The sequence below is a fragment of the Acinetobacter terrae genome (assembly GCF_002135195.1).
In the GTDB taxonomy this organism is placed as follows: Bacteria; Pseudomonadota; Gammaproteobacteria; order Pseudomonadales; family Moraxellaceae; genus Acinetobacter; species Acinetobacter terrae.
On the sequence record NZ_NEGF01000013.1, the window covers coordinates 57,672 to 112,654 of the forward strand.

Sequence of the window (54,983 nt, forward strand, 5' to 3'; positions counted from 1 at the left end):
CTTCTACAGATTTACTGATTCGATTTCTGCATATCGTCATCATCTTGAGCTTTAGTGGGGCTTATCTCACGGGGGATGCAGAAAAATGGCATCAAGTGCATATGGCATTTGGCTATACACTTGGTATTAGCCTGATTTTAAGAGTTTTATGGCAATTTTTTGCTCCTCGACTTGCCCATACTCAGCCTTCGGGAGTGAACCGTCGATTTCATGTGATCAAGCCATTTGTACAGCGCTATTGGGTGCAACCCCAGCAATGGCTTTCCCCAACATTTTTAAAAGCAGCCAGTTCCAGCTTGTTTCAGCTAAGCATACTGGGTATTTTTTGCTTGGTGCCTTTAACTGTGCTGGCAGGATTTTTAACAGACTATACGCATAGCCACAGTTTAAAAGAAGTGCATGAGTTATTTGCCAATCTGTTTTTAGCGAGTGTATTGCTACACTTGGCAGCACTGACACTGAATAGTGTTCTGCTTGAAAAATGGCTGGCAAAGCGTATGTTTTGGGGGGCAGAATCGCATTCATGGTTCACCCTGTTTACTTTAGTTCTGTCACTGAGCGTGTTGGTCGCTTTCTGGTTGTGGTACTTTAGCTAGGCTTTTATACTGACACCAGCACAGATGAAGCAGACCGTAGCTTGCAGCCCCGAGTGTTGCAAGCAGCATATCCATATGTGCATCCCAGACATCGCCTTGCTGGCCGTTGTAGTTTTCAGCATCTTCAGGTGATAAACCAATTGCAATCAGCCATTCAAGCCATTCATAAATTAAACTGGTGGCCATGATAAACTGGACCACCAATAAAAACAGCGTGAAGGGTTTAGCTTCAGGCAGCCATACATGAAACAGTCGCAGTAGCACGGGGTAGAGCAGTACACCACAGGCAAGATGCACTAAACGGTCATACATATTGCGTGACCAGCCCATCGATTGATTGAGGTCAAAACTGAACAGCTGAATTAGCCATTCGTTATAGGGCACATAGGAATACAGATAATGTGCTCCCACAATATGAATCAGTAAAAAAATAAGATAGAGCGAAAAACTGTAAAAACTTAAGCCGATTTTCTTTTGGGTAAACAACAAGGCAGCGAGCATAAATATTGTGCCGAGCTGATGCAGTATATATGCTTCAAATTCTAAAGGACGAATACTTGCGATCACTATGGCAATGGTTATAAAACCTAAACCAAGCCAGTGTTTTAAGGTGAATTCGTATTCAATCATCTTATTGTTTTCGACTATAAAGTAGTGGAATTATAATAAAAAAGCGAAGCCGAAGCTTCGCTTTTTCTGACTAAAATTTAATTAGATTTTAGCAATTAACTCTTTAATTTGTTTTGCTTGCTCAGCTGCATTACCTGTATACGTTGCAGGTGTCATCTCAGCCAAACGTGCACGATCCGCAGCAGGAACAGCTTCAAGTTCATTACCATTTACGAAATCTACCATCATTTCGCGAGTCATTGCTTGACCACGAGTCAGGGCTTTTAATTTTTCGTATGGTTTTTCTACGTTGTAACGACGCATAACTGTTTGAATTGGTTCAGCCAGTACTTCTTGAGCATGGTCTAAGTCTTCCGCAATACGCGCAGCGTTAAGCTCTAATTTGCCAATACCTTTTAAGCAAGCTTCAAAAGCAATCAAGCTTTGTGCAAAACCAACACCCATGTTACGAAGAACAGTAGAGTCAGTTAAGTCACGCTGCCAGCGAGAAATCGGAAGTTTTTCACCCAAGTGAGCCAATACTGCATTGGCCAAGCCCAAGTTACCTTCAGAGTTTTCGAAGTCAATCGGGTTTACTTTATGCGGCATAGTTGAAGAACCAACTTCACCTTCTTTCAAACGTTGTTTGAAGAAACCTAAAGAGATATAACCCCAAACGTCACGGTTAAAGTCGATCAAGATAGTGTTGAAACGACGAAGCGCATCAAAAAGTTCCGCCATGTAATCATGTGGTTCAATTTGAGTGGTGTACGGGTTGAAAGCTAAACCTAAAGATTCAACAAAAGCTTGCGAATGAGCAGGCCAGTTAATTTCTGGATACGCTGAATAATGTGCATTGTAGTTACCTACAGCGCCATTGATTTTACCCAGTAATTCAACATGGTTAAATTGTTTGATTTGGCGTGCAAGGCGGTAAGCCACGTTTGCCATTTCTTTACCCAAAGTGGTTGGGCTAGCAGTTTGACCATGCGTACGAGACAGCATTGGTTGTTCAGCGTGAGTTTCAGCCAAAGTCGCAATTGAGTCGATGATGCTTTGCATAGAAGCAACCAGAACATCACGACCATTTTTAAGCATTAAAGCGTGAGACAAGTTGTTGATGTCTTCAGAAGTACATGCAAAGTGAATGAATTCACCAGCATCTTTCAATTCATCAATGTGTGCAATTTTTTCTTTAAGAAAGTATTCAACCGCTTTCACATCGTGGTTAGTAGTACGTTCAATATCTTTAATGCGGTTTGCATCATCTTCAGAGAAATCAGCCACAATAGCATCTAAAGCAGCGTTGGTTGCTGCTGAAAAAGCCGGAACTTCAGTGATTTCAGGACGGTTTGCAAGCGCTTGTAACCAGCGCACTTCAACAGTCACACGAGCATGGATTAAACCAAACTCAGAGAGGAAAGGACGTAGAGCATCACATTTGCTCGCGTAGCGTCCATCTAATGGAGAAAGTGCGGTTAAAGCGTTCATAGCGATTCCTTAAACATTGGAATTAAACGTAAAACAAAGCCCGCACAGCATCAGTTAAACTACCTGATACTGTAAACGGGCAAGATCTTGAATATCTTGGAGCAGCTTGCGCTTACTGAAAATCATACCCCATGAACTGCCGCCCATCTGACGCCATAAGTGCGCCAGTTGCAGGCCAGTAAACAGGGAAGCGCGAATACGATTGGTATGAGAAGTATCTTTAAACGCTTGGGCATTACCTTTGACCATAATGCGCGGATTAATTTGTCCCGCGGTTTCAATATAGGCTTGGGCAAGGTTGGCAATAATGCTGGGATGTAGATAATTATTATCGAAGAACGACAGTTGTTTCAGAATTTTCTGCTGAGACTGTTGAATAATTTCAACGAATTTTGGATTGCTATAAACTTTTTTCTCTAACTGTAACAAGGCCATGGCATAGCTCATCGGCAACTTGGCGCTAGAGAGTTTGGGTAAACGAGATTTGGGCGAGGTGTTAAACGGTTGGTTAATACTACTTTCTAACGTTTTTAAACCGAGGGAAATGTCAGCAAGTTGATTAAAAAAATCTAAGGTTTGGCAGGATTCATTGGCGGTTGGACGGATATTCAGGCTGGCTTTGATGAGTTGTTCTAAATAGAAACTACCACTTTCACCAATACTCTGCTGTCCCGACATGGCGGTCATATGGGTCAGCTGTGTCGATTGAAACACAGCTGCCAACGCCAAAGCACGGTTTTGGCGTATATTCAAAGTTTGAGGCTGTTGAAAGGGTAACTCAGCCATGCCTATCGCTTCCTTTTAAATAAAATCAGGTTTTGGTGCATTGGTATGATGAATCACACCGCCACCTAAACAAACTTCATCTGCGTAGAACACTACACTTTGTCCTGGAGTCACCGCACGTTGCGGTTCGTCAAATTCAACACGTACGCCATTTGGCATATCGGTATCTTTATAAATCACACAGCCTTGATCGGGTTGGCGATAACGCGTTTTCGCAGTGCAACGGAAACCCGTCTCTGGAATCTCTTGTTCACCCGCTACCCAGTCAATCGCTTCACTCCAAAGTATAGTACTTTGCATCAGTGGATGTTCATGACCCTGACCAATGACGAGGCGGTTGTTTTCAATATCTTTATAAAGAACAAACCATGCACCTTCAGATTCGCCTTTAAGACCACCCAAGCCGATGCCGCCACGTTGACCGAGCGTATAGTACATTAAGCCGTGATGTTCACCAACCTCTTTACCTGTATCTAGATAAATTTTTCCAGCTTGGGCAGGCAAATACTGTTTTAAGAAGTCATTAAAACGACGTTCGCCAATAAAGCAAATGCCGGTTGAATCTTTTTTCTTGGCTGTGGCTAAACCTAGCTCTTCTGCAATTCTACGAACTTCAGGTTTTTCAATTTCACCCACAGGGAACAAAGTCTTGTTAATTTCACGACCATGTACAGCATGTAAGAAATAAGTTTGATCTTTATTTTGGTCAAAGCCGCGTAATAAAGGTGCGTATTCTTCACCACGCGAGTTGGTCATGGTTTCACCGCGACGGCAGTAATGACCTGTTGCAATAAAATTTGCACCCAGGTTAATCGCATGATCCAGAAAGGCACGGAATTTGATTTCTTTATTACATAAGATATCTGGATTTGGTGTGCGACTGGCAGCGTATTCCGCTAAAAAATGCTCGAATACACGATCCCAATATTCCATGGCAAAGTTGGCTGTATGCAGTTTGATGCCAATTTTGTCGCAGACGGCTTGCGCATCGGCAAGGTCTTCCATCGCCGTGCAATATTCCGTGCCGTCATCTTCTTCCCAGTTTTTCATGAAAAGTCCTTCAACTTGATATCCTTGTTGAAGAAGAAGTGCAGCAGAAACAGAAGAATCTACACCACCAGACATACCGACGATGACACGTTGTTGCATAGGATTAAGCATCCAAAGTTGAAATTAAGGGAGAATTTTTGTGCTCATAAACGAGCGATAAAGGATATTTTTGACCAGATAATGCATCTTCCACGGCTTTAATCACTAAGGGACTACGTGCTCGTGCAGATTCTTTTAACTCATCCAAGGTCATCCAGACTGTGCCCACTATATCTGTATCGAGCTTGGCATCTGGATGATATTGAACATCACGTGTCAAGAAGCAAAAACGATAGTAAGTACGGTCGGGAAACATTGGAGGAGTATAGGTATATATGCCAAGCAATGATTCGATTTCGACATCATGCCCAGTTTCTTCCATGGTTTCACGAACAGCCGCTTGAATGAGGGTTTCACCACATTCGACATGACCTGCAGGCTGGTTGAATACGGTGTGTGTGACACCTTCTGTATGTTCTTCAACAAACAGAAATTTTCCGTCTTTTTCAACAACAGTTGCAACAGTAACGTGAGCAGTCCAAGCGGTCATTGAAAAGCACCAAGGAATAAAAGGGCTATTCTACAAAATTTAGAGCGTGGTGGCTATGTTGAATTTGGAGGATATAACTTATAGTTTTAAACTATCTTTTAGAATTTCAATTTGTTCTTTGATTTCTTTAGTGAGATCATTTGATACGCTATGAAAATTTTGGAAGAAATGGAGGAAATTTTGAACATTATTCTTTTCGAAATAGTCACACATATTGTCTAGTAAGCGAATATAACTATTATTAAGGTCATAGATTAAATCAATTTTTTTCTCAGGTAGATTGTGGGAGTACAAATCTATAGACGAATAATATCTTAGAGTGTTGATTGATAACTCTCGTCTTTTTTGGATTAGTTCATTTTTATCTTCTAGATAATGAGGCAAGAGTACTTCAAAGCTATTTATTCTATTTTTACCTATCTCTAGGTAGAGATCATTTAAATGTATATCAAAATATTGAATATTTTCTTTTAATACTATAATCGCCTCTAATACTTTTTTTAAATCATTTTTTTCTAACTGAATATTGTATTGGACCTTCCATGAAACAAATCCAATAATTGCAACAATTGGGGTTAATACATAAGCCGTAGTTGTGATAATTGAGTTAATCCCTTTCATATCAAAAGCACATGCTAAAGACTTTCCTTGGCAAACTGCCATGCAATGGTAATCCTCCCATAAATAACCGAAGTTAAAAGTAGAGGTTAAGCAGCCATTAGAGGTGGCCTTCCTTTGTTTGCTTGGTGTGGTCTTTCATGGTTGTAATGCCACAGCCAGTTTGTTGCATAATCTTGTACTTCATCCAAAGTATCAAATAAATGTTTGCTCAGCCAACTATAACGTATGGTTCGATTATAGCGTTCAATATACGCATTCTGCTGTGGTTTACCTGGTTGAATATATTCAATACGAATACCTTGTTCAGTTGCCCAGCGTACAAATTCGTGACTGATAAATTCCGGGCCATTGTCACACCGAATAACTAACGGTTTTTCTCGCCATTCCAATAACTGATTCAATGTGCGAACAACCCTGATTGTGGGTAATGAGAATCCTGCTTCAATAGCCAAACCTTCTCGACGGTAATCATCAATTACATTCAATAGCCGGTACTTACGACCATCAGAAAGCTGGTCATGCATAAAATCCAGTGACCAGACCTGATTTGCTCGGATCGGCTCTTTCAGTGGTTCTGGTGCATGCCGTTTTAGTCTTCTTCTCGGTTTAATGCGCAGATTCAGTGCTAACTCACAGTAAATGCGATAAACACGCTTATGATTCCAAACATGGTTTTCAACATGACGTAGATAAGAGAAACACAGACCAAAGCCCCAATCTGTATTTTCTTCAGTGAGCTCAATGAGCTGTTCTGCAATTAATGCATTGTCATCGTTTAACTTGGACTGATAACGGTAGCAGGTTTCACTGATACTAAAAGTTCTGCAAGCCAAACGAATGCTAATGGCATAGTGGGTAACTGCCCGTTGTGCCATCTTACGTCGGCAAGATGGCCTCACCACTTTTTTTCCATCGCTTCCTGAATGATCTCTGCCTTTAAGCGTTCCTCAGCATACATCTTTTTAAGTCTGGTATTTTCTGCTTCCAGTTCTTTGAGTCTTGCCATTAATGATGTATCCATACCGCCATATTTAGCACGCCATTTATAGAAGGTCGCATTACTCATACCGTGTTCACGACAAAGGGCAGCTACAGGTGTGCCAGACTCCGCCTGTTTCAAAATGGACATGATCTGACTGTCAGTAAATTTAGATGTTTTCATGCAGAATCTCCTGCCTATACTTTAAGAGAAAATTCTACTTTTAGGTCCTATTATTTTCAGGGGGGATTACCTATTGAAAGAAACCACAGATAGATAAAATGATTACATAAACTAAGAGGTATAGTCCCACGTACTTTTCAATTTCCTTATGCATAAATCCTCATAGGAGTGTATTCTCGTTAAGTTCAAATACTTTTAGAAATCATAAGTAGTTTACGAAATAAGATTATATAAATAATGGAGGAAAGTCATTATTTATAATTTCCTGCCACCTTCACATAATGCCTTGCTGAATAAGGCAAAAATTCTTTTTCTTTATCGGTCAAAGGACGGACTTTTTGTACCGGACTGCCTACATATAAATAACCACTTTCAAGACGTTTACGTGGTGGAACTAAAGAGCCTGCTCCAATCATCACATCATCTTCAATAATCACATCATCTAAAACAATGCTGCTGATGCCAACCAATACACGATTACCAATGGTGCAGCCATGTAGTTTTACGTGATGACCAATGGTGACATCTTCGCCAATAATAAGTGGTGAACCTTCAGGCTTGTCGGCTTTTTTATGACTCACATGCAACATGGCATGATCTTGCACATTACTGTTTTTACCAATATGAATATGATTCACATCACCACGAATGACAGCAAAAGGCCACACAGATACATTTTCAGCCAAAGTCACGTCACCAATCACCACGGACATTTCATCAATGTAGCAAGTAGCATCAATTTTAGGATGGTGATCTAAATAAGGGCGAATATTCTTTTTCATCATGCGTATTCAGTGGCAATGGTATTATGTAGTCATTATAAAATAAAAAAGCACCCATACCGAAGTATGCGTGCTTTATCTTTAGTTTAAGGCTTAATTAAAATTTAAGTTTAATTAGAACAAATTGCTAAAGAATTGTTTGATGTGATCCATCATTTTTGCAAAGAAACCTGCTTCTTCAACATCTTGAAGTGCAACAAGTGGTTTTTCTGAAATGACTTTACCATCAATGCTGGCTACCAATTTACCAATCACTTGACCTTTTTTAAGTGGCGCAGTGAGTTTTGGTTGAACAACCAATTGGGTTTTGATCGCATTTGCCTGACCTTTCTGCATGGTCACATTGAAGTTTTCAGCTAAACCAATTTGTACGTCATTGTCTTTACCGTACCAAACTTTCGCTTTCGCTAAAACTTGATTTGCAGGTTGTACTTTAACGGTTTCAAAGTTTGCATAACCCCAAGCCAAGATTTCACGTGTTTGAGATGCGCGCTCGTTCATGCTTGGCGCACCAAAAATCACTGAAATTAAACGCAGTGGACCGCGTTTAGCAGAAGTGGTTAAACAGTAACCGGCTTCGTCAGTATGACCGGTTTTTAAGCCATCTACACTTGGGTCGGTATAAAGCAATGCGTTACGGTTACCTTGTTTAATGCCGTTAAAAGCAAATTCTTTTTCAGAGTAGATCGGGTAATACTTTGAACTGTCATGAATGATATGTTGCGCAAGCGTCGCCATATCTTTTGCAGTCGAGTAGTGACCTTCAGCTGGCATACCTGTTGAATTGATAAAGCTGGTATTGGTCATGCCGATACGTTTTGCTTCTTCATTCATCATGTGGGCAAAAGTGCCTTCATTCCCGGCAATATGTTCTGCCATGGCTTTAGAAGCATCATTACCTGACTGGATGATAATCCCGCGCAGCATTTCCAATGCTGTTGCAGTACCGTTAAGCGGTACATACATACATGATTCCGTGCTACTGCCACGACACCATGCCGATTCGTTCATACGAACTTTTTCATCTTCCGTGAGATCACCGCTCAACAACTTCTGTTCGATGATGTAACTGGTCATCATCTTGGTCATTGAAGCAGGGGCTAATTTTTCATTTTCATTTTTTGCTGCGAGGATTTGCCCCGTCTCATAGTCCATCAAAACATAAGATTTATTATTGAGTTCTGGTGGTGCAGATAAGACAGTTGCTGCGTATGTGAAACTAGGTAAAAGTAATAAGGCAGCAAGGGCGCTTTTTCTGGTCATTCTAGGTGGTTCCAATACGTGAATAAGGCACAAAGAGCCTAGCATTCTAGGATAAAGCTAGGCCGACTTCTATGGGGAAATCGGCTTATTTCAAAAGTATTGTAACCAATTTGTGTTAATTATTATAAGTCGTCAGTTCTTGGCAAATTTCTTTGTTTTTTGAGTCGCCGGCTTTTTTCGCATCAGTACGCGCTTCGGCTAAAATTGATTTAAATTTTTTCTCTTTGCTGAGCTTGGATAAAGCGGAAACAGCATCTTTTTCCTGGGGTAAATATTCCTGCGCAAGTTTAGAATATCCTCTCGAAAACTGCGCATCATCTTTCACCAGACTTGGGCAGACTTCTGACAGCACATAAATGGCAGCAAGTTCTTGTTGGGTCACTTTTTGAATCGGTGTGACTTCAATATTTTCGTCTTGTTGTTTTGCTGCGTGAGTCACTGAAAGTGACATTACAGCAGTGGTCAATAGACCTAAAGAAAGAGATTTGAACATGGATGATTTCATTTAAGCAGACCTAAATTATTTAAAAATATAACAATATAAATAAGCTTAACGATATTTTTAGTAATTGTAAGTACACAAATGTATTGAAGCTGTTGAAAATTGAAGAATTAATGAATGAAATTTGACTTATATTTATTTTATAAAAAAAAGGGCATGAAGGTGGATAATCTGCATGCCCATTTATAGAATGCTCGATAAGTTGAGTATTCTAGATAGATGATCTGTTGTGAATTATGCGTCGTAATTTACCACGTCATCACAAACTGATTTTTGTTCATCTTTACTGGTTTCTTTTGCAGCTTGGCGCGCTTCATCAAGAACAGACTTATATTCTGTATCTGCTTGAATTTTATCATAACTCATTGATTTATCTGAATAGTCTTGCAGGTAAGACTGAATGAGCTGATGAATATTGTGATCAAATTTTGCATTTTTACCCACAATTGCAGGGCATACTTCAGCCATAACTTGAGTCGAAGCAATGTCTTCTTTAATAATGGTATTGGCTTCTGCTTGAGTTAAGCCTTCATCGGCTAAAACAGCTTGTGATAAGAATGCTGCAAAACCTAAACCCAATAAGCTACGAAATGAGATCGTTGTAATCATTTTTTAGTCACACATTTTGAATGGATGTCGAGGGTTAAATATATATAATTCTTTATCTTATTCAATCAAATGTTCTGACCAGTCATTTTCCAAACCGTTACGAGATTTTTAAGTGAATATATTAATTGCCAATGATGATGGTGTTTTTGCTCCCGGTATCCAAGCGCTTGCGCATGCTTTAGCTCCTTTAGGACGTGTTGTTATTGTTGCACCTGAAAGTGAGCGCAGTGGTTATTCCAGTGCCTTAACTCTAGATCGACCTTTACGTCCCATTCAAATTTCTCCCGATGTTTGGGCAGTCAATGGCACACCGGCAGATTGCGTGTATCTGTCTATGAATGGTTTATTTGATTTTGAATTTGATCTGGTGGTCAGTGGTATTAATAGTGGCGCCAATTTAGGCGATGATGTTCTTTATTCTGGAACCGTTGGTGCAGCTTTTGAAGGTCGTCTAATGAAACAGCCTGCAATTGCGGTCTCTATGGCAGGGCAAAATGTTCGTTCATATGAGCACCCGAAAGATTATGCGGTTGCTGCACAATGGGTGCATGATTTTATTGCGTCGGGTTTGCCCGTTTTACCTCCACGTCACATCTTTAATGTCAATATTCCTGATGTACCCGAATTACAAGGTTCAAAAATTACCTATCAGGGTAGACGCAGTCAATCCAAACCGATCACCAGTCATGTAGACCCACGGGGTCGTCAAGTTTATTGGATTGGTCTGTCAGGTGAGGCAGTTGCGGAGCCTAAAAAAGGCCTGACTGAAATAGAGTCGGATTTTTTTGCCGTGGCAAATGGCTATGTCAGCATCACGCCGATTCAAATGGATGCTACAAATTATGACATTTTGAGCACATTACATGCACAGTTTTCCAAATAGTTGCAAGTAGTGTTATAACTTTGTGAAAATGTAGAATTGAAATAATTTTTTTTATATTTTTTTGCTAATCTTGGCGCAAATCAATAAATACATTTGTATGTAGAGAGGAAGATTAATGCACGTGGTGTCACAATATCGCTTATTTGCTGTGCCTTCAGCCTTGCTGAAAACCATTGTGTTGTCTACAGCTGTTATTTCCACTGTCATTTTGAGTGGCTGTGCTTCAAAACCACAAATTCATAATGCAACCCGTTATGCAGCTGCACCAGACTACTATACCGTTCGATCTGGAGATACTTTAAGTGGGATTGCCGCACGTTATGGCTTAGCTTATACCAGCGTTGCTGATATGAATGACATAACACCGCCGTATCGCATTTATGTTGGACAGTCTTTACGTTTAAAAGATTCTGGTTCACGTCGTACCACCACGACGCAAGCTGTGACACAAGCTGCACCGATTCAACGTCAAACCGTTCAACTTCCAACTACTCCAGCGAAAACCACTGCACCAGTTGTAGCCAATGTTCCAACTGCACCTGTGGCATCTTCTAAAGCATCTGCGTTACGTTGGGTCAAACCAAGCAATGGGTCTGTGCTGCAAAACTTTAATTTAGCCAATAATATTAAAGGGATTCGCTATACAGGCAATGTGGGTGACGCCATTTATGCAGCAGCAGATGGACAAGTGGTTTATGCAGCAGACGGCTTAAAAGAATATGGTAATTTGATTCTGATTAAGCATATTAATGGTTACATTTCAGCCTATGCACATAACAGTAAAATGAACGTGAAAAGTGGAGAAAATGTGACGGCAGGGCAAAAGATTGCAGAAATGGGTTCATCAGGTACAACCCGTACTATGCTTGAATTCCAGGTTCGTCTGGACGGCAAGCCTATTGATCCGACTAAGGTATTACCGATTAATTAAATAAATTAATGCATTACTTAAATTTCACCGTATAATACAATGAGTTGCTTTTATCGAAAGATAAAGCATCTCATAAGTTCAGAGGGAAATTTATGTTAGATCAACTTCGGGCAATGGGTGTTTTTGCTTGCGTTGTCGAAAAAAACTCGTTCAGTGGTGCAGCCCGCAATTTAGGTATCACCACCAGTGCTGTAAGTCAGCAAATTCGTTCTTTAGAACATGAGATGGAAGTTACACTTTTACATCGTTCTACCAGAAAGTTGAGTTTAACTGAAGCGGGACAAGCTTTTTTCCACAGCTGTCAAGAGATGCTCGCTGCTGCAGAGCGCGGAAAAATACGAATTAATGAGCTGCGTGATGATCTTGTTGGCGATTTACGTATTGCAACTACGCCAGAATTAGCTGCAAATCATGTCATTCCAGCATTGTCACATTGGATGTCTGCTCATCGAGGTTTGGCAGTTCATGTAGAAGCTGACAATCAATATATTGACCTGATTGAAGGTCGTATTGATATTGCGCTACGCATAAGTTCAAAAATTGAAGATAGTAATTTGCATGTGGTGCCGCTTGCTCGAGTTGAGCAGGTTCTAGTGGCTTCACCGAGTTATTTGAATCAGTCGACACCTATTTCACGTCCTGAGGATTTAAAGCATCATGATTTAATTCCAATGAATGTGATCAAAAATTATCAATATTTGTCATTCCAGCATGGTGTGACAAATGAAGACATTAGTTTGGAGATGCGTTCGAGATTGACCTCAAATAATGTCTTGGTTGCCAAAGCATTATGTCAGCAGGGACATGGGATCGCTCGAATTTTATATTTAGATGCACAAAAAGATTTAGTAAATGGCGCTTTGGTTGAAGTTTTACCGGAGTGGAAGTTACCAAGTTTTACCTTGTATGCGATTATTTCAAAACATGAACAACAGCCGATGAAAATTCATCGTTGTTTAGAGGCATTAAAACAATATTTCTGCCAATTACCCGGTGGTAGAATTTATCAAGAAGCTTCATAAAAGCCGATGAGTATGAAAAAAAGCCGCTATAAGCGGCTTTTCGTTTTTGAACGATTAAAGAATTAAGCTAAAAAGGCTTTAATCATTTTTACAAGACGAGAAATCAATTGATCGGCTTGTTCTTGAGTAATGTTTAAAGTAGGAAGTAGGCGAACAACAGAACCCGCTGTAACATTAATAATTAAATGATATTCATCACGGGCAATATTCACCAGTTCACCACATTCTTTCGGTAATTCAATACCAATCATTAGACCGAATCCACGGACTGTCACGTTTTGCTCGCTCAGCTGTTGAGCCAGTTGATCAACGATATAGCTTCCCATTTTTGCAGCATTTTCAACCAGATTTTCTTTTTGAATAAGATCAATCACGGTATAAACAACACGTGAACCTAATGCTGTACCACTATAGGTTGAACCATGGCTGCCAGCAGTCAATACACCTACACCACGACCCTGAGTCATCACGGCACCAATCGGGAAGCCGTTACCCAAACCTTTTGCAGTGGTTAAAACATCTGGAACAATGTTGGTATGCTGGTAAGCAAAGTATTTACCGGTACGGCCATTACCTGTTTGAACTTCATCAAGCATCATCAACCAGTTATGTTGGTTACAGATTTGACGAATTTCTTCGAGGTAGCTAAAACCTTGAGGTGCGGTATTTACACCGCCTTCACCTTGAATCGGTTCAACAAAAATCGCCACGATGTCCGGGTGATTAATTGCTGCTTCTTCAATGGCTTCAATATCACCAAACGGTACGCGAATAAAACCTTCAACCAGTGGTCCAAAACCTTCTTGAACTTTTTTATTTCCGGTTGCAGCAAGGGTCGCCATGGTGCGACCATGGAAAGAACGATCAGCAACAATGATTTTTGGACTGGCAATACCTTGCATTGATCCAAATTTACGGGCAATTTTAATTGCACCTTCATTGGACTCTGCACCACTGTTCGAGAAGAAAATTTCTTCCATGCCTGAAACTTCAGCAAGTTTTTGTGCTGCAGCAGTTTGCCAAGGCACTTCAAACAAGTTGCTGGTGTGAATGAGAGTTGCCGCTTGATCAGCAATGGCTTCAGCAATAACAGGATGAGCATGACCTAGACCACATACAGCAATACCTGTAAGTGCATCAAAATATTCAGTGCCATCTTCTGTATAAAGATAAGAACCTCGACCGCGAACAAAGCTGATCGGCTGACGGCCAAATACTGGCATCAAGTGTGAAGGTTGATCAGATTGCACCGGAGCAAGGGTAATGTTATTCATGACTAACTCTTATCTGTTAGGTGGGAAAATAAAAGTTTATATAAGCAAAAACTGCTACAGAATAAAAGCCCAAATGTAAATAAAAATGGAAATATTGCTTTAGTCATACTGTTTTGTTAAGTTTTGGGTATAATGCGAGGCAGATTAGTTGAGGATTTATCAATGACTGAACAAGCACGCGACACTGAAGCGTTAATTCGTGACCAAATTGCTAAACATGCAGTACTTCTTTATATGAAAGGTACGCCGCAATTCCCACAATGTGGTTTCTCTGCACGTGCGGTAGAAGCACTCAGTCAAATTGGTCGTCCATTTGCTTATGTAAACATTTTGGAAAACCAAGACATTCGCGCAACTTTACCGCAAATTGCAAATTGGCCTACATTTCCACAATTGTGGATCAATGGCGAATTAATTGGTGGTAGCGATATCATGCTTGATATGTTCCAAAAAGGTGAATTAAAATCTTTGGTAGAACAGCATAGCCCAGCACCTGAAGCTTAATTCAGTTGCGAAGTGATTAAAAAAGCGCCTTGTGGCGCTTTTTTAATGCTTGTTTTTAATTAAGGATTTTTAAAGAAGCAGATTACTCTACTTCTGCCTTATTCTTGCTGCTGTCTTTAGATTCGACTACATCAGCAGGAAAAGGTTGTTTTTCCGCTTCTTCTTTCAGCTTTTTCTTGGACTTTTTTTTCTTTTTTTTCTTTTTCTTGGTCTCTTCCTCAAAGGCTGCACCATCTTCAATGGCTTGCCAATATTCAAGTTGCTCCATAACCGCAGCATAAATTGAATTTTTGCTATAGCGACCTTTCTTATTTAGAGTGCCGACAGGGCGAGCCATGAGAATTTCTAAAGCCTGGTCGATGGTTTGAATGGCATGAATATGAAATTGACCTTTTTCAACCGCTTCAATGACATCGTGTCGCAACATCAAATGTTGCATGTTTTGGCGTGGAATAATCACACCTTGTTTGCCGGTTAAACCTTGTAATTTACAAGCATCGAAGAAGCCTTCAATTTTTGCATTTACACCGCCAATCGGTTGTACTTGACCGAGCTGATTCATTGAACCCGTAATTGCCCAAGACTGGTCAATTGGCAGTTGGCTAATCGCAGACAATAATGCAGAAAGTTCCGCCACAGTTGCACTGTCACCATCTACCTGACCATAGCTTTGTTCAAAGGCGAGGGCAGCAGAGAAATGTAGAATCTGTTCACGACCAAAATGTGCCTTTAAGAAACTCGACATCAATAACACACCTTTGGCATGTAAGGAGCCACCGAGTTCCACACTGCGCTCAATATCCAGAATATCTCCACCACCTTGATAAACTGAAGCGGTTAAACGTGAAGGCAAACCAAATTCAACATCTGCATACTGAATCACAGAGAGGGCATTGATCTGTCCTAAACGATGACCTTTGGTTTCAATGAGCTGTGTGCCACGAGACAAATCTTCCCAATACAATTCACGTAAATAACCTAGGCGGTACTTACGATGATCGAGCGCGGTATTGATATGCTTGTCGGTAACGATTTTGTCACCTGATTTTTCCGCATGATGATGTGCCTCGCGAATCAAATCACCCAAAGTCAAAGCATGTAATGACAATGAACTTTGGTCTTCAGCTTGACGACTTGAATCGGTCAGTAATGCAGCTAAAGCAGAACGGTCAAAAGGCAATAATTTGTCTGCTTGCACATAATCGGCAATCAGCTGCATATACGCCTGCTCATTACTGTCATTACGTTGTAATGTATCTGTAAAGTCAGCGCGAATTTTAAATACACTACCCAGTTCTGGTTCAACTTCTAGTATTTCATAATAAACTTCAGGTTCTGCAAGTAAAACCACTTTTAAATTCAATGGAATAGCTTGAGGTTCAATCGAAATACTGCCGGTTAAAGTCAGCATGTGTTCCAGTGAAGATAATTTCAGCTGCCCTGATTTTAAGGCGCGTTTTAACCCTTGCCATGCATAAGGCTGTTCGAGCAGTTGCTCAGCTTCGAGCATTAAAAAGCCGCCATTGGCTTTATGTAATGTACCTGGGCGAATCAGGGTGAAGTCAGTGGTAATGGTGCCATTTTGAGTAAGCTGTTCGACATGACCCAATAAATTGTAATGCGTTGGGAAATCTTCAAAAATGACCGGTGCGCCAGAATTTGGCTTGTATGAAACAATGATATTGGCTTGATAACGTGCAGGCACGCGGCTAAATAGACCTGGAGTAAAGTCATCTTCTTCTTGCTCAAGCACGATTTCGACATTGTTAATAATGTCTTCGGCATAATATTTGAGATAGTCTTTTAAGCCTTCGACTTCACCAAATTTATTCAGGATTTGCTCGATACGCGGCATCACCACTTGTTTTGCGATATCACGATTCAAGCTTTGTACTTTGTCGCGTGCATCATCTTCCAAATCGCCTAAATGCAAGCCTAAGCGTTCCAGTTTTTTGTCCATGTAACGCATGTTGGTTGAAATTTCAGCACGTTCTTTGCTGTTTAGCGCATTAATTTCCTCTGAGGTCATTTCTTGAGGGGAATCATCAATGAAATGAACCGGAACAAAACAATGTTCTTCATGACGTGTAATTAATTTCAAATCCAGCGCTTCACCTTCTTTGGTGAGTTCAATCAACGCTTGCTGTTGTTCATCCGCAATTTGCTGGCGAATCAGTTCAATTCGATTGTGATAAATTTCTGCGGTAAAACGACGTTCTAATTGTTTTAAGATAGTTTGCCAAGTCTGATGCAACAACGTTTGAAACTTAGCTGCTTGACCCGATGGAAGCTCTAGCGCAATCGGTTGACGCGGCAGTTTGAAGTTATTGACGTAAACCCAGTCGTTTGGTGTCGGCATTGTTTTGGCGTGTTGTTGCAATAAACGCTTAATCATCGTGCGTTTGCCGAGGCCCGCCGTACCCACAGCAAAAATGTTATAGCCTGAATAAGGTAAAGCAATACCTGCTTCTACAGAGGCACGCGCGCGATCTTGCCCCAGAAAATTATTCAGGGGTTTCAGTCGACGCGTTGACGCAGGAATTTTATCGTAATTAGGAATATGCGTCAGTTGTTCAGATTTCAGTTTGGTTTTTTCTAAAGTGCTTTGTATTTCTGGTTGTTCAAATGCTGAAGTTAAAATGTTTTGGCTCGGTAGTTCAATGTTGCTGATAATATTGGCGGATAAAGAAGAGTTCATTTGCTCGAGTCTTTGGGTCACTGTGAAAATCCAAAACGAAATATTGCGGTAGAGATTTAAAGGTATACAGGTTTGTTTGAAAAATTCAAGCGGACATGATGCTTTAATCGATAAAATAAAATAATCATTTCGTAAATATTGTTGAAACCTATCGCATTACGCGTTTGAATAGCGACATTGAGTTTTTGCAGAACATAATAAATCAATGACAACACAATCTACTGGATGGAAATCGGCCTTTACGGCATTTCTTGATCGCCGTGCCCTTATTATGCTGTTTTTGGGTTTCTCCGCAGGTATTCCAATATTACTGATTTTCTCAAGCCTGTCTTTATGGCTTGGAGAAGCCGGAATTGATAAAAGTGCAGTCACTTTTTTTAGCTGGGCTGCGCTGGGTTATTCCTTCAAGTTTGTTTGGGCGCCGTTAATCGATGAGTTACCGGTTCCGGTATTGACGAAAATACTCGGTCGTCGTCGCGCATGGTTATTGATCGCTCAAGTGCTGATTATCTGTGCCATTTGTATTATGGCATTTTCAAACCCTGCTTTAGGGCAAAGTTATTTGTACCAAATGGCCTTTGGTGCAGTACTGCTGGGCTTTTCTGCGGCTACCCAAGATATTGTGATTGATGCCTATCGTATTGAACTGGCTGAAACTCAAATGCAGACCGTTCTTGCTTCTACTTATAATGCCGGTTATCGCATCGGGATGATTGTGGCGGGTGCAGGGGCATTATTTTTAGCCGCCTCATTGGGTACAGCAAAAGGCAACTATATTTATAGTGCATGGAAAATCACTTATTTAGCCATGGCTGCAGTGATGGTGGTGGGGATTATCACCACATTGATCATTCGTGAACCGCAAGTGAATCGGATCTATAAGGATTACAAACGTACCGATTATTACCGTTTGGTCGCAGTATTTTTTGTGGCAGTGATCAGTTTTGTACTGAGCTATATTTTCTCTGGAAATTTAACTGAAGCTCTTAAATCACAATTTGAAATTTCAGATTCTTTTTTACTTTTTTGCTTTGAGGCTTTACGTTTTATTGGCTCTGCTGCGGTTGCCGTATTGGTCTGTACATTGCTGGTGAAAATGGGAGCCGTAAATAAACAGATGGCCTTTGAAACCTGGGTCAATCCGATTGCCGATTTCTTTAAACGCTATGGCGTGAAACTGGCCTTAGTGTTGTTGCTGTTAATTGGTTTTTACCGTATTTCCGACATTATTGCCGGTGTCATTTCCAATGTGTTCTATCAGGACTTAAACTTCACCAAAGAGCAAATTGCCGAAGCGGTTAAAATTTATGGTGTGATTTTTAGTTTGGTTGGTGGTTTCCTGGGTGGTTTGCTGGCACAGCGTATGAACATTATGAAGTTAATGTTTGTTGGTGCAGTATTGGCCAGTTCAACCAATTTGATATTCATTGGCTTGGTGAAATCAGGACAGCAAATCAATGATGTTAATGTCACAGTTGGGCAGCAGAATTATAAAGTTCAGTCCGATGAAGTGGGATATTGGAAGCTCAAAGTACCGAGTCAGGTGTTGGCACAAGCAGATCAAGTACAGGTCGCTGCACAATATCAGGATGGTTCACAAAATATCGCAGTCACGACATTGCCGTATTTAAAGCAAGGTGAAAAACAGTCCAGCATGCAGATATTGCCTGTGACCAGTGACAATACCATTGCTTTATATGAGAAAAATAACAGTTTGGTGATTCGTGGGCAGTATTTTGGGCAACCTTTATCTGAATCTCAAAAAATTGTCTTAAGTTTAGATGGTCAAACTTTTGATGCAAATCTGGATAAAACAGGCATTTTTAGTGCGGCAATTCCGGCTGAGGTTTTGATCAATTCAGCTTCTAAACAGCTCGTTGCTGAAGTTGTTGAAAATAATCAAGTCTTGTCAACCACCCAGCATCGCTATACGACCAATATGAATTTGAGCACTGCTAAAGATTTAGATGTTGATGTTCAGCCTTTACCAGTCGTAAATGCCCAATCCACTGACGAAGTTGAAATTACAGGCAAGGTGATTAAACCTTATAGTTCTCTTTGGTTATATTTCGCCATTATTGTCGATAACTTGGCATCAGGTTTAGCGGGCGCTGCATTTATTGCATTCTTGTCAAGCTTAACCAGCGTGTCATTTACCGCAGTGCAATACGCTATTTTTAGCTCACTCATGACTTTAACCCCCAAGATTTTAGGCGGTTATTCGGGTACTATAGTGAGCAATATTGGTTATCCGAATTTCTTCCTCATGACCACACTGATTGGTATCCCAATTTTAATTTTAGTGGTGTGGGTGGCGAAGTTATTACGTGAACATCAACATACAAATAGTTAATAAGGATGAATCATATGCGCATGCTGCATACCATGTTACGTGTAGGCAATTTGGAACAATCTTTAAAGTTCTATACTGAAGTACTCGGTATGACTTTGCTTCGTAAACGTGATTATGAAGAAGGTCGTTTCACTTTAGCTTTTGTGGGTTATGGTGATGAAGAAAATCATACAGTGTTAGAACTTACGCATAACTGGGATACTGCAAGTTATGAGTTGGGCAATGCGTATGGTCACATCGCTATTGCTGTAGATGATGCTTATAAAGCGTGTGAAGAAATTAAGGTGCGTGGCGGTAAAGTGGTGCGTGAAGCGGGTCCAATGAAAGGCGGCGTAACAGTCATCGCTTTTGTTGAAGATCCAGACGGTTATAAAATCGAGCTGATTCAGCAAGATAAAGATGCACGCAATAATTAATGAATAATGCGGTATAGATAAACTAAATATTCAACATTGCGTTGAAAAACTGGCTTTATTTAGTCAGCCCAGTAAGATGAAACTTTACCACTAGGTAAATTCACTTATTGGGCTTTTTTATATCTTTCAAATACTACAGGATATAGCAATGTTAAAATTGTTGGCATTGGACCGCTTTACTATTTTGCTGATTGTCATGGTGATCTTGGCAACAATAGTCCCAGTATCAGGTCTTGCTGCGAATATCTTTGGGGTGATTACTTCTGGCGCAATTGCGATTTTATTCTTTTTACATGGCGCAAAACTGTCCAGAGAAGCAGTCGTTCAAGGCATCATGCATTGGAAATTTCATCTGGTGGTGTTTGCTTTTACATTTGCACTCTTTCCGCTTTTAGGATTGATGGCGAAGCCGCTTTTATTGCCTGTTTTGGGGCGGGAGTTGTACTGGGGCTTTCTATTCATGTGCTTCTTGCCATCGACAGTGCAGTCTTCAATTGCTTTTACGTCAGTAGCAAAAGGGAATGTGGCCAGTGCAGTATGTAGTGCTTCATTTTCCAATATTATCGGAATGTTTATTACCCCAATATTGGTCAGTTTTTTTATTTTAGGTCAGTCACAACATGGCTTTGACCCTACATCTTCGATTGTTCAAATTACCTTATTGTTGCTGGTGCCATTTATATTGGGGCAGATATTACGTCCTTATGTTTATCCATACATGTTGAAATTACCGGGTATCGTCAAAGCATTCGATCAGGGCACTATTTTGATGGTGGTCTATGGTGCTTTTAGCGGGGCGGTCGTTGCGGGATTGTGGGAGATGGTGAGTTGGGAAACGCTGTTGGTTTTAACTCTGGCATGTTCAGTGTTTTTAACCCTCATCATGCTGTTTGCTTTATATATTCCAAAATGGATGGGTTTTAATCGGGAAGATCAAATTGCGATGTTTTTTTGCAGTTCTAAAAAAACCTTGGCCAGTGGTGTTCCGATGGCACAAATCTTATTTATCGGACAGCCTTTAGGCATGATTGTTTTACCGATTATGATTTTTCACCAAATTCAGCTGATGGTGTGCGGCGTGATTGCCAATTATTGGTCGAAGCATCCTGTAGATGAATTTAAAGCTGTGGATGAGTTAAAAGAATAATTCGCTATCTGGTATTTTTTGCCGTATAATTACGCCCACTTGTTGTGCTTAGCCCTGGCGGTATCCGTCTCGGTGGGCCAAAAGAATGGTCTGTTATGGTGTTGGTCTCGCTTTTTTTGAAGAAGCTTTTTTCCTCATGAATCATGAGAGTGATCAATTGCGATGACAGCATAAGCCTTTCTTAACTTAGGAGTAATCGACGATGCGCGCCGATATTCACCCAAAATATGAAACATTAGTTGCTACTTGTTCATGTGGTAACGTAATCGAAACTCGTTCAGCGATTGGTAAAGAAACTCTTTACCTTGATGTATGTTCAGCTTGCCACCCATTCTATACTGGTAAACAGAAGAATGTTGACCAAGGTGGTCGTATCGACAAGTTCAAACAACGTTTTGCAGGTATGTCACGTTCTATCAAACGTCCTGACTAATACCGTCAAATGTGAAAAACGGGCAGTATGCCCGTTTTTTTATGCCTGAAATTTATGTATTTCGCAGCAAGAAAATGTGTACAAGACTTATTGGTCTTGTACATCAATCAGGTGATCCAGTTTTTTCTGGAAATAATCACCTTGAATAAAGCGTGCATCCACATTCCATGCGTTGGCGAAGAGCGTCATATCGTTTAATTCACGCAGCATGATTTCAACAGGTTTAATTTCATGGAAAGTTTTGATTTTTTCCTGTAATTCCTCAGTAGATTGTTCTGTATTTAACATTTGAGTCAGTGAGCGATGTAATGTTAAGCAGTTGACATCCAGTTGACGTAAAGCAGATTCACTATAAATGGTATTACCAAAGTCTCTTAAGGAGATTTTAGCGCCAAACTGGTGTAGTTGAGTAATATGCTTTTGTGCATCTGAAATGTTCTGGGTAAGGTCTTCTTCTGAAAATTGTAAAATCAGCGGATGTGTTAATTTACTGCGTACAATCGTGATCAGCTTAGAAATAAATTCAGGGAAGGTACGATCGTGGAATAACACTTCTTTATTCAAATTCACAATCAATTTTGCTTCAGGATATTGCGTAATAAAATTATGTAATTGTTTACATGATTCAACTAATATCCAGCGATCCAGTTTAATTGATAATTCAGGATCTTCTGCCAATTCTCTTAAGCTGGATAAATCTTTCCAGGCATTTTCAAAAATAAAGCCACTGGTGACTTCATAAGTATATAGATTCGTATCTTGCTTATCATAAAGTTGTTGATATTTAAGATGAATATCTCCACGCTCTAAGCTTTTTTCCAAAGCCCTGATTAATGAAGATTCAGGCGAAGAATTTAACGACTTGATTTCTGCAGGGCGAATTTCCATCGTTGGAATATCTAAATGTGTTTCTAACTCAAGCCCTGCAGTCGGCTCATTTTGTGGTAAAGCAGTGTTGTACGCTGAATTAATAAATTGTTCAAAATGGCTTTCGTCACGAATTTCACTATCCAGGATTACATAACCAATTCTTAAATTAAGTGGGTAACTCGATTGATTCACGGTCAATAATTGTGGCTTGGTGAGTGAGCTTAAACCAATAAGCTTGGATTCTAATTTTGCTTTAGATTCTGCCTGGAATAAACCAGCTAAAATACCAGGTGAAACTTTAAATAAGGGAACATGGGTTTGTTCTTTTAAAAATGCTTCTATTTCACTGAAATAGTTTTTTGAAGTGACCCAGTTACCTTCGAAAATAGTTTCAGGACAAGAGGCTAAAGAGAAGAGGACCAGTGCATTAATATCAGCAGGCTGTTTAGTAACAGTACGGTTAATCAACTGATAGGTGTTTGGCTTCTGGGTATTTTTATCAGCTATTCCCGATGCTGCATGACTCGCTTCTGAAGTTTCGATATCGATGGTAATTTGTAATGCATCTTCATCTGTAGCGGGTAAAAATTCGATTTTAAGCGGATTCGGAATAGAAACATGGTCATTTAAGGTAGCGATTTCTAATCGACCTAAATCAAACTGACCTTGAGTAATTTTTTTAAAGCGTAACTTGAAGTCGTTCAAATCTTTCGGTTGTAACAGATCAAGCAAAGGAAGACCTACGATATCGTCTTCATTTTTAATCCCAAACAGTTGTAAATATTCAGGATTAGCCTGAATATGAATGCCTTCTTGAATAAGCGCAACCGCTTTGTTGCTATCATGTACTAAAGATTGTGCATGCGTTTGTGCAGATTCTAACTCATCCATTAAATGTTGTTGAGTAAGCATTAAACGACCGAATGAAAGTGCACGAAGTAGGCCAAGATAAAAACGATCTGGATAATCCAGATTTAAAATGTCGTAAATGCCTTTACGAATATAACCCGCATATTGCTCTGCCTGATAATCCTCTGGTTTTAGAAGGATAATCGGTAAGTTCGGTTGTTTTGATAATTGGATTAAACTTAAGGCCTGTTCGTATTTTAAGTCGTAGGCACGGCCAAAAATGACCAGATCCCAATTTTGATGTAATTGTTTTTCAAAATTTTGTAAATCATCCAGCAATGTTGCCTGTACAACATGCCCACTCGACGTTAAAAGATCACGAATCTGGTTAAAACGTATTTGATTATCATCGATAATGAGTAAACGTGTCTCGGTACGTTTTAACTTTTTAGACAATAATGGATTTCTCACTTCAATGCTTCCCATAAATCGTGATTCTTGATTTCATTCATTTGTTTGTTGATGAAGTTGTTGATCAGGCTTTCTTGCTGATCATTCAGCAACTCAAATTCAAAACGAATAAAACTTTGAGTAATAAGCTGTGCTTTGGTCAGGTAAATTTTGAGTTCTTCTTTTCCTAATCGCAAATGAATGGTTTGTTTTTCTCTAAACATGTGCGAGCCCGATACAATTAAACTGGTCGAAACATGATCGAGTTGAGAGGTTTGAACGATAAGAGCAGGTTGGTAGTTACTGCTGTTGCGCTCAGTTTTTACCATGACTGAGCAGGGGAATAAATCTTGAGCCAATACTTCAAGCCCGAGTTCCAAACTTTTTTCTGTTGACTGTTTAATCCAGCGAACCACACCGCCACGCCAAGGGCTATGGGTATTTTCCTGAATTAAAATAAATTCACCAGTTTTTAAATTTGAAGGTGTAGCGCCGGTCCACTTAATTCTGTAACCATTGACACTGATATCCAGCACATCAGCCGGATAGATTTGTTTTGCTTCGCGATCCAGAACTTTAGCTGTGTTAATTTCAGCAGGAATATTGGAATTCATGGAGTTGATAAAGCTACTTTCATTTTGGAACTGATAATTATTTTCTAAATCCAAAGTTTCGTGAAAGTTTTTACCTTTAGATAAGTAAAAGTGTGCTACAGAAAGGCTAAAACAGATCTGCAATTGTGCTGAATATTCATAGCGCTCATGGCGACGTTCAATATTGGTGGTAAGCAGGTTATGGATATGAAAGTGTAATGCTGGCGTCAGGAATAGCTTTTCATTACGCGACAGATAACCCGCCTTTTTAGTTTGGGTCTCAGACAGATGATCTAATAAATGTTGCGTTGAAATATAAATGGTCGGCTTGTAAAGACTCGCTTGATTGGTGTTAAAAACCGGTGGATGATCTTTATTGGTATCAACAATATAGCGAGAAAGCGTAGTTTCTTTAGGTAAAATGTGAACCAATTTTGCCCAGTCAAAACTACATAAATATAAGCCTTGCATTTCTGATGGGCGAATTTGATGAGTATTGAAAATATCCAATAAAATGAGCTGTGAATAAGCATGAGCAATCGTTTGTAATTGATGCTGCGTATCTAAAATTTGATTAATATTGGTTTGATAAAAATTATTATTAATTGCACATTCAAGCAATTGATGCGCGACCAACCATTGACCAAATAATGGTGTGCTATACAACAAATGTTGTTGGTAAAGTAGTAACGCGAGTTGCTGTAATGCGTAATAAGTCGAAACAATTCTGGCAGTCTGTAAACTTTTCTTTTGATTAAAGGCAAAGATAGAAAACTTTTGCAGACTTAATTGGGTGTTACAGCGTTTTGAAATGTCGATATAAATTTTGGCGAAATGGCTACGTAAAAGCATAGCCAATTCAATGATTTGATCACTACGATCGCTTGTAATAAGACTTTGGTTAAAAAAATGCTTTTCCAGGCTGATCAATACATTATCAATCGTTGGGTGTAAGATTTGAATTAAATCAAAACGCAGCATTTCTGGGCATTTAAGTTCTGATATTTCCAGTAACGCATTGAAAAGTTCTTTTGAAGAATTTCCGAGTTGCAGAATGGATAAATTAGACACCCATTCTTGTAGCCCTTTTGCATTAGATGGACAAAAGCTCAGTTGTTCCAACTTTAATTCTGTTGGTGTCTGGAAGATATCTGAAGTACTCATAAGCATCGTTATTATTTAACTCAAAAAGTTGAAACCCCAAAAAGCGGTGTTTTATTTTTTTCGCCCGCTATTTCCCTAACGAGTTTAGGAACCAAATATCCAGGAAGGTTCTCTAAAACATCTTTATATATAAGATTAATCTGCTCAGGACTCAAGTCAAAATGATGCGCACCTTTTACTTTATCTAATACATGTAAATAGTATGGCATCACGCCTGCATCAAACAAGCGGTAACTTAAATCCACTAAAACCTGCGCAGAATTATTGACCCCATTTAATAAAACTGCCTGATTAAGCACGGTGATTTGTTGTTGAACCAATAGTGAAAGTTTAGCGCAAGTAAAATCATCAAGCTCAGCCGCATGATTTGAGTGTACCACTAGAATAATTCGTAGCCTACTGTTTTTTAATAGAGAAACCAGCTCTTCATCGACACGGTTGGGGATTACGATAGGAACCCGTGAATGAATTCTCAAAAATTTAATTTGTGGTAGCGATTCTAAGCGATCAATCCAGAGCTTTAATTTTCGATTGGATAGTGTAAGTGGATCTCCGCCACTAAAAATGACTTCATTAATATCGGGTTGGCTTTCGATATAGCTTTTAATATTAAGCCAGTCTTCATTTTTTGGCAGGTTTTCTTGATAAGGAAAATGACGACGAAAACAATAACGGCAATGCACCGCACAAGCACCAGTTAAGGTGAGTAAAAAGCGTGATTTGTATTTATGGAGTACACCTGGTTGTTGGTTGGCTTGTTCTTCACCCAAAGGGTCGGTGACATAACCAGGATGATCTTCAAGTTCTAAATGATGCGGTAAGACTTGTAATAGAAGTGGATCCAGAGGATCGCCAACGTTCATTTTTCCGACAAATGCACGTGGAACACGCAATTTAAACTGTTCAGAAGCAAGGATTGCCCCTGATAATAATTGATCAGGCGAGAGCTGAAGGGCTGCAAGTAACTCTAAAGGATCAGTAATCAGGTCACTGAGTTGAGATTGCCAGTTTTGCTCTTGATATAAATAGTTTATCATGCCACATGTAAAAAATAATGCTAGTCTAGCATTAATAGATTTAAGTTAGTAAGTTTGGAGTGAGCCTTTCATGGCCAATTATTCTACAAATGACTTTAAGCAAGGCCTAAAGGTTATGCTTGATGGTAACCCATGTTCAATCATGGAAAATGAATATGTAAAACCTGGTAAAGGTCAAGCATTTAACCGCGTAAAATTGCGTAATCTTAAAACTGGTAAAGTTTTAGAAAAAACATTCAAATCCAATGAAACACTTGAAGGTGCCGACATTGTTGAAGTTGAAATGGATTACCTTTATAACGATGGCGAACTTTGGAACTTCATGGATCCAGTGAGCTTTGAACAAATCACAGCTGACAAAACTGCGATGGGCGATGCTGCCAAATGGTTGAAAGACGATTCAAACGAAAAATGTACAATTATGCTTTTCAATGGTGTTCCATTGTCAGTAAGTGCACCAAACTTCGTGGTATTAAAAATCGTTGAAACTGATCCAGGCGTACGTGGTGATACTTCGGGCGGTGGCGGTAAGCCTGCCAAACTCGAAACGGGTGCTGTAGTACGTGTACCATTATTCGTACAGCAAGAAGAAAGCGTTCGTGTAGATACCCGTACTGGTGACTATTTAGAACGTGCATAATGGTTTTAAAATAGACTATTATCGAAAGGGATGATTCAAATCATCCCTTTTTTTATGCCAAAGTATTAGATGAAAAGTAAGTCATGAGGAGTAGAGTCGCAAAGGAAGAAACAGCTGTATACCGAACAATAAAAATGATCGCTGATTTATGCATTAGATATGAGGGATTTACATGGAAACGATTGAACCGAAGTTAACCATAACTTCAAAAATAGTGTGGCTTCTAGTCGCGATTTTAGGTGCAGTGTCATTCGGGATACTCGCAATTAGCAGAGGTGAGCATGTTAATGCAGTCTGGCTCGTTTTAGCTGCCATCTGTGTATATAGCATCGCTTATCGCTTCTATAGTTTATTTATTGCCAATAAAGTTTTTGAACTCAATGCAAGACGCTTAACACCAGCGCATCGTTTAGCTGATGGTCTGGATTATGTTCCAACCAATAAATATGTTCTGTTTGGTCACCACTTTGCCGCCATTGCAGGTGCAGGGCCATTAGTAGGACCTATTCTTGCGGCACAGATGGGTTATTTACCGGGTACCATTTGGCTATTGGTGGGTGTGGTGCTCGCGGGTGCTGTTCAAGACTTTTTAGTTCTGTTTATTTCTACCCGTCGTGACGGCCGTTCACTCGGTGAAATGGCGAAGCAAGAGCTGGGTTCTTTTGCTGGTGTGATTGTGATGCTGGGTGCATTAGGCGTCATGATCATCATCCTTGCAGTACTTGCATTGGTAGTCGTGAAAGCCTTGACCAACAGTCCATGGGGTGTGTTCAGTATTGCTGCAACCATTCCAATTGCATTGTTCATGGGCGTATATATGCGTTATCTTCGTCCAGGGAAAATTGCCGAGGTTTCAATCATTGGTTTTGTGCTGATGATGCTGGCGATTGTTTATGGTGGAAATGTCGCAGCTGATCCTTATTGGGGACCGATCTTTACACTTTCTGGTACGCAACTGACTTGGTGTTTAATTGTTTACGGTTTTGTTGCTTCAGTCTTGCCGGTTTGGTTGCTGCTTGCGCCACGTGACTACCTTTCTACCTTTTTGAAGATAGGTGTCATTGCCGGTCTTGCAGTCGGAATTATGGTGGCATTACCTGAAATGAAAATGCCTGCGGTAACGCATTTCATTGATGGTACTGGTCCTGTATTTGCAGGCTCAATGTTCCCATTCTTATTCATTACCATTGCCTGTGGTGCAATTTCTGGCTTCCATGCTCTGGTTTCTTCAGGAACGACACCGAAACTCATTGAAAATGAAGTCGATATTCGTGTAATTGGTTACGGTGGTATGTTGATGGAATCTTTCGTTGCTGTCATGGCGATGATTTGTGCCACCATTCTTGAGCCGGGAGTCTATTTCGCAATTAATGCACCCGCTGCCGTATTAGGCACCACGGTTGAAAGTGCTGCTGAAGCGGTGCGTACTTTAGGCTTTGTGGTGACTCCTGAAGCATTGACATTGCTTGCGCAAGAAGTGGGTGAAAGCACGATTCTTTCGCGTACCGGTGGTGCACCAACATTTGCGATTGGTATGGCACACATTATTACGGAAATTTTTAACAACCGTTCTATGATGGCGTTTTGGTATCACTTCGCAATTCTGTTTGAAGCTCTGTTCATCTTGACCGCAGTGGATGCTGGTACTCGTGCTTGCCGTTTCATGGTTCAGGATACCGTGGGTATCGTGATCCCTGCGTTGAAACAATCGCACAATTTCTTTGGTAATCTGTTTGGAACCGCCGTGGCTGTTGCAGGCTGGGGGTTCTTTGTCTATCAAGGTGTGATCGACCCACTTGGCGGTATCAATAGCCTATGGCCTTTATTTGGTATTGGTAACCAAATGCTTGCTGCAATGGCATTGATTTTAGGTACTGTCATCTTGTTCAAAATGAAGAAAGAGAAATATGTTTGGATCACTATTTTTCCAACCATTTTCTTATTTATTACCTGTATGACAGCAGGTTGGCAAAAAATCTTCCATGAAAATCCAAAAATTGGTTTCCTGGCACAAGCCAACCGTTTTTCTGATGCAATTGCGCGTAATGAAATTTTAAAACCAGCCAAAGACGTTGCTGAAATGCAAACGATTGTATTCTCCAATCAAATCAATGCAATACTGTGCGGTTTCTTTATGATTGTGGCGGTTGTGATGTTGTTTGCTGCTATTGGTGTGATTCGTCGTGCATTGGCAGATCCTAATCCAAGTGTGCATGAGTCAGAAGCCATTTATAGTGACGAAGTTCCGGCGGGAGAGGTGAAATGAGTCTAAAAGATCAAATTCGCCAAAAACTGGCTTTGAGTAAAATCATTAAATTTACAGTGCTTGCGCAGCCGAAAAAGTTTTTGATGTTGAATGGTATTAAAACTATTCAGATGATTTGGCAACGTCTACAGCAAAGCTTTCGCTTGATGGTGGGTGTACCTGATTATCAGACTTATCTCGAGCATATGAAAAGGAATCATCCAGACTTGGTCGCAATGGATGCCAAAACATTTTACCGCCACTGCGTGGATGCACGTTATCCAAGCGCAGGGGGGGGGATGAAAAAATGCCCTTGTTAATCTGAGTAGGCATTTGTCAGAAATCTTTTGATTTGTTTGGAAAAATGACAAAACGGTGTATGTTAATCATGCACCGTTTTTTATTGGGAAATAAGTTGTGATTTGGGGTACAAATAAGGTTCAAAAACAGGAACTCACACATGAGCAACAACAACTGAATGATCGAGTTGAATCGTATGCTGCCAAAATTCAGGCATTCTTGAATCAAATCAATAGCATCATTTTAGATAAAGAAAATCAGACCAAACTGGCTTTAAGTAGTTTATTAGCCGGTGGCCATGTGTTGTTTGAAGATTTACCAGGACTAGGTAAAACAACCCTATCCAGTGCCTTGTCCCATATTGCAGGGCTGAAATTTCAGCGCATTCAATTTACCAATGACATGCTTGCCAGTGACGTGATTGGCGTGAATATGTTTAACCAAAAAGAACATCAGTTTGAGTTCAAGCAAGGTCCAATCTTTACCCAAATATTACTGGCAGATGAAATTAACCGTTGTAGCCCAAAAACCCAGAGTGCGTTGCTGGAAGCGATGGAAGAAGGTTTGGTCACGGTAGATGGGGTTCGTTATGAGTTGCCGCAACCTTTTTGGGTGATTGCGACGCAGAACCCACTATTCCAAAGTGGCACTTATAGTTTACCGGAATCACAACTTGACCGATTTTTGATGCGTTTGTCACTTGGCTATCCCTCACGATCAGCAGAAAAACTGTTATTACAACAAAACTCCCGTTATGCCTTAATTGCAACGCTAAAGCACATTTTTAACGAACAAGAAATTTTAGATATGCAACAACTGGTCACGCAAGTTCATATTGCCGATGTCGTGTTGGACTATCTGCTGGATTTGGCTACCGAGACCCGTAAAAGTCGTCATGGTTTATCCACTCGCGGTCTATTGGCTTTGAAAAAAGCAGCCCAAGCACATGCCTTTATCGAGCAGCGCAGCTATGTAACCCCGGATGATGTTCAAGCTGTGTTTGTTGCCGTAGTTTCTCATCGGATAGGATCAAGTGAAGCAGAAACCCTGCAGTTGATGCAGCAAGTGAATATTAGCTAAAGGAAGATCAAATTGAGCAAGCCTTGGCAAAAATGGTTAGCGAAACGCTTTCAATTTGAAAAAATCAAACAGCTCTCGCAAAAAGACATTCTGATTTTTATCTATCAACAGGGCTATCTGTATTTGGTATTGATCTTGATTACGTTTATTGCCGGGATCAATTATGCCAATAACTTGATTTTGGGTTTTTGCTTTCTGATCAGTGCCATTTTATGTATTAGTTTTTATGTGACTTTTAAACAATTACATGAGCTAAGTGTTGAAATATCAGTGAACGAGATCGGGCAAGTGGGGGATCATCTTGATTTGCAATTACATTTTCAGCAGCTACAAACGCAGTTGCGTTATTTATGGATTAAAACCGATCAGCATTTAGAAAAAGTCTCCATCGCTGAACTCAAGCAAAAAATCACCCTATCTTTTTTTACCGATAAACGCGGCAAGTTTCATTATCCAACTGTGCAGATTTATGCTGTGTATCCGTTTGGATTGGTTCGTGCCTGGACCTATTTTTATTTAACGGAATATTCATGGGTTGCACCCAAAGCTGCATTTTATAATGCAGAAAATAAACAGCATCAGCACAGTTTTGAACCTGATATGGATGAGTTTCGTGAACTGCGTAATTTCAAATTGGGGGATAGCTTGCAAGCCGTATCCTGGAAGCAGGCTGCACGCGGGCAAGGTTTATATATCAAAGTCTTTGAGCAGCATAATGATCAACCGAGTGTGGAAATCCATTATGCAAATATGCCAAGTGCCGAGCATGAAGAAAAACTGAGTTTAATGATGGGGCTGATTGAGCAATGTGAGCAACTGCAATGTAGCTATGCTGTAGTTTTACCTCAGGCTGAATTAGCCATAGGCGTTGGTGTAAACCAGTTGCTTCAGGCGAAAAAACTTTTGGCGCAGGCTTAAATTATGATTCATGCTGACATTAGGACATCGATTTTAATCACTTTGCTATTATTACTGATTGCACAAGTATTTTTTAATCCTGTTCTGTTAAGTGCAATTTTTGCCCTGATTCTTCTGTGTTTGTTTTTTAGCTTTAAAGATGAGGCAAAAGCAGTATCCAAAATTTGGACATTTGTCTTGATAATTTTGGCATTGGTGACGATTTATTCTAGATATCAGAGTTTTATTGGGATTGAAGCTGGGGTAGCTGTCTTATCCACTTTTTTATTTGCAAAAGCTCTGGAAACCAAGAATAAACGAGATGTGATTATCTTATTTAATTTTGCATTGTTTGTTGGAGCGAGTTCATTTTTATATAGCCAATCCATCTGGATGGCGATTGTGATTCTGCTGTGCTTATTCAGTTGCCTGATCGGGCTTTATCGTTTACAAACCAGTGAATTTAAACAGGCACAGAATCAATCATCGGCATTAAAAACAGATGCCAAGCATGTGGGTAAATTTCTGGTTTTGGCTTTGCCTTTTTTTATCTTGCTGTTTATCTTTTTTCCACGGTTGCCGCCACTTTGGCATATCCCTATCCCCGTTCAAAAAAGTGTCACGGGGATGAGCGATAGCATGTCACCCGGTGATATTGCAGAACTTTCGCAATCCAGCAGTTTGGCTTTTCGCATTATTGGCAATATGGATAAGCTGCCTTCCCGCAATGAGCTGTATTGGCGAGCAATGGTTCTGGACCAATATGATGGCAGAACATGGACCAGTAGTTTTGTGAATCAACAGCCCGTCTTTAATAATACGATTTCGAGAAAGGCAAAACAGGGTTTTGATTATCAATATTTAGCTGCAGATTCACGCGTCATGTGGATAATGGGACTGGAAAAATCCATTCCAAAAGAACCTCAATACCAATTAAAGCAGGATTGGAGTATTACACCTGTCCGTCAAATTGTGCGGAATCAGCCTATTACTTTGCAATGGTTGGGCGATGCACAGATTCAAGGACAGGGATTATCCACGCCAAATTTACTGGAAAAAATAAATACCCAAATTCCAGAGCAACTCGATGAACAATCACGTCAATTCGCTTTGGAAATATTTCAGCAAAGTGGGCAATTGCCAGATCAATATGTGCATAATATTTTGCAGTGGTATAAGAGGAATAATTTTGTATATACCTTAACGCCGGGTTTATTAGGTGGAAATCGTATTGATGAATTCTTGTTTCAGTCTCGACAGGGTTTTTGTGAGCATTATGCGTCGAGTTTTGCCATGTTGATGCGTTATGTGGGGATTCCTGCACGTATTGTCATCGGTTATCAAGGGGGACAACTTGCACTTGATCGAGCAAGTTGGGAAGTTCGTCAACTTGATGCTCATGCGTGGACAGAAGTTCAATTAAATGGAAGATGGCAACGTATTGATCCAACAGCAATCATTGCTCCCCAACGCATAGATGGAGGAATGCAGAATTATATTGAAAATGATCGAAGTATCTTGGGAAATAAAGAGCAGAAGTGGAAGTATCGTCAATTTTCAATGATGAAAAATATGCGAATCTGGAGTGACTATGCGAGTTATCAGTGGCAAAGCAAAGTCGTGGGATATGATGCAGAAAAGCAGCAAAGCTGGTTGTTGAAATTAGGTCTGAAAACTGCTTACGCCAGTACCATGATATTGCTCTCAAGCATTTTATTGGTAGTAATTCTTTATTTTGCCTGGATTTATTATCGTGATAGACAGTACGGTTCTGCATATGAGCGTATGATTCAACAGTTCTCTAAGCAATTGGATGAGCCATTACGTAAGCAGCCAGCAGAAACTTTTTTTACCTGGATGCATCGTTTAGCCGAAGGGATTGAAGATGAGCACAGGATATTTATCCAAACAGCAGAACATTATCAGCAGCAACGATTTTCTATGGCGCAAAATGATCAAAAAATAAAGCAATTTAAAAGAATGCTTAAAACTTGTGCATATGCTTTAAAAAATAATAGAAAGTCCTTGTCTTAAAAAATAAAAATGAATACTATTCACAGCACTTAGGTGTATAGCTCAGTTGGTTAGAGCGCTACGTTGACATCGTAGAGGTCAGCAGTTCGAGTCTGCTTATACCTACCAAGATTTGTTGAGAGATCAACGCATTAAAGCCCATCTATTAAGATGGGCTTTTTTTTTAGGGGATCATTCGGGGTATTTTCGGGGAATTAAGTCATTCCGCTATGTTGATAACATGGCTATTTAAATTTAAAAACGATTATTACCGGTAGCTAACTTTCTCAGGTTTAGGCGCTTCGTGGCCATCAATATAGTGGTCCGTCATTTTAACAGTAGTGTGACCCGCTAATGCCTGCGCGTATTTTTTACCGTACTTCTGGGTGATGTTGTAAATGCCAAGTGCACGTAAATCATGTAAGGATGGTCGAGCTCTTGGTTCAAGATGATCATACGCACCAGACAAGTCACGGTATTTTTTAAACTGTTTTGTGAGGTGATCTTCGGTCACCGCAAATGGGTGTAATTTCGCATTACGATCTTGCTCGGTAATACGCATAGGGCGAGTACTTACAAGAAATGGGCAGCGAAGTTTCATAGAGTGTTCAACACATTCAAGTACGATTTCTCTTAACTCTGGATGCATATCAACTTCAATAAAAACAGGCTTGTCATAATTTAAAGATTTGTGCTGTAAAACAGTCATCGTATTGTCTTTAATATTAATGCTAGCGCGTTCCAATACAACCAGATCGGCACGCCGTTGAATTGAATGCAGAGCTAAATCTATTGCTAAGCATAACCATGGTGGACACACCGCCTTAATAATATCAATTGACTCATTTGAGTGACGAGTACGAAGTTTTTCAGGGCGTATCGGCTTTAAGGTCTTTTCAGCAATATTCTCAGGTGCCCAGCCGTTAGCAACAAAATACTTCCAGATATCGATTAACTGAGAGCGATGCTTTTCAGCCTGAAAGTCTGTCTGCTGTTTTAGGTAATCAGAGACCATCATTAAATTGATTTCATTGCAATAATGCTGACCCCATAAATCATGGTATTTATTTATATTGGCTAGAACAATTTCCAGTGTATTTTTTGCATACTTTTTCTTTGGAATATGAAATTTTTCGTATTCGTTTAAGCCTTGCGTGAATGTTGGGATTGTCGAAGACGTACGAGCTTTTTCAACAGAGCTTAAAATTTTCGATACAAGATCAGGGTTTCTATCTAAAGCGCTATTTAAAGCTTGAGCAGCTTGTACAGCTTCTGATTTATCTTTACCCAAAGACTTGCGCTGACCATTCGGAAGTACATAACGATAGTATGTAATACCGTTTTCTTTTTTATCAGTTTCAACATGGGGAGGGAGATCGCGATTTCCCACTTTGCGTGCGCGTGGTGACATTTAAATCTCCTTTAAAATTCTATCTGCAATTGCATTGCCGGTTGTTGGTGGGCTACTTAATTGCACTTTAGGCACTTCGGTCGAATAGAATATTGGTGCACCCCAAGTTGTGCATTCAACATACCAATGCGTACCGATTTTTTTACCACTTAACCAGCCGCGTTTAATGTGGCTAATTAGTGTTTCACGACATGGGCGAGATTCATCATCTTTCCAGTATCGTTTAGAAAATACGGAAAGCTTGATACGTTGAATATTGTCTTTCATATCAAGAATCCACCTTTATACATGCTTTAACATCTGCAAACTTCATGAAAGTTATCCAATGCGTATTTGCACGTTTACCACTAATGTGTCCAAACACTGGCTTTTGATCTGTTAGTTTTAAAATTTCTGAAACTTTTATTTGTGTTTCATTCCATTTAAAAATCAAAACACCGCCGTTGGCCAACACACGAAAACATTCTGCAAAACCTTTTCGAATATCTTCCTGCCAGTCTTCATTTAGCTTTCCGTATTTCAATGCAAGCCAACTTTGCTTACCGGCTTTAACTAGGTGGGGTGGATCAAAAACAACTAAATTAAATTGGCCATCCTTAAAAGGCATATTGCGAAAATCCATTTCAATATCTGGTGCTACTTCAAGTGAGCGACCATCACATAAAATGTGGCTTTCAGTTCGAATATCACCAAACACCACATTTTCATTGTGATTATCAAAGTGCATCATGCGAGAGCCACAGCAAGGATCAAGAATTTTAGCGTTCATGAAACCTCTCCCAAACTTTGCAAAACACTAAACGGCAATTTCATATCTACATTTGGCTGTTCATTACGACTCGTGAAACCAACAAGGCTGTGATAGATAACACTGATGCTTTCAGAATTAAGCTCCATCTTTGCACCAGTACTACTAATGACATAAGGTGCTAATGCTTCGGTTAAATCCTTTGCAAGTTCGACCATTTGTTCTGTGTTAGTCATTGGTTGGCTCCAAATCGGGGTATTTGATCAAATCCATCAAGTACGCGTCAGTTTCACAGGTTGGGCAACCATCGTGGATTTCACCTGTATCTTGATCAACAAGGTGTTGCTCAAGATCATAATCACTTTCAAATCCAAGTCCGCAGTTGGTGCAACGAATTGTTACTTCACTCATCCCTTTTGCTCCTGTGCTTCGATTGCTTTTAGAACCCGTTTTTCGGCCACAGTGTAGTGATCAAACCATGTTGATGGCTCACCTGTTCTGTCATACACAGATGATGTTTCTTCATTCATCATTGCATCGCCAGCGTTTGAGATTACGTCTCGCAAGTCTTTTATCTCTACCAAAACAAACCCTTCCGGCACCGCTTGAGCTTTGGCTAACTCATCAAACATGCGCTCAACGATTTCAGTAAATGAACAGCCTTCCATATCATGTTCAGCGCCAAAATTGCAAAGTTTATGAATTGTTTTAAGACCTTCAATTTCGATTTTATTTGGATTTTCCATCACGCCACCTCGCTTTCATATTTATTTCGGGCGAAAATTGCGTATGCGTCATCTTCGCCAAAATTGATATCAATTAAGAAAAAACCATTTGGCGCAATTGGTTCCCATTTTGTGATATCGCAGCCATCCATCATGATTTCCCAATCATCAGAATTAACACTGCTTTCCATCCAAAAAGTGACGGTATCTACATTGAAGTGTTTCTTAAGAGCATCCCACCCGCTACGACTTATATACTCCCTGTCGCCTATAATTTTATCGATACAGGCCATATAAATAGGGTGTGACCAAGTACCCATTTCGCTACGGATCACATCCATAGGTTCTAGTTGTTTTATCTCTATCACGCTGCCACCCTCAATATTTTTGGTGCCTGAGCACGCAAAGACTCAATTAACGATTTACCCACTTTTAAATACTGCTTAAGAAAAATCGCATAGCGTTTCTGTGCTGCAGCATTCATCTTTCCAGTGCCATCAATTTCAAGCGTTTCTTTATTTGCCATGCTGTAACGAACAACTGCTGCATGTTTAATAGGTTTAGCCTGGTAGCCGCCGTTTAAAACCCAAGTTTCAAATGGTCCAGCAAGTTGGAAGTGAATATGCTTGGTGCCTTCCGGTTCAATTTCTAGGTATTTTATTTGCATCACTATTACCAATTACTGGTTTAATTAATTTCGTTGTGAAGATTGTGTTGAATAATCTTTTTACGAAAAGTGCCACGGTTAAGACCTAGAATCTCGGCTGCTTTGGTTTGATTACCATGGCAGCGAATGAGCACTTCTTTAAGCAATGGTTTTTCAAATTGAGCCAAGGCTTTGTGGTACGCCGTACCGTGGTTGATATCGAAAAAATCAGCAGGGAATAGGGTTGTCATTATTGATTTACTCCTTTGTATTCAGCCTGGCGTGCCAAAGACTGTTCATTTTGATATTTCACTTCACGTTCAGAGCTGCGCATATAGATATAAGACAAGGCCAAAACCGTGATTACGATTAAAAGGAATGCACAGATATTTGAAAAAAAGTTCGCAGGCTTGCCGTGCATTTCTTCATACGTTGGTTCGCGGTGAAGGATTGCAGTCGTTTGACTTTTGTTATTGCCAAAACTTGGTGTTTGACTGTGTGAAGGGTTTAGATTCATAATTGCCTCGTAAGCTTGCAAGTGTTTACATGAAGCCCTGATCCCGTCGAAAGCATCAGGGCTTTTTAATGCCTAAAATTAAGCTGCGAATGTTCCGATACGAACTGGATTTTCAGGAAGTAATTCGATTACTTTTTCTTTGAATTCCTGAACAATCTCATTGCAGAGCAATTCTTCTTTGACGATCTGAATTGAGAACACAGGCTTTTCATCATTTGTATTAATGATCAGGCGCAAAACGATAAGGCGTTCATCCAGACCTAAGTAAGCAGAATCATAAATTTTGAAATAAGCAGGGGTGAATTCTTCTTTTGAACGCGCTTCAACTTTATCAAAACGAGAACGGCTTTCTGATAAATTGCCAACTGAGTTGTCGACTGTGACCGAAGAATCGATTTTCATATTACGAATTGCAGCAAGGGCCTGAACAGGATTAATTACTGTACCTTCAGCATCAGTGATTTCTAAAACACTTGTCCAATCTTCAATGAACACAGCAAAATCACGTTGCGACAATTTACGATCTTTAAGAGAGTTTAATTTTGACCAAACGACAGTAGGTTCAAGTTTTAAATTAGCCAGGTGGTCGCAATGGCCTTGAGCATGGAATTCTTCAGAGTAGTTTAATACCGCCGTAGCACTTACATTTTTGTGATCTACAAACACTGGTGCAGTTTCTGATTGAGCATCCAATACATAAGTTTTGAAGTCTTCAAGAGAAGGTGTGTTTAGAACACCACGCGCACGATTACGACCATCTTGGTATTTTTCCAAATCCAAAACTTTATAGTTGTCATTGATGGCAACTAGATCGCCACGACCTAAGTTTTCAACTGGTTTTGCTAGTTCAACGATTGTATTTGCTTCTGTATTTTCCATTTGGAATGTTCCTATTGGTAGTTAAAAATTAAAGGGCTAAAGGGGTGCTTAAGATTTTTCGAATTCTTTAAACAATTGACTGGTGTGATTGGCAAAAATGGTGACGCTACCATCGTTGTTTAAATACATCGGTGTTTCAGATGTAGTGTCTTCTGAGCGCTTACCTTTTGCAGTTGGCTCAACATAAGCAAGGGTGTGTGAAATATTGACCTGGTTCGATTCACCAATACGTGCAATATCGATAGTCACTTTAACTTGGCCTTTTTTGCCGTTAGCCACTACGCCTTGAGCAACTTCTGAAATTGCGATACCAAGTTGTTGTGCAAAATTACCGCCTGATAGGTCGGCGACGAATTGAGGTGCATCGGTTTGTTTTGACATGATCTCTTCCCGTATCTGGTTATGATGTGTACGAGGTAAAGATTACTTTACTTTATTGTTCATGTAAAGAGTTCTTTACTTAAAAATGTAAAGTTTTCTTAATTTTGTGCTTTAATAGACAAAAGAAAACCCATCACAGGGATGGGTTGATTGGAGTTTGTTATGGATGTGCAGTGGCAAAGTTCTAAAAATTATATAAATGGAAAGCTCTTAAATAGTGAAGAGACCACTAAGCTAATAAAATCTGTTGAGCTGAATTACAAGGCTGCATATATCCCATATGATGAAAATGGCGATATTAAAATTCAAGGCTTCTCTTTCTTCTGTGACAACTTTCTAATTTATGCTGAGATGGATCAAGATGAATTCATTTTGGGTCTGAACAACCATACTTACTTAGAGTTTAAGCGTGTGGATGCTCAGAGTGACGAGAAAACTAACCGATTCCAATTGATTGGAGTACGTTCGGTAGACTCTCTAGACCAGCATCAAGTAATTTTGTTGCAAGGTGTGTTAATGAATCCGCAGGTAGATTTTTTATCGCTGAAATAACCGATTGCTTTTGTGTTTCAGGTAAATCCATTTGGCTAATTTTATCAAATAGTAGTGTTCGAAATTGCTCTTCATCAATCTTAATGAAAATAGTGTTGAGCTTCTCATTCACTTCGCGAGTTAAGCCGCCATTAGCTTCCAGAAAGTCGTAGCCCTTGGTTGTTAACTCTGAATAACCGAATTTATGCTCAAGATCGGATAGATCCTTGGTTATCAAACCATGATCAAGAAGATATTTAATATTATATTCAACTTGATTTTCATGAAATCGCGTAATTAGGCCATCTAGATAAAGTGCTTCACCTTTAGATTGACTTTGGGATGTTAGTCTTAGGATTTCCATCCATATATTTTTATCAATCATACTTTCTCCACCCGATCCAAAGGACTGCGTCGGGTTCGTAGTTTAAAAAATCATTGAAACCCATGCTAGGACTACTCCTATAAGAAGTAGCACTAGTTGTATGTAGTCGGATTTATTCATCTTTTTTACTAATTATCTTTTGTCCAAGTTTGCCTTCATCAACCAACTTAATAATTTGTTCATTGCTATAAACGGGAACAAATCGCGTACTACCAATTCCTTTTGCTAATATTTTTACATCTGGTGCAGATAGGGAGATTTCTTCATTATTGGCAGCAGCTTCGATGATTCTTTCAATAATTTGATTGATAGGTAATTTTGAGTTATCCATTTTGTTTCCTTGTCATTATCTAAATTTTTCTATACAGCCCAACAACCTTTCCAACTAGGCGGCAGTCTTCAGTTAGTTGCATTATTTTTTCTTGCCATAGTGGGTTTAATGGCTGTAGGTATTTTTCATCACTTTCGATAATCAATTTTTTGAATGTTGTTTCATTATCACCAGTGCAAGACACAATCACTAGGTCATTAGTTTTTAGGTCAAATGTCTGAATATCTGGGTTCACGTAGATACGATCTTCAGGTTCAAATTTTGGTGACATAGAAAGACCCTTAACTACCAATGCATAACCATTCTTTCCGCAATCTGCATTAGGTGGGAGCCATTCATTAAATTCTGTATCGCGTGGAACACTCTCAACACCAGTCCAACTACCTGCTTGAACCCAAGAGATAACAGGAATAGGGCGACCTTCAATAGCTATTTTCTGAGACAGGTCAACATTATTATCAAATCGATGGTCTCCCAAAACCATTGGGGCTTTTTCGCCAGCCAACCATCTTGAATTTACTTTCAAGTAGGTGGCGGCTTTTAATAGATTTGATCCTTCAAGCTCTTGTGTTGGTCCCTTGAACCACAAACCAACATTTACCTTGCTTACACCCACAAAATCAGCCAATTCAGTATTTTTGAATTTTTTACCAGTAACATTTTCATAGTGTGCTTTTGCTAGGGCCATGCGCTCTTGCAACGTGCTCATTGGGTTGTCCATTTCTATTCCTTTTGTAAAGTTAGCTTAACTTTTTTAAAGTAAAGTTTGCTTGTACCTATAAAGTAAAGTATTCTTCACTTAATAAAGTTGACTTAACGGGGTCGAAAAATGCGAATTGAGATGAAAACAAGTGATGTTTTAGCTCGATTTAATGCGCCAGAGGTAGCTAAAACACTAAAAATCACTCGTCAAGCTGTTTACCAGTGGGGTGAATTAGTTCCTGAAAAATCAGCTTTCAAGCTTTTGGATATCGATCCAAATATCCCACATCAAAAAGTCACATAACTTTTAATTTTTCGCCAACAGGTAACGCTAAAAATGCTCAACAAACTTTTATGGCTTGCATTACGCAAGCTGCCAATTGAAGGGGTAACTATCGCAATGAATGTACGTCGCCAAAAAAAGGAATTTTGCGTTTCTACACACTTAACAGAAACCGAAGCACTGCATGTAGCCGATATGGCTGGGGAACGTGAGTGGTCTAATTCTGCATACATACGCCACCTCATTAAGAAAGATATAGAACGTCACTTAACTGATTCTTATCTTAACGATGAGTGTTCGATTGGTTCTACAAAACATTTCGATTTTTCCGTACGGAATGAACAAGCACAAAAAAGCCCAGTTGCTGTAACAACTGAGCCGAATGTTCGTTAATTTTTGGGATCAAGGAACATGAGTATTTTAACACAATTTACGCAAAATCAAAAAACTATGTCGACTCGAGTAATTTCGGATCTTTGCGAAAAAGAGCACTTCAATGTTAAGCGCGACTGCGAAGTTATGTTTAAGGGACTTAATTTAGATGTACTCAAATTTGAAGGTATCTATTTTGACTCAATGAACCGCCAACAAACCGAATATTTGTTAGATGAAGAATTAACAATGACTTTGGTTACTGGGTACAACATTGTTTTGCGCAATCGAGTTATCAAACGCTGGAAAGAATTAGAAAGCCGCGAATTATCCAAAATGGAAATTCTGCAAATGGCTTTGGAATCCGAACAACAAAAATTAGTTCTTCAAACTCAATTAGAACTACAAGCCCCTAAAGTTCAATATTTTGACAAGGTTGCTGATACCAAAAACCTTTTAAATGCTTCTCAAGTGGGTAAAAAGATTGGTCTTTCAGCTGTAAAGCTTAATCAATACCTTGCTGATCTAGGCGTGTATGACCGCCGTATTGCAGGTCGCACTTTTGCTGACTGGTTTATCAAAAAAGGTTACGGCGAAGTTAAGCAGACAGAACAAGGCTATCCACAATCCAAATTCACCAACAAGGGCGAACAATGGGTTGTTGAAACACTGACAAGTGAAGGGGTGGTGGCATGAGTAGTTTTATCCCCAATAGTTTTCAGGTTCCAAATGCCTTTGTTGATGAAGTCATGTGTCAGATCGGTGACGTTGCTGCAAAGCTATACTTGATTATCTGTCGCAAAACACGTGGTTGGTATAAAGAGGTTGATTCAATTTCTTTGAGCCAATTCCAAAAGATTTCAGGTAAAAGTCGTCCAACTATAACTAAAGCACTTGCTGAATTAATCCAGGTTGGATTGGTCATTGAGTGCGAGTCTACTGTGTACGGAAATTCATTCAAATTGAATGATGATTGTGCGGTTGGATGGATGCTTAAATGCCCTAGTAAAAAATCTTTACTAGTAAAGAAATTTAACTACGCTAGTAAAAAATCTTTACTACCACTAGTAAAAATTCTTTACACACAAAAGACACTATCAAAAGACACTCTACAAACTAAAAAAATAAATAAAAAAAGTAAGGGTGAAACAGCTATTCAGAATAAAGAAATTCTTAATTCTGAAAAATCAAAATCATTTGATGCAAAAGCAATTGAATTACCAGTGAACGTAAATCGTGATTTATGGATTCAATTCGTTGATATGCGTAACAGCATTAAAAAGCCACTTACTGAAAACGCAGTAAAACTTTTGATTAACAAATTGATTGGTTTTGGTGAATCTGCAAATCAATCACTGGAAGCTTCAATCATCGGAAGTTATCAAAGTGTTTTCCAACCTAAACAACAAGCTCCAGTTCAAAACCAACAGCAGCCACAACGCCGTCGTTTTGGCAGCCAACCAACTGAAAACCAAATGCGCACAGTAGGGGATCAAAACTAATGAACGAAATTCAATTATTTGAAAATGCTTTTGCTGTGACTTTCCCGGTTGAAGCAGCGGAAATGGTTTTAAACCGCATTGGTGATGTATACGGCGCTGAATTCAGCAAAAAATATGCAGGTTATTCGGATGAAGAGCTTATTCGTTTGGCATGCACTGTTTTAAGTGGTCTGAATCACGTTGATATCGCTCGTGGCGTACTTCGAATGAATTCTGAGGAGTGGTGCCCAAACCTTCCGAAATTCCGCAGCTGGTGTGAACAGGGTGGCGATTGGTGGACTGCTGATCAGGCTTGGGCAAAAGCAATGCAGTTTGAATCTGATCCATCTTCAAAAATTACAACTTTGGCAAAACGTGCACTGGAAGAAGTTCGTCATATTTTGACAGTTGAAGGGCAAAAGTCTGCTCACTATGCGTTTAGAGATATCTATCAGGATTACTTGCGCCGTGCGAAAGAAGCAGGTCGTGTTCAGGAGATGTGGGTGAAGCCAAAAGCAGCAAAGGCAATTAGTTTCGATGAAGGTAATCGTAAAGGTGTGCTATGCCCACCAGATCTACTTAAAAAATTAAAAGGTGTGAATGCTTTTACTCGTAAAGGTGGTGCAGCATGACCAGACTTGAACATTTAACCCAATTCAGCAATGCGGTGCTCAGTCCTGAATTGAATACGTGTGAATTTCCAATGAAGAAGGGTGGCTCTGGTCATGCTGTGAATTTCCCCAAAAAGGGTGAGTGGAGAGCAGATGAGACAGCATTTTGTAAAGCATGGTGTGAACAGCAAATTGCCTTGATTGGTGAATTTGGCGCGGTGATGGAGGCGGTGGTGTGAATAAAAACAAACAGGTTCGTGCGTGGCTAGAAATGGGTGTTGGTCGCGCCACAGCATTATCGGTGGTTTTGAAATGTTCACGCCAATTCATCAGCAAGGTTTCCACGTTGACTAAGGGTATTTCAGAAAACCAATGGAGCGCGATTAGCTACGGTATTTCAATTATCGAGATGGATGAGAAAAGTAATCAGAAAAAGATAGAGCAAATCATTGTTAAAGCTGCTCACTTAAGCCACAGCAAGGATTGTGAAATTAAGCAGTTTGCTCTGGTTGAGCTTGATAAGTGGATTGAAGCATTGGGGGTGATTGAGCGATGAGTGACATTGTTTATGAATTTTCAGGTTCAAGTAATTGGTTTGTAGTGCATGAGCGCCTATGTGGTTATGCCGTTTTTATGGATAACCAATTTCAAGCCGAATTTCTCAATCAAGAAGATGCAGAAAAATTTATCTCAGATGTAGAGAATTGCCAATGAAAGAACAATTCGAAAAATTCTTTATGAGCCAACCATTTTACCTGCAGTTGAAATATATCCACGGCGACAGGTTATTTGATTTTGATGTGGGGATTGGTTATCGCAATTTAACCGTTCAAGTTGGGTATGTGTGTTGGTGTAAAGAAGATAGGGAGTTTGTACTGTGAGCGAAATTAATCTTGAAGAAAAGTTATGTAAAAACCTAGAGGATAGCTGTATCAAGGCCTATAAAGCAGGGCAACAATCTATGCAGGCCAAGATTGATGAGCTACAAAATCGGGTTGATGAAATTTCTGGTTATGCCACAGAGCTTGCTGAATATGCCTCTTATGCTGAAATAATTGGATCTGTGTCCCATAACAGACATGCGATTCGACAATATTGCGACAAAATATTTGCATATAACAGAGCTATTGATCTTGAGGAAGAAAAAGCCCTGCGAGGTGAGCCATGCCAATAGCTAAAAAATTAAAATACGATTGGACGAGCGTGCCAGCCCATATTAATTGGATTGCTACATATGAATTTGGAGATGTAGCTTGGGGTTATGTAAATAAGCCATGCAGAAAACCAAATTCGGGTATTTGGTATGAATCTGGTGGGGAGTGGCGGCATCGCATCCGGTTAGCTCCATATAAGGGACATTGGACTCAGTCTTTGGAAAAACGACCATTAAGAGGTGCTAATGACTAAAATCCTCATCGGTATCGATACTGGTGTTCATACAGGCTTCGCCGTGGCATTCGACCATGGTGAAGGCGGTGTGCTTCAAAAGGTGGAAAGCCTCAGCATTACTCAAGCCATGCAAAGTGTTCTTGAATTTGAAGATGAGCATGATCTTAAAGACATCATGCTTTATATCGAAGATGCGCGACAACGTAAATGGTTTGGCAACATGGATGAACGTCAAGCAAAAAGTGGCGCTGGAGTACGAGAGGGCATTGGATCGGTTAAACGTGATGCGCAAATTTGGGAAGATTGGTGTATTGAACAAGGTCTTAATTTCAAGATGATTCACCCAGCAGCAAATGCAACAAAAATGAAAGCACCAGAATTTACACGCAAGACTGGTTGGACTGGTCGCACGAATGAGCATGCACGTGATGCAGCTATGTTGGTATTTAAAAGATATTGGAAGGTTTAAGGGGATGGGTATGAATGCAGTAGTAGGATCACGTAAACATTTTTCTGTAGCTATTAATTGGGCTGCTCAGCCTATCGAATGGCATTTAGAACAATATGGATCATGGTTGTTGATGGATGATCATTACACCGGTTGTTTGGGTGCATCAAGCGTGCTGGGTCATTTGATCGACACGGTGAATGGTGTATGTGTTGATAAGCGTGAACGTGTGGCACCACGATGCAAGATCAATGATACACATGCTGATGCTGTAAGTGACATGCTACTCAGCCTAATGACAAATGAGAACTTAAAAGTTCAGAAATGGCTCAAGATTGTGATTATGTTTTATGTTGAATTTAAGTCTGAAGCTACAATTGCCAAGCAGCTCGGAATATCAGAGTTTTCAGTTGCTCGAGACAAAATGTTAGGCATGGTACGACTAGCAACCAAATATCAGTTTAGAAGTCGAATAATTGGGGCTTGAAAGTCAGGGTGTAATGTGGCATATTTCTGTTATAGTGATCGAAGTGTTATGTAAAGCACTAGATTAATTAAGAAGCTCGCCAAATGGTGGGCTTTTTTATTGCTATTTTCTAAAAATAATTTTAATTTAATAACTTACAAATATATGTTTTTAAATTAAAGTGGGATTTATGGGAATTAAGAGTAGTACAGAAATCAATGATTCAACAAACATCTTTAAAGACTTTAAAATTGAGAAATTGACCCCTGAGCAAGAAGAAAAACAACTTAAAGAGATGTTTAATGAGGTAAAAATTAACTCAATTGCATCAGATATAGCTAAGTTTCTTTATTCTGCAAAAGCTAAAATTGATGTTTTAGAATATAAAGTTGGCGAAAAAAATAAGGGCAAAAGCCCTAGGCATGATGATTTAATTTCTTATAGAGATATAGTAAAAAAAGAGATTGAATCTAATTTAAGAGTACAAGAAAATTTTGAATTGGATAATTTTAAAGAAGAATACACCCAGAACTCATACGATAGAGTTAAAGAAAAATTAAAGAATCTCAATAATGCTGAACTGCTTCTTGGGTTTGAGTTTATTTTGGATGAATTGATTCATGAACGTGCTTATAAATATCACATTAAACAGTTTGAAGAGAAAGTAGATTTGGAAGACTTATTTGATGCAGAAGCAATTTCAAATATTGAAAATCATTTAAGCCGTTAGGGATTAGAAGTAATAATTAAAAGCTCGGTCATTTGATCGGGCTTTTTTAATGCCAGGAGAAAAGTCATGCCCAGTTTCAAAAGTTTGCTAATTAGATAAAGACTGTTTAAGCAAACGCGTTTAGATCCCACGAAAGAGGGTACAACCCATGCAGTTCATCAAGCATGAATAGGATATGCAGGAAAGTGATTATCTGATTGGGAGTGATGTCCCGCCTTAAAATGACAACGAAACCGAAAATTGATTAGTACTGTGCCTATTTAGTGGCAATCAAAGTAGGGGGTAGCTATGGACCACAGCATAGAACTTCTGTGGTGATCAATTCAAAATCAGATCAGTTGTGAATTAAACGTGATATTTATCAAAAAATTACGAAATAAACTGTTTGATTGAATAGCAAATATCGAGTAATTTTTCCATTAGGTTAGATGAGGTTATAGATCATCTAACTGAGCGAATCGATTGACACTCGGAAAGACGAGAATTACCACAAATGCTTACAGAAATGTGAGCATTTTTAATGCCCCGAGAAATGTTTTTCGTGTAAGCAATATCGGGGCTCCTATGGCGGCTTTCTTTATTCCTGGTGGTTTGTATTGAATGCCGCCTCCAGATTCTAATTAGGGTTAATTCATGAAATATTGGTTTATTTTTAATTCTTATTAATTTTTTCACAAAAAATTCACGAATAAGTATGCATGATTGCTGCTAGAAACAGCTGTAGTTTCTGAATGACCTTCCAAGGTCCTTAGTTTATAAGCCCACACCCAACTACTACTGGAGTGGGCTTTTTTTTGCATGGAGAAAAGAAATGTTTTATTTTTTGCGTAAATTATTCTGCTTTCATGCTTATGAGTTTGATTACGACCATAAACGCGGATATATACAAGAATGCCGTAAATGCGGTAAAGATGATTAAGTGAATTTTGTCATTACGTAACAGCCGCACCGTATACATACTTATCTAGGTATATTGGGAATCAAAGCTCAATAAGACCCAGAGATATGAAAGAGTGTACAAAAATAGCCGAGCTAATTTATAAAAGAGTTCGGGATAAAAAAAGTTTTGTTTTAGATAAATCAAAAGGTTTAGATTTGCTTTTGGCAGAACTTAAGAAGGTTATTGGAAAAACTAAGCTTAAGCTTAAATATGATTTTAATAATATTAATGATTTGATTGAACAGATAAACCTAAAAGGTGGTAAAGAGTTAGACCTGACTCTTGCTCCAAATAGATATCAAGATAAGGAATTCATACTTTGGTTAGCAGTAATCATTGAAAATATAACCGATGAAATTACTCTTGATCAAAGAAGGGAAAAACCTAATCTACCTATAAAGCCTCAGGTACAAGATAATGGTGAAGCTATCCAAGCTTATTTAAACTCTAAAGAATTCAAGCAACAGTAGACTTTTTAGTTATACCTTTCGCTACATTTCCTTTGTCATTTGCCGGATGTATTACGGCACCTAAAGCCCCGCTCAATATCTATTATTGGCGGGGTTTTTCTTTATAGAATATAAGGGTGTTATTTATTTGAACTTTCCGTCGAGATACTTGCTGATCTTGCGTAGCGCCTTTTCAACAAATTCATCTTCGGTTTCATTTTTCTCAGGAACACCGATCAAAGAGCTAATATTTTTAATCGTTTCTGTTGAAGTAAGTTCGGTAACTAATTCATTTTTAAATTTATCGGCTTTTGAGTTGGATCCTAGAGCGCCAATTAAGTTAATTGAACTTAGAGAATTGCTTAAACCTTGTTTTGCAGAAGTGATGGCTTGTTGATTAACTGGTAGATTGCTTTTTTCGTCATTAATGAAATCTTCAAATGTAAAATCTTTATCACTCATTTTTTTTCTCCTGCGCCACCGTTTGATCGGTCTTGATCTTTTCTGTAATAAGCTCTAATTAAGTCTTCAAGCATTTTGCGGCACTTTTGTTTAATTTTATCTTTATCCTCATCAGATAAATTTCCCCATAATTGATATAACAAAGAAGCAAGGATTTTAACGACACTGAATAACCCCACAATTTTCTCCTTTAAAGTAGGAATGTTTTATTAAAAGACAATCATATATGGTTTTTAAGAATAATTAATTGAAATTAAAGTCATAAATTTAAAAAGTTTTTCTTATTGGTGGTCTTAGGACAGACAAAGTACAAGCGAAATAAGACTTAGAATTTTGCAGTGCTGAGCTGTCTAAGTATCAGAATCTCAGCAGATCAGGTTTAAGACTTAGTGAACTGGTCGCTATGGACATATTATGATTCGCCTAAAAGAGTGTATTGCTAATTTGCGTGCGGTTCTACATGCGTGATGCTAACAATAAGCTTGTTATTAAAATGCAACGGTATGCATGGGAAACTAAGAACCTTTGACTTATAATTAGGTATTAACTTAAGAATTAAGAAAAATGGCTGAAGAGTGGGTAAATTTTTGGGGTGTAATTGCTGCGGCTTTTATAGGAGCACTTGCTTTACTTGCTACCGCTACAATGGTTCAAGGTAATTTTAAGGCAGATAAACTTGCGGAAGCTAAAAGGGATGTCTTTTTAGGTTTGGTTGATCATTGGATGGATTATTTAATGGTGGTAAATACCTTTAGAACTAACCCACAGGAGGAATATAGGGAAGCTATTTTTCACGCAACCAAAAATTTAGTTTCTTCCTTGCATAAGTCTAGTTTTATATCCAAGCCAAAAACTAAAAAAGAAGTGGTGTTATTCACTTTAAATTTTACTAAAAAAAATATTGAACTAAATAGAATCGTAAATGATTGGTATGGTTTAAAAGAACAAGATCAGCGTGATTTGAATTATAAATTATTTCAAATTCTTGATGGTATAGGTTATGAAGCCTTGGATCTACAGAATCTACTAAGAACAGAATTAGGAATTACTAATCACCCGAAGATTGATTCGTTTTTATTAGGTAAACAAAAAGAATTTGCCGCTGAGATAAAGAAAATTTTGCTTGGGGCAGTGTGAAAAGTGCTTAGTTAGTAATCTCAACCTCCTCCGGGAGGTTTTTTAATGGGCAGAATTTATGACATGTGCATCGTGCCAACAACGCCGTGAATGGATGAAGAAACAATATGATAGATCAAAAGAAAGAATGCGGTTGTGTATCGAACGACTTACTAATCCAGTTGATCCAAAGCAACCAGCAGCTATCAAAGACGATGGAAGCACAGAATCATTTAATGGGCCAGATCGTCGAACAGAACAACAGTCTGATGGATCGGCTTGAGACTGAGCTTGATGATGACGGCGAACCTAAGTCAGCTTATTTGGATGGGTAGATATGGCAAAGCTGCAGCGACTTCAACCCAGACTTCAAACGGTTAAAGCTAAGCGCGAAGTGATACAAACAGGGTTTCGTACTGAGTATCAAAAGATGTATGGCCATGATTGGCGCAAAGCCAGAGCCAGATTCTTGCAAAGTAATCCATTGTGTGTTTACTGCCGAGATAGATTCAACAGGGTTACAGCTGCAAGTGTTGTAGACCATATCATTCCACATAAAGGAGATAAGACTTTGTTTTGGGATGAGTTGAATTGGCAGCCATTATGCAAATATTGTCATGATTCTATCAAAGCAAAAGAAGAGATAGAACAAGGGTTTATATAGTTTTATGGCGTGATTGTTAGGCAAAATAAAAGCCTGGAATGCTTCGAACATTACAGGCTTTCTAATCAGATTTATCTATAAGGAGATAAACATGACTGCGGATAATTCTGCACGATTTGATGCATCAAGTAAATCATTTATTAAATGTGTAATTTGCAATAACCCTTTCACACCTAAGAGGCAAACCACTACTTGCTGCTCTACTCCATGCAGAGCCAAACACAAGTACCAGTTAAAAAGGGTTGAGGTGGTCAAACAGTGTATACATTGCAGTAATGACTTCATTAGAAAGCAGGGTCAATCAAAGTTCTGTTCATCATCTTGCAGAAACGCACACATAGCATTACAAGGCAAGAATGCGCGAGAGTTATTCACATCTATAGCAGAGGCACACATTAGGGTTTCCTTTTGTGTGGTATGTAATGCCTTTTGTGAGGCTCCATATCAAGGTCATATTAGGAAACTGTGCTCCAAGAGTTGCGAGAACAAGCTTGAGAGATCTACACCGCGATATAGAGCTAAAAGAGCAAGGCGTGATGCCTTAAAAAGGAATGCTTTATCTGCTGAGTCGGTTGATCCAATATCAATTCTAAGTAGAGATAATTGGCATTGTTACTTATGTGGTATACACACACCGCAAGAGCTGCGTGGAACCTATAAAAGCAACACGCCTGAAGTTGATCATGTTGTGCCCTTAAGCAAGGGTGGTTTGCATGCTAAAACCAATCTTCGTTGTGCATGCAGAAAATGCAATAGATTAAAAAGCGACAAAGTTTAGTGGGTGGAATGGTGAGACAGCGGGGGGGCTTGTTTAGTTCAAAATCCCTCGATATAAATTATCACCTGCCATCTCACTTGTAAAAAAATTTCCCTTTTCAGAAAAAGTTAACTTTTAAAGTTGAGGAATCGCAATGGCTTTAACAGCAAAAAGTAAAGCGTTTGCTCAAGCCGTTGTTGATGGTATGAGCAACAAAGATGCAGCAATATCAGCAGGATACAGTGAAAAAACTGCAATGCAGCAAGGTTCAAAACTTGCAAAACTACCTGAAGTAATCGCCTATATTGCAAAGTTAAAGGCTGACAAAAAGTTAACTTCTACAGATGAAAAGTTAACTTCTTCAAAACCAAAGCAGAGCAGCAATGTTCAAGTCGTAAAAGTTGAAAAAATAGAATCAGGTCCTGAACAGGCGCATGGTCAATTTGTTGGCCGTGATGAAATTCCAATCGGCACGTCTGAAGATCCGCTTGAATATTTAAAATCAGTCTGGATGGATAAGAAAGAAGATCCAAAACTTAGACTCGATGCTGCAAAAGCTGCAATGCCATACATTCATGGCAAGGTTGCAGAGAAAGGCAAAAAAGAAACTAAAGCTGATGAGGCTAAGGCCGCCGCTAAAGGTGGCGGCAAATTTGGAACACTGGGTTCACAGTTGAGGAGTTAAGATGCTATCTGAAGCTATTAAATCAAATGCTCCAGCAGGTGCTGAATTTTATGTGAAGCGTGATGGTTATTACTATAGGTATGACGACTACGAAGAACTTTACTATTGGTGCTCTATTTATAAGAAATGGATAGAGCTCAAGAAATACTTTCCAGAAGAATACGAATTAGAACCAATCAAATAGCCGCCCATTGAGGCGGTTTTTTAATGAGTAAAATTTATGTCAGCAATGCTCCCAGACTGGACAACCGCTTGCCCAGATTGGGAGAAGCGTATTGTTGCAAAAGAATCACTCATGCCATGTAAGCCGTTATTTCCTGAAGTAGCGGATATTGCTTTAAAGATTTTTAATGAATTAATCCTGGTCGATGTGATGGATAGCCCAAAAATGGGTGATGTCACATTGCAATGGGTATTGGATTTCGTTCAGGCAATCTTTGGTGCCTACGATCCAGTAGAAAAGAAGCGTTTAATTCGTGAATTCTTCTTACTGATTTCCAAAAAAAATACAAAGTCTACGATTGCTGCAGGAATCATGATGACTGCTTTGATCTTAAATGATCGAATGTCAGCTGAATTAATCATTCTTGCACCAACAAAAGAAGTTGCAGACAACTCGTTTAATCCGATTCGTGACTTTATTCGAGCGGATCCAGAACTGTCAGAGATGCTTAATATCTCTGAGCACACTAAGACAGTTACTCATTTGGGTACCGGTGCCACATTAAAAGTGATTGCAGCTGAAAGTAATGCTGCAGCCGGTAAAAAAGCCTCAATTATTTTGATTGATGAGATTTGGCTCTTTGGTAAACGTGCCAATGCAGAGTCAATGTTTCGTGAAGCAAAAGGTGGTTTGGCATCACGTCCCGAAGGTTGTGTGATTTATCTGTCTACCATGTCGGATGAAGTGCCATGTGGTGTGTTCAAACAACTTTTAGATTATGCCCGGGATATCCGCGACGGCATCAAAGTTAATAAACAGTTTTTACCGCTGATTTATGAGTTTCCGAAATGGATGCTTGAAGCCGGTGAACACTTAAAGATTGAAAACTTTTACATCACCAATCCAAACCTTGGTGCATCGGTTGACCTGGATTACCTGATCAATGAGTTTGAAAAGGTTAAGGATGCAGGTGAAGAATCATTAAGAGACTTTTTAGCCAAGCATTTAAACGTCGAAATCGGCATGAACCTACGTGCAAACCGTTGGGCAGGTGCTGAATATTGGCTGCAACAGTCCAAGAATTTCACTTTAAGCAAACTGATTGATCAATCAGATGTGATTACTGCCGGTATTGATGGTGGTGGTCTTGATGACTTGCTTGGATTTGCTGTACTTGGGCGACATGCAAAGAGCCGTAAATGGTGGCTTTGGAATCATGCATGGTGCTTGCGAATAGCTTTAGAGCGTCGAAAAGAGAATGCACCTAAATATTTAGACTTTGAAGTTGAGAAAAGTTTAACGATTGTGGATTCAGTAGGTCCTGATATTGATCAGCTTGCCCAATATGCCAAACAAGTTTATGACAGCGGCAAGCTCGATAAGATTGGACTGGATCCTTTGGGTCTTGGTGGTCTTTTAGATGGCTTGCTTGCTGTTGGTATACCACAAGAACAAATGATTGCTGTGGCGCAAGGGTACAAGCTCGCAGGGTACATTCAAACGACTGAACGCAAGTTAGCGGAAGGCAATTTATATCATGCAGGTCAAGACTTAATGACCTGGTGTGCCGGTAATGCTCGAATCGTGATGAAGGGTAACGGCATGATGATTTCTAAACAGGAGTCTGGCACAGCAAAGATTGACCCTTTGATTGCTACTTTTAACGCCGTGGCTTTGATGAGCTTAAATCCAGAGCCGATAAATAAAGATTACGAAATACATTTCATATAACCGCCTTAATTGGCGGTTTTTACATTTTAAGGAGAGCCTCATGTCTGCTCTACATAAAACGTTTGGCTCTGTCGAAATTAAGAGTTTAGATGAGCAAAAGCGAACCTTTAAAGGGGTTGCAAGCACACCCAATCAAGATCGTGCCAAGGATGTGATGGTGCCTAAAGGTGCTTACTTTGATTTACCAATGCCCTTGTTATTTCATCATGACCCTAAGCTTTCGGTTGGACATGTGACAAGTGCAAAAGTCACAGCAAACGGTATTGAGGTTGAGATCCACATTCCTGAAATTGAGGAAGAAGGCGACTTAAAGCGCGAAGTTGATAAGGCTTACCAGTCATTGAAATATAGCCTTGTAAAAGGTCTATCCGTTGGGTTTATCCCGAATTGGGATGAAGCGGAAATGATTAAAGGTGGCGGTGTCCAATTTAACTCATGGGAATGGTACGAGCTTTCATTGGTGACTATCCCTTGTAACCGTGAATCAGAAACAGAATTTTCAAAAGCATTTGAGGCACACAAAGCCGCGTTGGGCGAAAAACCTCGAGACGTTCCAGGTGGCGATTCATCTGAACAAAAACACGTAGTCGTTAAATTAAATTGCCCAACAAAGGGTGGAGTGAAATTATGAAAGAGTATTTAGCGAAGTTGCTTAAAGCATTGGCTGAAAAAAACCAAGCAATGCAAACAGCATTATCTAAATCAGCAGCAGCTGGTAGTACGCCTGACGAAGCTACTGAAACTGAAATTCAAGCAATTGAAAAAGATATTTCAGCGATTGAAGTCAATATTGAACGTACTAAAAAGCAAATTGCTGCGGTAGAAGCAGCGGCAAAAACCGCAACTCCTGCCGCTGGTCAGACTGCTGAAGAAGCTAAAAAATCAGCTGAAGGCAACCCAGATCCTGAAGGTAAAAAGCCGAAAATTGAAATTGTGCCACTCGCTAAAGGTGTCGGCTTTGCACAATATGCACGTGCAAAAATTTGCTCTCAACTGGATGCAAAAGAAAGCCGCTATATTTCCCCACTCGATAAAGCTAAAGAGCTGGGATTTGGTGATGAAGTTCAAGACCTTATTGCAAAAGCAACTTTGGGTACCACAACTGATGGTGGTTTTGCATC

Annotated in this window: 71 protein-coding genes, 1 tRNA gene and 1 pseudogene (2 of these 73 cut by a window edge); 40 read left to right on the forward strand and 33 right to left on the reverse strand. The window is 39.5% G+C overall.

The window, feature by feature from the left end; genetic code table 11:
* Window positions 1-596, forward strand: the 3' portion of a protein-coding gene (locus B9T23_RS13450; RefSeq protein ID WP_086194480.1) for a cytochrome b/b6 domain-containing protein. It extends 22 nt beyond the left edge of the window; 596 of the gene's 618 nt are visible here — the last part of the coding sequence; the start codon falls outside the window, past its left edge; it ends in the stop codon at window positions 594-596.
* Here the strand turns inward: B9T23_RS13450 and B9T23_RS13455 are convergent.
* From B9T23_RS13455 to B9T23_RS13505, 11 genes are all read right to left on the reverse strand, one after another.
* Complete coding sequence (locus B9T23_RS13455; RefSeq protein WP_086194481.1) at window positions 552-1,226, reverse strand: DUF2238 domain-containing protein; 675 nt, start codon at window positions 1,224-1,226, stop codon at window positions 552-554. The genes B9T23_RS13450 and B9T23_RS13455 overlap by 45 nt on opposite strands.
* 81 nt (window positions 1,227-1,307) lie before the next feature.
* A complete protein-coding gene (gene purB / locus B9T23_RS13460; RefSeq protein ID WP_086194482.1) occupies window positions 1,308-2,696 on the reverse strand; it encodes an adenylosuccinate lyase in 1,389 nt (462 codons plus the stop codon).
* A 54-nt stretch (window positions 2,697-2,750) separates the two neighbouring features.
* Window positions 2,751-3,482: a high frequency lysogenization protein HflD gene (hflD, locus tag B9T23_RS13465; protein ID WP_086194483.1), complete on the reverse strand. Its 732-nt coding sequence runs from the start codon at window positions 3,480-3,482 to the stop codon at window positions 2,751-2,753.
* A gap of 15 nt (window positions 3,483-3,497) precedes the next feature.
* Window positions 3,498-4,631, reverse strand: a complete 1,134-nt coding sequence (gene mnmA, locus B9T23_RS13470) for a tRNA 2-thiouridine(34) synthase MnmA (protein ID WP_086194552.1) — start codon at window positions 4,629-4,631, stop codon at window positions 3,498-3,500.
* A gap of 4 nt (window positions 4,632-4,635) precedes the next feature.
* A complete protein-coding gene (locus B9T23_RS13475) occupies window positions 4,636-5,121 on the reverse strand; it encodes an NUDIX hydrolase (RefSeq protein WP_086194484.1) in 486 nt (161 codons plus the stop codon).
* Between the two features lie 78 nt (window positions 5,122-5,199).
* Complete coding sequence (locus B9T23_RS13480; protein WP_143222526.1) at window positions 5,200-5,784, reverse strand: hypothetical protein; 585 nt, start codon at window positions 5,782-5,784, stop codon at window positions 5,200-5,202.
* A gap of 44 nt (window positions 5,785-5,828) precedes the next feature.
* A protein-coding gene (locus B9T23_RS13485) for an IS3 family transposase (RefSeq protein WP_143222527.1) occupies window positions 5,829-6,904 on the reverse strand; the annotation gives its coding sequence in 2 pieces (ribosomal slippage) (window positions 5,829-6,652 and window positions 6,652-6,904; 1,077 coding nt in all).
* A 251-nt stretch (window positions 6,905-7,155) separates the two neighbouring features.
* Complete coding sequence (locus B9T23_RS13490; protein WP_086194485.1) at window positions 7,156-7,686, reverse strand: gamma carbonic anhydrase family protein; 531 nt, start codon at window positions 7,684-7,686, stop codon at window positions 7,156-7,158.
* Window positions 7,687-7,800: 114 nt separating this feature from the next.
* A complete protein-coding gene (dacC, locus tag B9T23_RS13495) occupies window positions 7,801-8,949 on the reverse strand; it encodes a D-alanyl-D-alanine carboxypeptidase PBP5/6 (protein ID WP_067725088.1) in 1,149 nt (382 codons plus the stop codon).
* Between the two features lie 115 nt (window positions 8,950-9,064).
* The gene (locus tag B9T23_RS13500) at window positions 9,065-9,454 is read right to left on the reverse strand and encodes an MCR_0457 family protein (RefSeq protein ID WP_086194486.1); all 390 of its coding nucleotides are present in this window, start codon (window positions 9,452-9,454) and stop codon (window positions 9,065-9,067) included.
* 231 nt (window positions 9,455-9,685) lie between these two features.
* A complete protein-coding gene (locus tag B9T23_RS13505) occupies window positions 9,686-10,060 on the reverse strand; it encodes an MCR_0457 family protein (RefSeq protein WP_086194487.1) in 375 nt (124 codons plus the stop codon).
* A gap of 112 nt (window positions 10,061-10,172) precedes the next feature.
* On the opposite strand from B9T23_RS13505, the gene surE reads away from it, so the two are divergent.
* The 3 genes from surE to B9T23_RS13520 all read left to right on the forward strand — a co-directional run bounded on the left by surE (window position 10,173) and on the right by B9T23_RS13520 (window position 12,896).
* Window positions 10,173-10,943 carry a 5'/3'-nucleotidase SurE gene (gene surE / locus B9T23_RS13510; RefSeq protein WP_086194488.1) on the forward strand — a complete coding sequence of 257 codons (771 nt, stop codon included), beginning with the start codon at window positions 10,173-10,175 and terminating at the stop codon, window positions 10,941-10,943.
* Between the two features lie 115 nt (window positions 10,944-11,058).
* Complete coding sequence (locus B9T23_RS13515) at window positions 11,059-11,874, forward strand: peptidoglycan DD-metalloendopeptidase family protein (protein WP_086194489.1); 816 nt, start codon at window positions 11,059-11,061, stop codon at window positions 11,872-11,874.
* 92 nt (window positions 11,875-11,966) lie between these two features.
* Window positions 11,967-12,896 carry a LysR family transcriptional regulator gene (locus B9T23_RS13520; protein WP_086194490.1) on the forward strand — a complete coding sequence of 310 codons (930 nt, stop codon included), beginning with the start codon at window positions 11,967-11,969 and terminating at the stop codon, window positions 12,894-12,896.
* A gap of 62 nt (window positions 12,897-12,958) precedes the next feature.
* Here the strand turns inward: B9T23_RS13520 and B9T23_RS13525 are convergent, their stop codons facing one another.
* On the reverse strand, window positions 12,959-14,170 hold the full coding sequence (locus B9T23_RS13525; RefSeq protein ID WP_086194491.1) for an aspartate aminotransferase family protein: 1,212 nt from the start codon (window positions 14,168-14,170) through the stop codon (window positions 12,959-12,961).
* A 162-nt stretch (window positions 14,171-14,332) separates the two neighbouring features.
* Between B9T23_RS13525 and grxD the strand changes: the two genes are divergently transcribed.
* Window positions 14,333-14,674 (forward strand): Grx4 family monothiol glutaredoxin, encoded by a 342-nt coding sequence (gene grxD, locus B9T23_RS13530; protein ID WP_067725102.1) that lies wholly within the window; start codon window positions 14,333-14,335, stop codon window positions 14,672-14,674.
* Between the two features lie 82 nt (window positions 14,675-14,756).
* Here grxD and B9T23_RS13535 read toward each other — a convergent pair whose 3' ends face one another.
* Window positions 14,757-17,372 (reverse strand): Lon protease family protein, encoded by a 2,616-nt coding sequence (locus B9T23_RS13535; protein ID WP_407640430.1) that lies wholly within the window; start codon window positions 17,370-17,372, stop codon window positions 14,757-14,759.
* Window positions 17,373-17,577: 205 nt separating this feature from the next.
* Here B9T23_RS13535 and B9T23_RS13540 point away from each other — a divergent pair, with 205 nt between their 5' ends.
* From B9T23_RS13540 to rpmE, 4 genes are all read left to right on the forward strand, one after another.
* The gene (locus B9T23_RS13540; RefSeq protein WP_086194493.1) at window positions 17,578-19,725 is read left to right on the forward strand and encodes an AmpG family muropeptide MFS transporter; all 2,148 of its coding nucleotides are present in this window, start codon (window positions 17,578-17,580) and stop codon (window positions 19,723-19,725) included.
* 14 nt (window positions 19,726-19,739) lie between these two features.
* Complete coding sequence (gloA, locus tag B9T23_RS13545; protein ID WP_086194494.1) at window positions 19,740-20,141, forward strand: lactoylglutathione lyase; 402 nt, start codon at window positions 19,740-19,742, stop codon at window positions 20,139-20,141.
* Window positions 20,142-20,283: 142 nt separating this feature from the next.
* Entirely contained in the window at window positions 20,284-21,288 is a 1,005-nt protein-coding gene (locus B9T23_RS13550; protein ID WP_171263112.1) for a bile acid:sodium symporter family protein, read from the forward strand.
* Window positions 21,289-21,490: 202 nt separating this feature from the next.
* Entirely contained in the window at window positions 21,491-21,721 is a 231-nt protein-coding gene (gene rpmE, locus B9T23_RS13555) for a 50S ribosomal protein L31 (protein WP_067725111.1), read from the forward strand.
* A gap of 87 nt (window positions 21,722-21,808) precedes the next feature.
* Here rpmE and B9T23_RS13560 read toward each other — a convergent pair whose 3' ends face one another.
* The 3 genes from B9T23_RS13560 to epmB are packed head-to-tail and all read right to left on the reverse strand — an operon-like array spanning window position 21,809 to window position 26,684.
* A complete protein-coding gene (locus B9T23_RS13560) occupies window positions 21,809-23,926 on the reverse strand; it encodes an EAL domain-containing protein (protein ID WP_086194496.1) in 2,118 nt (705 codons plus the stop codon).
* On the reverse strand, window positions 23,908-25,653 hold the full coding sequence (locus B9T23_RS13565) for a GTPase (protein ID WP_086194497.1): 1,746 nt from the start codon (window positions 25,651-25,653) through the stop codon (window positions 23,908-23,910). The genes B9T23_RS13560 and B9T23_RS13565 overlap by 19 nt, the downstream gene beginning before the upstream one ends.
* Before the next feature lie 14 nt (window positions 25,654-25,667).
* Window positions 25,668-26,684 (reverse strand): EF-P beta-lysylation protein EpmB, encoded by a 1,017-nt coding sequence (gene epmB / locus B9T23_RS13570; RefSeq protein WP_086194498.1) that lies wholly within the window; start codon window positions 26,682-26,684, stop codon window positions 25,668-25,670.
* Window positions 26,685-26,754: 70 nt separating this feature from the next.
* On the opposite strand from epmB, the gene efp reads away from it, so the two are divergent.
* The 7 genes from efp (at window position 26,755) to B9T23_RS13605 (ending at window position 33,988) form a co-directional block, all read left to right on the forward strand.
* The gene (efp, locus tag B9T23_RS13575) at window positions 26,755-27,324 is read left to right on the forward strand and encodes an elongation factor P (protein ID WP_086194499.1); all 570 of its coding nucleotides are present in this window, start codon (window positions 26,755-26,757) and stop codon (window positions 27,322-27,324) included.
* A gap of 172 nt (window positions 27,325-27,496) precedes the next feature.
* Window positions 27,497-29,590, forward strand: a complete 2,094-nt coding sequence (locus tag B9T23_RS13580) for a carbon starvation CstA family protein (protein ID WP_086194500.1) — start codon at window positions 27,497-27,499, stop codon at window positions 29,588-29,590.
* Complete coding sequence (locus B9T23_RS13585; RefSeq protein ID WP_143222528.1) at window positions 29,587-29,889, forward strand: YbdD/YjiX family protein; 303 nt, start codon at window positions 29,587-29,589, stop codon at window positions 29,887-29,889. Before B9T23_RS13580 ends, B9T23_RS13585 begins: the two co-directional genes overlap by 4 nt.
* A 154-nt stretch (window positions 29,890-30,043) precedes the next feature.
* Window positions 30,044-30,949, forward strand: coding sequence for an AAA family ATPase (locus B9T23_RS13590; protein WP_228145935.1), 906 nt, complete (start codon window positions 30,044-30,046; stop codon window positions 30,947-30,949).
* 12 nt (window positions 30,950-30,961) lie between these two features.
* A complete protein-coding gene (locus tag B9T23_RS13595) occupies window positions 30,962-31,867 on the forward strand; it encodes a DUF58 domain-containing protein (RefSeq protein ID WP_086194501.1) in 906 nt (301 codons plus the stop codon).
* A 3-nt stretch (window positions 31,868-31,870) separates the two neighbouring features.
* Window positions 31,871-33,880, forward strand: a complete 2,010-nt coding sequence (locus B9T23_RS13600; protein WP_086194502.1) for a transglutaminase family protein — start codon at window positions 31,871-31,873, stop codon at window positions 33,878-33,880.
* 31 nt (window positions 33,881-33,911) lie between these two features.
* Window positions 33,912-33,988, forward strand: a tRNA-Val gene (locus B9T23_RS13605).
* Window positions 33,989-34,127: 139 nt separating this feature from the next.
* Here the strand turns inward: B9T23_RS13605 and B9T23_RS13610 are convergent.
* The 15 genes from B9T23_RS13610 to B9T23_RS13680 form a co-directional block, all read right to left on the reverse strand.
* Window positions 34,128-35,270, reverse strand: coding sequence for a phage integrase Arm DNA-binding domain-containing protein (locus tag B9T23_RS13610; protein ID WP_086194503.1), 1,143 nt, complete (start codon window positions 35,268-35,270; stop codon window positions 34,128-34,130).
* Window positions 35,271-35,537: a hypothetical protein gene (locus B9T23_RS13615; RefSeq protein WP_086194504.1), complete on the reverse strand. Its 267-nt coding sequence runs from the start codon at window positions 35,535-35,537 to the stop codon at window positions 35,271-35,273.
* Window position 35,538: 1 nt separating this feature from the next.
* A complete protein-coding gene (locus B9T23_RS13620; protein WP_086194505.1) occupies window positions 35,539-36,039 on the reverse strand; it encodes a TRM11 family methyltransferase in 501 nt (166 codons plus the stop codon).
* Window positions 36,036-36,254, reverse strand: a complete 219-nt coding sequence (locus B9T23_RS13625) for a hypothetical protein (protein ID WP_086194506.1) — start codon at window positions 36,252-36,254, stop codon at window positions 36,036-36,038. Before B9T23_RS13625 ends, B9T23_RS13620 begins: the two co-directional genes overlap by 4 nt.
* Window positions 36,247-36,429 (reverse strand): hypothetical protein, encoded by a 183-nt coding sequence (locus B9T23_RS13630; RefSeq protein WP_086194507.1) that lies wholly within the window; start codon window positions 36,427-36,429, stop codon window positions 36,247-36,249. Before B9T23_RS13630 ends, B9T23_RS13625 begins: the two co-directional genes overlap by 8 nt.
* Window positions 36,426-36,764 (reverse strand): hypothetical protein, encoded by a 339-nt coding sequence (locus B9T23_RS13635; RefSeq protein ID WP_171263107.1) that lies wholly within the window; start codon window positions 36,762-36,764, stop codon window positions 36,426-36,428. The genes B9T23_RS13630 and B9T23_RS13635 overlap by 4 nt, the downstream gene beginning before the upstream one ends.
* A complete protein-coding gene (locus B9T23_RS13640; RefSeq protein ID WP_228145933.1) occupies window positions 36,764-37,111 on the reverse strand; it encodes a hypothetical protein in 348 nt (115 codons plus the stop codon). The genes B9T23_RS13635 and B9T23_RS13640 overlap by 1 nt, the downstream gene beginning before the upstream one ends.
* Window positions 37,108-37,410: a hypothetical protein gene (locus B9T23_RS13645; protein ID WP_086194509.1), complete on the reverse strand. Its 303-nt coding sequence runs from the start codon at window positions 37,408-37,410 to the stop codon at window positions 37,108-37,110. The genes B9T23_RS13640 and B9T23_RS13645 overlap by 4 nt, the downstream gene beginning before the upstream one ends.
* Before the next feature lie 20 nt (window positions 37,411-37,430).
* Window positions 37,431-37,640, reverse strand: a complete 210-nt coding sequence (locus tag B9T23_RS13650) for a helix-turn-helix domain-containing protein (RefSeq protein ID WP_086194510.1) — start codon at window positions 37,638-37,640, stop codon at window positions 37,431-37,433.
* Window positions 37,640-37,906: a hypothetical protein gene (locus B9T23_RS13655; protein ID WP_086194511.1), complete on the reverse strand. Its 267-nt coding sequence runs from the start codon at window positions 37,904-37,906 to the stop codon at window positions 37,640-37,642. Before B9T23_RS13655 ends, B9T23_RS13650 begins: the two co-directional genes overlap by 1 nt.
* Window positions 37,907-37,984: 78 nt before the next feature.
* Window positions 37,985-38,785, reverse strand: coding sequence for a DUF2303 family protein (locus B9T23_RS13660; protein WP_086194512.1), 801 nt, complete (start codon window positions 38,783-38,785; stop codon window positions 37,985-37,987).
* Window positions 38,786-38,833: 48 nt separating this feature from the next.
* Window positions 38,834-39,166, reverse strand: coding sequence for a hypothetical protein (locus B9T23_RS13665; protein ID WP_086194513.1), 333 nt, complete (start codon window positions 39,164-39,166; stop codon window positions 38,834-38,836).
* A gap of 436 nt (window positions 39,167-39,602) precedes the next feature.
* Entirely contained in the window at window positions 39,603-40,082 is a 480-nt protein-coding gene (locus B9T23_RS13670; protein ID WP_086194514.1) for a hypothetical protein, read from the reverse strand.
* A gap of 112 nt (window positions 40,083-40,194) precedes the next feature.
* A complete protein-coding gene (locus tag B9T23_RS13675; RefSeq protein ID WP_086194515.1) occupies window positions 40,195-40,413 on the reverse strand; it encodes a hypothetical protein in 219 nt (72 codons plus the stop codon).
* Between the two features lie 19 nt (window positions 40,414-40,432).
* The gene (locus B9T23_RS13680) at window positions 40,433-41,122 is read right to left on the reverse strand and encodes a LexA family protein (protein WP_086194556.1); all 690 of its coding nucleotides are present in this window, start codon (window positions 41,120-41,122) and stop codon (window positions 40,433-40,435) included.
* Between the two features lie 120 nt (window positions 41,123-41,242).
* On the opposite strand from B9T23_RS13680, the gene B9T23_RS13685 reads away from it, so the two are divergent.
* The 14 genes from B9T23_RS13685 to B9T23_RS13745 all read left to right on the forward strand — a co-directional run bounded on the left by B9T23_RS13685 (window position 41,243) and on the right by B9T23_RS13745 (window position 48,305).
* Window positions 41,243-41,419, forward strand: a complete 177-nt coding sequence (locus B9T23_RS13685) for a Cro/CI family transcriptional regulator (protein WP_086194516.1) — start codon at window positions 41,243-41,245, stop codon at window positions 41,417-41,419.
* Between the two features lie 33 nt (window positions 41,420-41,452).
* The gene (locus B9T23_RS13690) at window positions 41,453-41,791 is read left to right on the forward strand and encodes a hypothetical protein (RefSeq protein WP_086194517.1); all 339 of its coding nucleotides are present in this window, start codon (window positions 41,453-41,455) and stop codon (window positions 41,789-41,791) included.
* Between the two features lie 18 nt (window positions 41,792-41,809).
* On the forward strand, window positions 41,810-42,466 hold the full coding sequence (locus B9T23_RS13695) for a phage antirepressor KilAC domain-containing protein (protein ID WP_086194518.1): 657 nt from the start codon (window positions 41,810-41,812) through the stop codon (window positions 42,464-42,466).
* Complete coding sequence (locus B9T23_RS13700) at window positions 42,463-43,272, forward strand: replication protein (protein ID WP_086194519.1); 810 nt, start codon at window positions 42,463-42,465, stop codon at window positions 43,270-43,272. The genes B9T23_RS13695 and B9T23_RS13700 overlap by 4 nt, the downstream gene beginning before the upstream one ends.
* Window positions 43,272-43,883: a restriction endonuclease gene (locus B9T23_RS13705; RefSeq protein ID WP_086194520.1), complete on the forward strand. Its 612-nt coding sequence runs from the start codon at window positions 43,272-43,274 to the stop codon at window positions 43,881-43,883. The genes B9T23_RS13700 and B9T23_RS13705 overlap by 1 nt, the downstream gene beginning before the upstream one ends.
* Window positions 43,880-44,101, forward strand: a complete 222-nt coding sequence (locus B9T23_RS13710) for a hypothetical protein (protein WP_086194521.1) — start codon at window positions 43,880-43,882, stop codon at window positions 44,099-44,101. Before B9T23_RS13705 ends, B9T23_RS13710 begins: the two co-directional genes overlap by 4 nt.
* The gene (locus tag B9T23_RS13715) at window positions 44,098-44,418 is read left to right on the forward strand and encodes a hypothetical protein (protein ID WP_086194522.1); all 321 of its coding nucleotides are present in this window, start codon (window positions 44,098-44,100) and stop codon (window positions 44,416-44,418) included. The genes B9T23_RS13710 and B9T23_RS13715 overlap by 4 nt, the downstream gene beginning before the upstream one ends.
* Window positions 44,415-44,576: a hypothetical protein gene (locus tag B9T23_RS16815; RefSeq protein WP_171263109.1), complete on the forward strand. Its 162-nt coding sequence runs from the start codon at window positions 44,415-44,417 to the stop codon at window positions 44,574-44,576. The genes B9T23_RS13715 and B9T23_RS16815 overlap by 4 nt, the downstream gene beginning before the upstream one ends.
* On the forward strand, window positions 44,573-44,743 hold the full coding sequence (locus B9T23_RS16820) for a hypothetical protein (protein WP_171263110.1): 171 nt from the start codon (window positions 44,573-44,575) through the stop codon (window positions 44,741-44,743). Before B9T23_RS16815 ends, B9T23_RS16820 begins: the two co-directional genes overlap by 4 nt.
* Window positions 44,740-45,036, forward strand: a complete 297-nt coding sequence (locus B9T23_RS13720) for a hypothetical protein (protein ID WP_086194523.1) — start codon at window positions 44,740-44,742, stop codon at window positions 45,034-45,036. The genes B9T23_RS16820 and B9T23_RS13720 overlap by 4 nt, the downstream gene beginning before the upstream one ends.
* Before the next feature lie 225 nt (window positions 45,037-45,261).
* A complete protein-coding gene (locus B9T23_RS13730) occupies window positions 45,262-45,720 on the forward strand; it encodes a hypothetical protein (protein WP_086194525.1) in 459 nt (152 codons plus the stop codon).
* Window positions 45,721-45,730: 10 nt separating this feature from the next.
* Complete coding sequence (locus B9T23_RS13735; RefSeq protein WP_067725262.1) at window positions 45,731-46,186, forward strand: hypothetical protein; 456 nt, start codon at window positions 45,731-45,733, stop codon at window positions 46,184-46,186.
* A 169-nt stretch (window positions 46,187-46,355) separates the two neighbouring features.
* Window positions 46,356-46,895, forward strand: a complete 540-nt coding sequence (locus tag B9T23_RS13740) for a hypothetical protein (protein WP_067725179.1) — start codon at window positions 46,356-46,358, stop codon at window positions 46,893-46,895.
* A 1,005-nt stretch (window positions 46,896-47,900) separates the two neighbouring features.
* Window positions 47,901-48,305 (forward strand): hypothetical protein, encoded by a 405-nt coding sequence (locus tag B9T23_RS13745; RefSeq protein ID WP_086194526.1) that lies wholly within the window; start codon window positions 47,901-47,903, stop codon window positions 48,303-48,305.
* A gap of 123 nt (window positions 48,306-48,428) precedes the next feature.
* Here B9T23_RS13745 and B9T23_RS13750 read toward each other — a convergent pair whose 3' ends face one another.
* Both B9T23_RS13750 and B9T23_RS13755 read right to left on the reverse strand, forming a co-directional pair.
* Window positions 48,429-48,746, reverse strand: coding sequence for a hypothetical protein (locus B9T23_RS13750; RefSeq protein ID WP_086194527.1), 318 nt, complete (start codon window positions 48,744-48,746; stop codon window positions 48,429-48,431).
* The gene (locus B9T23_RS13755; protein ID WP_086194528.1) at window positions 48,743-48,925 is read right to left on the reverse strand and encodes a hypothetical protein; all 183 of its coding nucleotides are present in this window, start codon (window positions 48,923-48,925) and stop codon (window positions 48,743-48,745) included. The genes B9T23_RS13750 and B9T23_RS13755 overlap by 4 nt, the downstream gene beginning before the upstream one ends.
* A gap of 104 nt (window positions 48,926-49,029) precedes the next feature.
* Here B9T23_RS13755 and B9T23_RS17030 point away from each other — a divergent pair.
* The 10 genes and pseudogenes from B9T23_RS17030 to B9T23_RS13805 all read left to right on the forward strand — a co-directional run.
* A pseudogene (locus tag B9T23_RS17030) lies at window positions 49,030-49,214 on the forward strand (hypothetical protein).
* Between the two features lie 96 nt (window positions 49,215-49,310).
* On the forward strand, window positions 49,311-49,883 hold the full coding sequence (locus tag B9T23_RS13765) for a hypothetical protein (RefSeq protein WP_086194529.1): 573 nt from the start codon (window positions 49,311-49,313) through the stop codon (window positions 49,881-49,883).
* A gap of 107 nt (window positions 49,884-49,990) precedes the next feature.
* Window positions 49,991-50,197, forward strand: coding sequence for a hypothetical protein (locus B9T23_RS13770; protein WP_086194530.1), 207 nt, complete (start codon window positions 49,991-49,993; stop codon window positions 50,195-50,197).
* A gap of 2 nt (window positions 50,198-50,199) precedes the next feature.
* The gene (locus B9T23_RS13775; protein ID WP_086194531.1) at window positions 50,200-50,526 is read left to right on the forward strand and encodes an HNH endonuclease; all 327 of its coding nucleotides are present in this window, start codon (window positions 50,200-50,202) and stop codon (window positions 50,524-50,526) included.
* Between the two features lie 91 nt (window positions 50,527-50,617).
* Window positions 50,618-51,304 carry an HNH endonuclease gene (locus B9T23_RS17245; protein WP_086194532.1) on the forward strand — a complete coding sequence of 229 codons (687 nt, stop codon included), beginning with the start codon at window positions 50,618-50,620 and terminating at the stop codon, window positions 51,302-51,304.
* A gap of 133 nt (window positions 51,305-51,437) precedes the next feature.
* Complete coding sequence (locus B9T23_RS13785; protein WP_086194533.1) at window positions 51,438-51,968, forward strand: terminase small subunit; 531 nt, start codon at window positions 51,438-51,440, stop codon at window positions 51,966-51,968.
* A gap of 1 nt (window position 51,969) precedes the next feature.
* Complete coding sequence (locus B9T23_RS13790) at window positions 51,970-52,152, forward strand: hypothetical protein (RefSeq protein WP_086194534.1); 183 nt, start codon at window positions 51,970-51,972, stop codon at window positions 52,150-52,152.
* Between the two features lie 36 nt (window positions 52,153-52,188).
* Window positions 52,189-53,862: a terminase large subunit gene (locus B9T23_RS13795; protein WP_086194535.1), complete on the forward strand. Its 1,674-nt coding sequence runs from the start codon at window positions 52,189-52,191 to the stop codon at window positions 53,860-53,862.
* Between the two features lie 40 nt (window positions 53,863-53,902).
* A complete protein-coding gene (locus B9T23_RS13800) occupies window positions 53,903-54,493 on the forward strand; it encodes an HK97 family phage prohead protease (RefSeq protein ID WP_086194536.1) in 591 nt (196 codons plus the stop codon).
* A protein-coding gene (locus B9T23_RS13805) for a phage major capsid protein (protein ID WP_086194537.1) crosses the window boundary here: on the forward strand, window positions 54,490-54,983 show its start. It continues 844 nt past the right edge of the window; only the first 494 of its 1,338 coding nucleotides appear in the window; it begins with the start codon at window positions 54,490-54,492; its stop codon lies beyond the right edge, outside the window. The genes B9T23_RS13800 and B9T23_RS13805 overlap by 4 nt, the downstream gene beginning before the upstream one ends.

Coding starts and splice junctions, on each gene's coding strand:
- B9T23_RS13670 (WP_086194514.1), bottom strand. CDS start 40,082: ATGATTGATAAAAATATATGGATGGAAATCCTAAGACTAACATCCCAA.
- B9T23_RS13475 (WP_086194484.1), bottom strand. CDS start 5,121: ATGACCGCTTGGACTGCTCACGTTACTGTTGCAACTGTTGTTGAAAAA.
- B9T23_RS17245 (WP_086194532.1), top strand. CDS start 50,618: ATGACTGCGGATAATTCTGCACGATTTGATGCATCAAGTAAATCATTT.
- B9T23_RS13685 (WP_086194516.1), top strand. CDS start 41,243: ATGCGAATTGAGATGAAAACAAGTGATGTTTTAGCTCGATTTAATGCG.
- B9T23_RS13560 (WP_086194496.1), bottom strand. CDS start 23,926: ATGGGAAGCATTGAAGTGAGAAATCCATTATTGTCTAAAAAGTTAAAA.
- B9T23_RS13505 (WP_086194487.1), bottom strand. CDS start 10,060: ATGATTACAACGATCTCATTTCGTAGCTTATTGGGTTTAGGTTTTGCA.
- B9T23_RS13775 (WP_086194531.1), top strand. CDS start 50,200: ATGGCAAAGCTGCAGCGACTTCAACCCAGACTTCAAACGGTTAAAGCT.
- B9T23_RS13600 (WP_086194502.1), top strand. CDS start 31,871: ATGATTCATGCTGACATTAGGACATCGATTTTAATCACTTTGCTATTA.
- B9T23_RS13650 (WP_086194510.1), bottom strand. CDS start 37,640: ATGACAACCCTATTCCCTGCTGATTTTTTCGATATCAACCACGGTACG.
- B9T23_RS13455 (WP_086194481.1), bottom strand. CDS start 1,226: ATGATTGAATACGAATTCACCTTAAAACACTGGCTTGGTTTAGGTTTT.
- B9T23_RS13705 (WP_086194520.1), top strand. CDS start 43,272: ATGAACGAAATTCAATTATTTGAAAATGCTTTTGCTGTGACTTTCCCG.
- B9T23_RS13515 (WP_086194489.1), top strand. CDS start 11,059: ATGCACGTGGTGTCACAATATCGCTTATTTGCTGTGCCTTCAGCCTTG.
- B9T23_RS13635 (WP_171263107.1), bottom strand. CDS start 36,764: ATGGAAAATCCAAATAAAATCGAAATTGAAGGTCTTAAAACAATTCAT.
- B9T23_RS13665 (WP_086194513.1), bottom strand. CDS start 39,166: ATGTCAAAACAAACCGATGCACCTCAATTCGTCGCCGACCTATCAGGC.
- hflD (WP_086194483.1), bottom strand. CDS start 3,482: ATGGCTGAGTTACCCTTTCAACAGCCTCAAACTTTGAATATACGCCAA.
- rpmE (WP_067725111.1), top strand. CDS start 21,491: ATGCGCGCCGATATTCACCCAAAATATGAAACATTAGTTGCTACTTGT.
- B9T23_RS13730 (WP_086194525.1), top strand. CDS start 45,262: ATGACTAAAATCCTCATCGGTATCGATACTGGTGTTCATACAGGCTTC.
- B9T23_RS13750 (WP_086194527.1), bottom strand. CDS start 48,746: ATGAGTGATAAAGATTTTACATTTGAAGATTTCATTAATGACGAAAAA.
- gloA (WP_086194494.1), top strand. CDS start 19,740: ATGCGCATGCTGCATACCATGTTACGTGTAGGCAATTTGGAACAATCT.
- B9T23_RS13565 (WP_086194497.1), bottom strand. CDS start 25,653: ATGCTTATGAGTACTTCAGATATCTTCCAGACACCAACAGAATTAAAG.
- B9T23_RS13525 (WP_086194491.1), bottom strand. CDS start 14,170: ATGAATAACATTACCCTTGCTCCGGTGCAATCTGATCAACCTTCACAC.
- B9T23_RS13690 (WP_086194517.1), top strand. CDS start 41,453: ATGCTCAACAAACTTTTATGGCTTGCATTACGCAAGCTGCCAATTGAA.
- B9T23_RS13800 (WP_086194536.1), top strand. CDS start 53,903: ATGTCTGCTCTACATAAAACGTTTGGCTCTGTCGAAATTAAGAGTTTA.
- B9T23_RS13710 (WP_086194521.1), top strand. CDS start 43,880: ATGACCAGACTTGAACATTTAACCCAATTCAGCAATGCGGTGCTCAGT.
- B9T23_RS13695 (WP_086194518.1), top strand. CDS start 41,810: ATGAGTATTTTAACACAATTTACGCAAAATCAAAAAACTATGTCGACT.
- B9T23_RS13625 (WP_086194506.1), bottom strand. CDS start 36,254: ATGACTAACACAGAACAAATGGTCGAACTTGCAAAGGATTTAACCGAA.
- B9T23_RS13655 (WP_086194511.1), bottom strand. CDS start 37,906: ATGAATCTAAACCCTTCACACAGTCAAACACCAAGTTTTGGCAATAAC.
- efp (WP_086194499.1), top strand. CDS start 26,755: ATGGCCAATTATTCTACAAATGACTTTAAGCAAGGCCTAAAGGTTATG.
- B9T23_RS13620 (WP_086194505.1), bottom strand. CDS start 36,039: ATGAACGCTAAAATTCTTGATCCTTGCTGTGGCTCTCGCATGATGCAC.
- B9T23_RS13540 (WP_086194493.1), top strand. CDS start 17,578: ATGACAACACAATCTACTGGATGGAAATCGGCCTTTACGGCATTTCTT.
- B9T23_RS13615 (WP_086194504.1), bottom strand. CDS start 35,537: ATGAAAGACAATATTCAACGTATCAAGCTTTCCGTATTTTCTAAACGA.
- B9T23_RS13630 (WP_086194507.1), bottom strand. CDS start 36,429: ATGAGTGAAGTAACAATTCGTTGCACCAACTGCGGACTTGGATTTGAA.
- B9T23_RS13480 (WP_143222526.1), bottom strand. CDS start 5,784: ATGGCAGTTTGCCAAGGAAAGTCTTTAGCATGTGCTTTTGATATGAAA.
- B9T23_RS13580 (WP_086194500.1), top strand. CDS start 27,497: ATGGAAACGATTGAACCGAAGTTAACCATAACTTCAAAAATAGTGTGG.
- B9T23_RS13790 (WP_086194534.1), top strand. CDS start 51,970: ATGCTATCTGAAGCTATTAAATCAAATGCTCCAGCAGGTGCTGAATTT.
- B9T23_RS13795 (WP_086194535.1), top strand. CDS start 52,189: ATGTCAGCAATGCTCCCAGACTGGACAACCGCTTGCCCAGATTGGGAG.
- B9T23_RS13735 (WP_067725262.1), top strand. CDS start 45,731: ATGAATGCAGTAGTAGGATCACGTAAACATTTTTCTGTAGCTATTAAT.
- B9T23_RS13765 (WP_086194529.1), top strand. CDS start 49,311: ATGGCTGAAGAGTGGGTAAATTTTTGGGGTGTAATTGCTGCGGCTTTT.
- B9T23_RS16815 (WP_171263109.1), top strand. CDS start 44,415: ATGAGTGACATTGTTTATGAATTTTCAGGTTCAAGTAATTGGTTTGTA.
- B9T23_RS13660 (WP_086194512.1), bottom strand. CDS start 38,785: ATGGAAAATACAGAAGCAAATACAATCGTTGAACTAGCAAAACCAGTT.
- B9T23_RS13680 (WP_086194556.1), bottom strand. CDS start 41,122: ATGAGCACGTTGCAAGAGCGCATGGCCCTAGCAAAAGCACACTATGAA.
- grxD (WP_067725102.1), top strand. CDS start 14,333: ATGACTGAACAAGCACGCGACACTGAAGCGTTAATTCGTGACCAAATT.
- B9T23_RS13585 (WP_143222528.1), top strand. CDS start 29,587: ATGAGTCTAAAAGATCAAATTCGCCAAAAACTGGCTTTGAGTAAAATC.
- B9T23_RS13675 (WP_086194515.1), bottom strand. CDS start 40,413: ATGGATAACTCAAAATTACCTATCAATCAAATTATTGAAAGAATCATC.
- B9T23_RS13700 (WP_086194519.1), top strand. CDS start 42,463: ATGAGTAGTTTTATCCCCAATAGTTTTCAGGTTCCAAATGCCTTTGTT.
- dacC (WP_067725088.1), bottom strand. CDS start 8,949: ATGACCAGAAAAAGCGCCCTTGCTGCCTTATTACTTTTACCTAGTTTC.
- purB (WP_086194482.1), bottom strand. CDS start 2,696: ATGAACGCTTTAACCGCACTTTCTCCATTAGATGGACGCTACGCGAGC.
- B9T23_RS13785 (WP_086194533.1), top strand. CDS start 51,438: ATGGCTTTAACAGCAAAAAGTAAAGCGTTTGCTCAAGCCGTTGTTGAT.
- B9T23_RS13610 (WP_086194503.1), bottom strand. CDS start 35,270: ATGTCACCACGCGCACGCAAAGTGGGAAATCGCGATCTCCCTCCCCAT.
- B9T23_RS13740 (WP_067725179.1), top strand. CDS start 46,356: ATGGGAATTAAGAGTAGTACAGAAATCAATGATTCAACAAACATCTTT.
- B9T23_RS13500 (WP_086194486.1), bottom strand. CDS start 9,454: ATGAAATCATCCATGTTCAAATCTCTTTCTTTAGGTCTATTGACCACT.
- B9T23_RS13535 (WP_407640430.1), bottom strand. CDS start 17,372: ATGAACTCTTCTTTATCCGCCAATATTATCAGCAACATTGAACTACCG.
- epmB (WP_086194498.1), bottom strand. CDS start 26,684: ATGATAAACTATTTATATCAAGAGCAAAACTGGCAATCTCAACTCAGT.
- B9T23_RS13645 (WP_086194509.1), bottom strand. CDS start 37,410: ATGCAAATAAAATACCTAGAAATTGAACCGGAAGGCACCAAGCATATT.
- B9T23_RS16820 (WP_171263110.1), top strand. CDS start 44,573: ATGAAAGAACAATTCGAAAAATTCTTTATGAGCCAACCATTTTACCTG.
- B9T23_RS13520 (WP_086194490.1), top strand. CDS start 11,967: ATGTTAGATCAACTTCGGGCAATGGGTGTTTTTGCTTGCGTTGTCGAA.
- B9T23_RS13490 (WP_086194485.1), bottom strand. CDS start 7,686: ATGAAAAAGAATATTCGCCCTTATTTAGATCACCATCCTAAAATTGAT.
- mnmA (WP_086194552.1), bottom strand. CDS start 4,631: ATGCAACAACGTGTCATCGTCGGTATGTCTGGTGGTGTAGATTCTTCT.
- B9T23_RS13770 (WP_086194530.1), top strand. CDS start 49,991: ATGATAGATCAAAAGAAAGAATGCGGTTGTGTATCGAACGACTTACTA.
- B9T23_RS13745 (WP_086194526.1), top strand. CDS start 47,901: ATGAAAGAGTGTACAAAAATAGCCGAGCTAATTTATAAAAGAGTTCGG.